61 protein-coding genes (1 of these 61 only partly in view) are annotated in these 56,355 nt (G+C 41.3%); 32 read left to right on the top strand and 29 right to left on the bottom strand.

The genetic code is table 11. The features are described 5' to 3' along the window. Both dut and coaBC read right to left on the bottom strand, forming a co-directional pair. Positions 1-411, bottom strand: partial view of a dUTP diphosphatase gene (dut, locus tag PSI23_RS04655; RefSeq protein ID WP_273553980.1) — the 5' portion only. The gene continues 48 nt to the left of window position 1, outside the view; only the first 411 of its 459 coding nucleotides appear in the window; its start codon is at positions 409-411; its stop codon lies off the left edge, out of view. Next, complete coding sequence (gene coaBC, locus PSI23_RS04650) at positions 389-1,633, bottom strand: bifunctional phosphopantothenoylcysteine decarboxylase/phosphopantothenate--cysteine ligase CoaBC (protein WP_273553979.1); 1,245 nt, start codon at positions 1,631-1,633, stop codon at positions 389-391. Before coaBC ends, dut begins: the two co-directional genes overlap by 23 nt. Positions 1,634-1,938: 305 nt before the next feature. Between coaBC and radC the strand changes: the two genes are divergently transcribed. The 8 genes from radC to mutM all read left to right on the top strand — a co-directional run bounded on the left by radC (position 1,939) and on the right by mutM (position 9,028). Beyond that, complete coding sequence (radC, locus tag PSI23_RS04645) at positions 1,939-2,631, top strand: RadC family protein (RefSeq protein WP_273553978.1); 693 nt, start codon at positions 1,939-1,941, stop codon at positions 2,629-2,631. 276 nt (positions 2,632-2,907) lie between these two features. Then, positions 2,908-3,144 (top strand): 50S ribosomal protein L28, encoded by a 237-nt coding sequence (rpmB, locus tag PSI23_RS04640; protein ID WP_038239873.1) that lies wholly within the window; start codon positions 2,908-2,910, stop codon positions 3,142-3,144. Between the two features lie 11 nt (positions 3,145-3,155). After that, a complete protein-coding gene (gene rpmG, locus PSI23_RS04635) occupies positions 3,156-3,323 on the top strand; it encodes a 50S ribosomal protein L33 (protein WP_273553977.1) in 168 nt (55 codons plus the stop codon). Positions 3,324-3,475: 152 nt separating this feature from the next. Next, positions 3,476-4,594, top strand: a complete 1,119-nt coding sequence (locus PSI23_RS04630) for a glycosyltransferase family 4 protein (protein ID WP_273553976.1) — start codon at positions 3,476-3,478, stop codon at positions 4,592-4,594. Between the two features lie 206 nt (positions 4,595-4,800). Continuing rightward, positions 4,801-5,790 carry a glycosyltransferase family 9 protein gene (locus PSI23_RS04625; protein WP_273553975.1) on the top strand — a complete coding sequence of 330 codons (990 nt, stop codon included), beginning with the start codon at positions 4,801-4,803 and terminating at the stop codon, positions 5,788-5,790. A 16-nt stretch (positions 5,791-5,806) separates the two neighbouring features. Further along, positions 5,807-6,928 (top strand): glycosyltransferase family 4 protein, encoded by a 1,122-nt coding sequence (locus tag PSI23_RS04620; protein WP_306309513.1) that lies wholly within the window; start codon positions 5,807-5,809, stop codon positions 6,926-6,928. Continuing rightward, positions 6,909-8,087: a glycosyltransferase family 4 protein gene (locus PSI23_RS04615; protein ID WP_273553973.1), complete on the top strand. Its 1,179-nt coding sequence runs from the start codon at positions 6,909-6,911 to the stop codon at positions 8,085-8,087. The genes PSI23_RS04620 and PSI23_RS04615 overlap by 20 nt, the downstream gene beginning before the upstream one ends. Positions 8,088-8,206: 119 nt before the next feature. Then, positions 8,207-9,028 (top strand): bifunctional DNA-formamidopyrimidine glycosylase/DNA-(apurinic or apyrimidinic site) lyase, encoded by an 822-nt coding sequence (gene mutM, locus PSI23_RS04610; RefSeq protein ID WP_273553972.1) that lies wholly within the window; start codon positions 8,207-8,209, stop codon positions 9,026-9,028. A 42-nt stretch (positions 9,029-9,070) separates the two neighbouring features. Here the strand turns inward: mutM and coaD are convergent, their stop codons facing one another. The 6 genes from coaD to rfaQ form a co-directional block, all read right to left on the bottom strand. Further along, positions 9,071-9,553, bottom strand: coding sequence for a pantetheine-phosphate adenylyltransferase (gene coaD / locus PSI23_RS04605; RefSeq protein ID WP_273553971.1), 483 nt, complete (start codon positions 9,551-9,553; stop codon positions 9,071-9,073). Continuing rightward, on the bottom strand, positions 9,519-10,328 hold the full coding sequence (locus tag PSI23_RS04600; protein WP_273553970.1) for a glycosyltransferase family 2 protein: 810 nt from the start codon (positions 10,326-10,328) through the stop codon (positions 9,519-9,521). Before PSI23_RS04600 ends, coaD begins: the two co-directional genes overlap by 35 nt. Then, entirely contained in the window at positions 10,328-11,605 is a 1,278-nt protein-coding gene (gene waaA, locus PSI23_RS04595; protein WP_273553969.1) for a lipid IV(A) 3-deoxy-D-manno-octulosonic acid transferase, read from the bottom strand. The genes PSI23_RS04600 and waaA overlap by 1 nt, the downstream gene beginning before the upstream one ends. A 104-nt stretch (positions 11,606-11,709) precedes the next feature. Continuing rightward, a complete protein-coding gene (locus tag PSI23_RS04590; RefSeq protein ID WP_273553968.1) occupies positions 11,710-12,813 on the bottom strand; it encodes a glycosyltransferase in 1,104 nt (367 codons plus the stop codon). After that, entirely contained in the window at positions 12,813-13,940 is a 1,128-nt protein-coding gene (locus PSI23_RS04585; protein WP_273553967.1) for a glycosyltransferase family 4 protein, read from the bottom strand. Before PSI23_RS04585 ends, PSI23_RS04590 begins: the two co-directional genes overlap by 1 nt. Beyond that, positions 13,937-15,007 (bottom strand): putative lipopolysaccharide heptosyltransferase III, encoded by a 1,071-nt coding sequence (gene rfaQ, locus PSI23_RS04580; protein ID WP_273553966.1) that lies wholly within the window; start codon positions 15,005-15,007, stop codon positions 13,937-13,939. Before rfaQ ends, PSI23_RS04585 begins: the two co-directional genes overlap by 4 nt. A 201-nt stretch (positions 15,008-15,208) precedes the next feature. On the opposite strand from rfaQ, the gene PSI23_RS04575 reads away from it, so the two are divergent. From PSI23_RS04575 to PSI23_RS04565, 3 genes are all read left to right on the top strand, one after another. Then, complete coding sequence (locus tag PSI23_RS04575) at positions 15,209-16,162, top strand: polysaccharide deacetylase family protein (protein ID WP_273553965.1); 954 nt, start codon at positions 15,209-15,211, stop codon at positions 16,160-16,162. 196 nt (positions 16,163-16,358) lie between these two features. Continuing rightward, the gene (locus PSI23_RS04570; RefSeq protein WP_273553964.1) at positions 16,359-17,165 is read left to right on the top strand and encodes a WaaZ-like lipopolysaccharide core biosynthesis protein; all 807 of its coding nucleotides are present in this window, start codon (positions 16,359-16,361) and stop codon (positions 17,163-17,165) included. Between the two features lie 330 nt (positions 17,166-17,495). Continuing rightward, positions 17,496-18,383 (top strand): GNAT family N-acetyltransferase, encoded by an 888-nt coding sequence (locus tag PSI23_RS04565; protein WP_273553963.1) that lies wholly within the window; start codon positions 17,496-17,498, stop codon positions 18,381-18,383. Here PSI23_RS04565 and rfaC read toward each other — a convergent pair. From rfaC to rfaD, 3 genes are read right to left on the bottom strand one after another with little or no spacing between them, the layout of a single operon-like run. Continuing rightward, positions 18,363-19,340, bottom strand: coding sequence for a lipopolysaccharide heptosyltransferase RfaC (gene rfaC, locus PSI23_RS04560; RefSeq protein ID WP_273553962.1), 978 nt, complete (start codon positions 19,338-19,340; stop codon positions 18,363-18,365). The two genes, PSI23_RS04565 and rfaC, sit on opposite strands and share 21 nt — an antisense overlap. After that, positions 19,340-20,392: an ADP-heptose--LPS heptosyltransferase RfaF gene (gene rfaF / locus PSI23_RS04555; protein WP_273553961.1), complete on the bottom strand. Its 1,053-nt coding sequence runs from the start codon at positions 20,390-20,392 to the stop codon at positions 19,340-19,342. Before rfaF ends, rfaC begins: the two co-directional genes overlap by 1 nt. 9 nt (positions 20,393-20,401) lie before the next feature. Continuing rightward, positions 20,402-21,340, bottom strand: coding sequence for an ADP-glyceromanno-heptose 6-epimerase (rfaD, locus tag PSI23_RS04550; protein WP_273553960.1), 939 nt, complete (start codon positions 21,338-21,340; stop codon positions 20,402-20,404). Between the two features lie 295 nt (positions 21,341-21,635). Between rfaD and kbl the strand changes: the two genes are divergently transcribed. After that, positions 21,636-22,832 carry a glycine C-acetyltransferase gene (gene kbl / locus PSI23_RS04545; protein ID WP_273553959.1) on the top strand — a complete coding sequence of 399 codons (1,197 nt, stop codon included), beginning with the start codon at positions 21,636-21,638 and terminating at the stop codon, positions 22,830-22,832. A 9-nt stretch (positions 22,833-22,841) separates the two neighbouring features. Next, positions 22,842-23,867, top strand: a complete 1,026-nt coding sequence (tdh, locus tag PSI23_RS04540) for an L-threonine 3-dehydrogenase (RefSeq protein ID WP_273553958.1) — start codon at positions 22,842-22,844, stop codon at positions 23,865-23,867. Here tdh and PSI23_RS04535 read toward each other — a convergent pair. Then, entirely contained in the window at positions 23,864-24,940 is a 1,077-nt protein-coding gene (locus PSI23_RS04535) for a divergent polysaccharide deacetylase family protein (RefSeq protein ID WP_273553957.1), read from the bottom strand. The genes tdh and PSI23_RS04535 overlap by 4 nt on opposite strands. Before the next feature lie 28 nt (positions 24,941-24,968). Continuing rightward, complete coding sequence (gene envC, locus PSI23_RS04530) at positions 24,969-26,285, bottom strand: murein hydrolase activator EnvC (RefSeq protein ID WP_273553956.1); 1,317 nt, start codon at positions 26,283-26,285, stop codon at positions 24,969-24,971. Positions 26,286-26,615: 330 nt separating this feature from the next. Here envC and PSI23_RS04525 point away from each other — a divergent pair, with 330 nt between their 5' ends. The 4 genes from PSI23_RS04525 (at position 26,616) to cysE (ending at position 29,459) form a co-directional block, all read left to right on the top strand. Then, positions 26,616-27,053 carry a rhodanese-like domain-containing protein gene (locus PSI23_RS04525; RefSeq protein ID WP_273553955.1) on the top strand — a complete coding sequence of 146 codons (438 nt, stop codon included), beginning with the start codon at positions 26,616-26,618 and terminating at the stop codon, positions 27,051-27,053. A gap of 75 nt (positions 27,054-27,128) precedes the next feature. Beyond that, positions 27,129-27,599 (top strand): protein-export chaperone SecB, encoded by a 471-nt coding sequence (secB, locus tag PSI23_RS04520; protein WP_273553954.1) that lies wholly within the window; start codon positions 27,129-27,131, stop codon positions 27,597-27,599. Continuing rightward, positions 27,599-28,618: an NAD(P)H-dependent glycerol-3-phosphate dehydrogenase gene (gpsA, locus tag PSI23_RS04515; RefSeq protein WP_273553953.1), complete on the top strand. Its 1,020-nt coding sequence runs from the start codon at positions 27,599-27,601 to the stop codon at positions 28,616-28,618. The genes secB and gpsA overlap by 1 nt, the downstream gene beginning before the upstream one ends. A 19-nt stretch (positions 28,619-28,637) precedes the next feature. Next, positions 28,638-29,459, top strand: coding sequence for a serine O-acetyltransferase (gene cysE, locus PSI23_RS04510; RefSeq protein WP_273553952.1), 822 nt, complete (start codon positions 28,638-28,640; stop codon positions 29,457-29,459). 74 nt (positions 29,460-29,533) lie between these two features. On the opposite strand, the gene trmL is transcribed toward cysE, so the two are convergent. From trmL to cpxR, 10 genes are all read right to left on the bottom strand, one after another. Next, positions 29,534-30,037: a tRNA (uridine(34)/cytosine(34)/5-carboxymethylaminomethyluridine(34)-2'-O)-methyltransferase TrmL gene (gene trmL / locus PSI23_RS04505; protein WP_273553951.1), complete on the bottom strand. Its 504-nt coding sequence runs from the start codon at positions 30,035-30,037 to the stop codon at positions 29,534-29,536. A 30-nt stretch (positions 30,038-30,067) separates the two neighbouring features. Further along, positions 30,068-31,072, bottom strand: a complete 1,005-nt coding sequence (locus PSI23_RS04500) for an NAD-dependent epimerase (RefSeq protein WP_273553950.1) — start codon at positions 31,070-31,072, stop codon at positions 30,068-30,070. A 29-nt stretch (positions 31,073-31,101) separates the two neighbouring features. After that, positions 31,102-32,271, bottom strand: coding sequence for a nucleotide sugar dehydrogenase (locus PSI23_RS04495; protein ID WP_273553949.1), 1,170 nt, complete (start codon positions 32,269-32,271; stop codon positions 31,102-31,104). After that, positions 32,264-33,574, bottom strand: coding sequence for a capsular polysaccharide export protein, LipB/KpsS family (locus PSI23_RS04490; protein WP_273553948.1), 1,311 nt, complete (start codon positions 33,572-33,574; stop codon positions 32,264-32,266). The genes PSI23_RS04495 and PSI23_RS04490 overlap by 8 nt, the downstream gene beginning before the upstream one ends. Further along, complete coding sequence (locus tag PSI23_RS04485; RefSeq protein WP_273553947.1) at positions 33,558-34,373, bottom strand: glycosyltransferase family 4 protein; 816 nt, start codon at positions 34,371-34,373, stop codon at positions 33,558-33,560. Before PSI23_RS04485 ends, PSI23_RS04490 begins: the two co-directional genes overlap by 17 nt. 1,395 nt (positions 34,374-35,768) lie before the next feature. Next, positions 35,769-36,575: a glycosyltransferase family 2 protein gene (locus tag PSI23_RS04480; RefSeq protein ID WP_273553946.1), complete on the bottom strand. Its 807-nt coding sequence runs from the start codon at positions 36,573-36,575 to the stop codon at positions 35,769-35,771. Then, positions 36,559-37,791 carry a lipopolysaccharide biosynthesis protein gene (locus PSI23_RS04475; protein ID WP_273553945.1) on the bottom strand — a complete coding sequence of 411 codons (1,233 nt, stop codon included), beginning with the start codon at positions 37,789-37,791 and terminating at the stop codon, positions 36,559-36,561. The genes PSI23_RS04480 and PSI23_RS04475 overlap by 17 nt, the downstream gene beginning before the upstream one ends. A gap of 5 nt (positions 37,792-37,796) precedes the next feature. Continuing rightward, positions 37,797-38,687 (bottom strand): ATP-grasp fold amidoligase family protein, encoded by an 891-nt coding sequence (locus PSI23_RS04470; RefSeq protein ID WP_273553944.1) that lies wholly within the window; start codon positions 38,685-38,687, stop codon positions 37,797-37,799. Positions 38,688-38,947: 260 nt separating this feature from the next. After that, positions 38,948-40,327, bottom strand: a complete 1,380-nt coding sequence (gene cpxA / locus PSI23_RS04465) for an envelope stress sensor histidine kinase CpxA (RefSeq protein WP_273553943.1) — start codon at positions 40,325-40,327, stop codon at positions 38,948-38,950. Further along, on the bottom strand, positions 40,324-41,019 hold the full coding sequence (gene cpxR / locus PSI23_RS04460) for an envelope stress response regulator transcription factor CpxR (RefSeq protein ID WP_273553942.1): 696 nt from the start codon (positions 41,017-41,019) through the stop codon (positions 40,324-40,326). Before cpxR ends, cpxA begins: the two co-directional genes overlap by 4 nt. Before the next feature lie 152 nt (positions 41,020-41,171). Between cpxR and PSI23_RS04455 the strand changes: the two genes are divergently transcribed. Further along, complete coding sequence (locus PSI23_RS04455) at positions 41,172-41,666, top strand: Spy/CpxP family protein refolding chaperone (protein WP_273553941.1); 495 nt, start codon at positions 41,172-41,174, stop codon at positions 41,664-41,666. A gap of 274 nt (positions 41,667-41,940) precedes the next feature. Here PSI23_RS04455 and PSI23_RS04450 read toward each other — a convergent pair whose 3' ends face one another. From PSI23_RS04450 to PSI23_RS04440, 3 genes are all read right to left on the bottom strand, one after another. Further along, complete coding sequence (locus PSI23_RS04450) at positions 41,941-42,909, bottom strand: phage integrase (protein WP_273553940.1); 969 nt, start codon at positions 42,907-42,909, stop codon at positions 41,941-41,943. A 66-nt stretch (positions 42,910-42,975) separates the two neighbouring features. Beyond that, positions 42,976-43,269: a helix-turn-helix domain-containing protein gene (locus PSI23_RS04445; RefSeq protein WP_273553939.1), complete on the bottom strand. Its 294-nt coding sequence runs from the start codon at positions 43,267-43,269 to the stop codon at positions 42,976-42,978. 209 nt (positions 43,270-43,478) lie between these two features. After that, a complete protein-coding gene (locus PSI23_RS04440; protein WP_273553938.1) occupies positions 43,479-43,715 on the bottom strand; it encodes a helix-turn-helix domain-containing protein in 237 nt (78 codons plus the stop codon). A gap of 194 nt (positions 43,716-43,909) precedes the next feature. Here PSI23_RS04440 and PSI23_RS04435 point away from each other — a divergent pair, with 194 nt between their 5' ends. From PSI23_RS04435 to PSI23_RS04405, 7 genes are all read left to right on the top strand, one after another. After that, positions 43,910-44,212 carry a Cox family DNA-binding protein gene (locus PSI23_RS04435; protein WP_273553937.1) on the top strand — a complete coding sequence of 101 codons (303 nt, stop codon included), beginning with the start codon at positions 43,910-43,912 and terminating at the stop codon, positions 44,210-44,212. 35 nt (positions 44,213-44,247) lie between these two features. After that, positions 44,248-44,472, top strand: coding sequence for a hypothetical protein (locus tag PSI23_RS04430; protein ID WP_273553936.1), 225 nt, complete (start codon positions 44,248-44,250; stop codon positions 44,470-44,472). 143 nt (positions 44,473-44,615) lie between these two features. After that, complete coding sequence (locus tag PSI23_RS04425) at positions 44,616-44,984, top strand: DUF5347 family protein (RefSeq protein WP_273553935.1); 369 nt, start codon at positions 44,616-44,618, stop codon at positions 44,982-44,984. A gap of 76 nt (positions 44,985-45,060) precedes the next feature. Beyond that, on the top strand, positions 45,061-45,312 hold the full coding sequence (locus PSI23_RS04420; RefSeq protein ID WP_273553934.1) for a DUF2732 family protein: 252 nt from the start codon (positions 45,061-45,063) through the stop codon (positions 45,310-45,312). Then, a complete protein-coding gene (locus tag PSI23_RS04415; RefSeq protein ID WP_273553933.1) occupies positions 45,305-45,652 on the top strand; it encodes a DUF3850 domain-containing protein in 348 nt (115 codons plus the stop codon). Before PSI23_RS04420 ends, PSI23_RS04415 begins: the two co-directional genes overlap by 8 nt. Positions 45,653-45,699: 47 nt before the next feature. Then, on the top strand, positions 45,700-47,811 hold the full coding sequence (locus PSI23_RS04410) for a replication endonuclease (RefSeq protein ID WP_273554026.1): 2,112 nt from the start codon (positions 45,700-45,702) through the stop codon (positions 47,809-47,811). Further along, positions 47,808-48,239 (top strand): MazG-like family protein, encoded by a 432-nt coding sequence (locus tag PSI23_RS04405; protein ID WP_273553932.1) that lies wholly within the window; start codon positions 47,808-47,810, stop codon positions 48,237-48,239. The genes PSI23_RS04410 and PSI23_RS04405 overlap by 4 nt, the downstream gene beginning before the upstream one ends. A 152-nt stretch (positions 48,240-48,391) precedes the next feature. On the opposite strand, the gene PSI23_RS04400 is transcribed toward PSI23_RS04405, so the two are convergent. The 3 genes from PSI23_RS04400 to PSI23_RS04390 are packed head-to-tail and all read right to left on the bottom strand — an operon-like array spanning position 48,392 to position 51,527. Beyond that, the gene (locus PSI23_RS04400) at positions 48,392-48,712 is read right to left on the bottom strand and encodes an Ogr/Delta-like zinc finger protein (RefSeq protein ID WP_273553931.1); all 321 of its coding nucleotides are present in this window, start codon (positions 48,710-48,712) and stop codon (positions 48,392-48,394) included. Then, positions 48,709-49,743: a phage portal protein gene (locus PSI23_RS04395; protein ID WP_273554025.1), complete on the bottom strand. Its 1,035-nt coding sequence runs from the start codon at positions 49,741-49,743 to the stop codon at positions 48,709-48,711. The genes PSI23_RS04400 and PSI23_RS04395 overlap by 4 nt, the downstream gene beginning before the upstream one ends. Then, positions 49,743-51,527: a terminase large subunit domain-containing protein gene (locus PSI23_RS04390; RefSeq protein WP_273553930.1), complete on the bottom strand. Its 1,785-nt coding sequence runs from the start codon at positions 51,525-51,527 to the stop codon at positions 49,743-49,745. Before PSI23_RS04390 ends, PSI23_RS04395 begins: the two co-directional genes overlap by 1 nt. Positions 51,528-51,714: 187 nt before the next feature. Between PSI23_RS04390 and PSI23_RS04385 the strand changes: the two genes are divergently transcribed. The 7 genes from PSI23_RS04385 to PSI23_RS04355 form a co-directional block, all read left to right on the top strand. Beyond that, the gene (locus PSI23_RS04385; protein ID WP_273553929.1) at positions 51,715-52,545 is read left to right on the top strand and encodes a GPO family capsid scaffolding protein; all 831 of its coding nucleotides are present in this window, start codon (positions 51,715-51,717) and stop codon (positions 52,543-52,545) included. Positions 52,546-52,562: 17 nt separating this feature from the next. After that, on the top strand, positions 52,563-53,600 hold the full coding sequence (locus tag PSI23_RS04380) for a phage major capsid protein, P2 family (RefSeq protein WP_273553928.1): 1,038 nt from the start codon (positions 52,563-52,565) through the stop codon (positions 53,598-53,600). After that, positions 53,600-54,346, top strand: coding sequence for a phage terminase small subunit (gene gpM / locus PSI23_RS04375; RefSeq protein ID WP_273553927.1), 747 nt, complete (start codon positions 53,600-53,602; stop codon positions 54,344-54,346). Before PSI23_RS04380 ends, gpM begins: the two co-directional genes overlap by 1 nt. A gap of 62 nt (positions 54,347-54,408) precedes the next feature. Next, positions 54,409-54,861 carry a head completion/stabilization protein gene (locus PSI23_RS04370; protein WP_273554024.1) on the top strand — a complete coding sequence of 151 codons (453 nt, stop codon included), beginning with the start codon at positions 54,409-54,411 and terminating at the stop codon, positions 54,859-54,861. Continuing rightward, positions 54,858-55,358 (top strand): phage tail protein, encoded by a 501-nt coding sequence (locus PSI23_RS04365; protein WP_273553926.1) that lies wholly within the window; start codon positions 54,858-54,860, stop codon positions 55,356-55,358. Before PSI23_RS04370 ends, PSI23_RS04365 begins: the two co-directional genes overlap by 4 nt. Further along, positions 55,355-56,029, top strand: a complete 675-nt coding sequence (locus tag PSI23_RS04360; RefSeq protein WP_273553925.1) for a hypothetical protein — start codon at positions 55,355-55,357, stop codon at positions 56,027-56,029. Before PSI23_RS04365 ends, PSI23_RS04360 begins: the two co-directional genes overlap by 4 nt. 23 nt (positions 56,030-56,052) lie before the next feature. After that, the coding region (locus PSI23_RS04355; protein WP_273553924.1) for a DUF2586 family protein at positions 56,053-56,355 on the top strand (303 nt) is incomplete at its 3' end.

Raw genomic sequence — 56,355 nt, 5'->3', positions numbered from 1 at the left:
CGAAAAATCGTCAACCAAATTAAATTCAGCCTGTACTACGGGCACAAAAACCATTTGGGCGATACGCTCACCAGGTTCGATGATGAAAGTTTTATCACCACGGTTCCAAACAGAAACCATTAATTGTCCCTGGTAATCTGAGTCGATAAGCCCCACCAAATTACCTAAAACAACGCCATGTTTGTGGCCCAGGCCAGAACGAGGTAGAATGACGGCAGCCAATTGTTCATCGGCAATATGGATAGCAATCCCGGTTGGCAGAAGTTCAGTTTGGCCGGGAGCCAATTCCACTGCATTACCCAGACAAGCGCGTAAATCTAAACCCGCAGAGCCAGGTGTAGCATAAGTCGGTAAGGGAAATTCTTGCCCGATGCGGGAGTCAAGGATTTTAACGTCGATTTTTTTCATCATAGCGTTTGAGTATCTCGTCTAATAAGCGGTGGCTAAGTTGTAATTTACCACTATGGGGTAAATGGACACTGCCATCATGCCAGAATAGATGTAATGCATTAGTATCGCTGTTGAAACCGTGTCCGGCCAGGGATACATCATTCGCGCAAATCAAGTCCAGATTCTTTTGCTTGAGTTTTCCGCGGGCGTATTCTTCCACATTCTGGGTTTCGGCTGCAAATCCAACGACAAATGGACGAGCTTTTTCCATTGCGGCAACGCTCGCTACAATGTCAGGATTTTTCACGAGTGTAAATGTGATTTCATCACCCTGTTTTTTGATTTTCTCTGTCGAAATTTGCTTGAAACGGTAGTCAGACACGGCAGCACAACTAATAAAGATATTCTGTAAGGCCGCTGTAGCTTGAACTTGTTCATGCATTTCCAGCGCACTACTGACATCAATGCGTTTAACGCCTTGTGGTGTTGGTAAATTAACCGGACCGGCGATTAATGTCACCTCTGCGCCACGTTCTGCTGCTGCCTGTGCAATGGAAAATCCCATTTTGCCGGAGCTGTGATTACTGATGAAACGGACGGGATCCAAGGCCTCACGGGTTGGTCCTGCGGTAATTGTGATGCGTAGATCAGAAAAATCTGGCTCAGTGCTGAAATGTTGCGTTGCCCGTTCGACAATCGCCATGGGTTCCAACATTCTTCCGGGTCCAACATCACCGCATGCCTGACTGCCTTCATCTGGGCCCCAAATCAATACATTACGCTCTTTAAGTATCTTCAGGTTATGTTGGGTTGCTTGTGCACGGTACATTTGTTGGTTCATTGCAGGTGCAACAGCAATAGGTGCAGCGGAAGCCAGACAGATTGTGGTGACTAAATCATTCGCCATGCCTGCGGTTAAGCGGGCCAGCAGATCAGCGGTGGCGGGCGCAAGAATAATTAAATCAGCCCACTTTGCCAGTTCGATATGTCCCATGGCTGCTTCTGCCGCAGGATCTAGAAGATCATCAGAAACGGGATGACCAGATACCGCTTGTAAGGTCAGTGGAGTGATGAAAGCTTGTGCTGCTGAGGTCATGACAACGCGTATCTGAGCACCGCGTTCACGCAAACGGCGCACGAGTTCGGCAGTTTTATAAGCGGCGATCCCTCCGCTGATTCCGAGGACGATGCGTTTGCCTGAAAGCTGATTATCAGAAAATTGTGTGCCGGAAAATCCTGTCATTTTGATTGTCCAGATGTAAGTTTCAATTCCTTAAGATTCTACCATAAGAAAATATTGAGTTGAGAATCTCCCCTATTTAGACAGTCAAAAATGACAAGTTTGCGAAGCGCTGCGCAAGCCATGCAAATCGGGCTGGCGATGATTTTTTCATCATGGGATAGTAGAAATGTGAATTGGAGTGTGAATATAGTCGGAGCATGAGTGAATAAGGATAGCGGGCGAATAAATCGAGTAAATATTGATTGATGGCTCCCATTGTCATGGGGAACTATAGGACAACAAAGGATATTGAAGGGGGGCGTGTTATGGATTTCACGGTAATGGAAAGAAGTGATGAATTGCATTTAAATCTTCCTCCCCGGGAGAAATTACTGGCTTATGGAGCTGTTTCCCTAACCGATGCAGAGTTATTGGCTATCTTTTTGCGCACGGGAACCAGAGGCGTTCCTGTCGTGCAAATGGCAGAGTATCTGCTGAAATCATTTGGCTCGCTTTATCATCTCTTATCCGCTGATTACGCTGATTTTTGTGCACATAAGGGTATGGGGCAATGTAAGTACGTGCAATTGCAGGCGGTATCTGAATTGGCAAAACGATTTTTCTCCAGTCAGTTTATCCACGAAGATATCATGAGCAGCCCCACGATGACTCAGAATTACTTGCAGGATTTATTGTCTTGGCAAGATCGGGAAGTATTTGTAGTGCTGTTTTTGACAAACCAAAATAAAGTCATCTGCCATGATGAAATGTTTAAAGGAACGATAAACAAGGTTGAAGTTCATCCGCGTGAAATTGTGAAACAGGCGGTTAAAGTGAATGCTGCATCAATTATTCTTGCTCATAATCATCCTTCAGGTAATCCAGAGCCTAGCTTGGCTGATAAATTGGTGACAGAAAAAATTATTGAGGCTTGTGACTTGGTGGGGGTTAAGGTTTTGGATCATATCGTTATTGGCAAGCAATATTGTGTCTCATTTATGGAAAGAGGTTGGATTTAGTACGGTTTTTTCGCGATACGATCAGATCTTAGTTGTTCGGGACTTGAGCATCTGCGAATGAGGGCGTATACTACGCCACCTTTGAGGATCTTGGGTTTGGCGAGAAGAGCCTATCTCAGTATATTTTTTGCTGAGAAAATGTGTGTCTTTTCAGTGACGTTCTTTTCGGTAATGTTCTTTTCAGTAAAGAAAGTTTGCTGAGATGGGCTCCTAAGCCTGACGAGGCGGTCACACCCAATACAAAGCTCGAGCTGATTTGATTTTTGGAGAATAGACATGTCCCGAGTCTGCCAAGTTACTGGCAAGCGCCCGGTGAGTGGTAACAACCGCTCCCACGCATTAAATGCGACTAAGCGTCGTTTTCTGCCTAACCTGCACTCTCATCGTTTCTGGGTTGAGTCTGAGAAACGCTTTGTAACTCTGCGTGTATCTGCTAAAGGTATGCGTGTGATTGACAAAAAGGGTATCGATACAGTTCTGGCTGAACTGCGTGCCCGTGGTGAGAAGTACTAAGGAGCTGAAAAATGGCTAAAGGTATTCGCGATAAAATCAAGCTGGTTTCTTCTGCTGGTACAGGTCACTTCTATACCACTACGAAGAACAAGCGTACTATGCCTGAAAAACTGGAAATGAAAAAATTCGACCCAGTTATTCGTCAGCATGTTATGTACAAAGAAGCTAAAATTAAATAATTTTAGCGGATTATAAAAAGCCCAGCATTATGCTGGGTTTTTTTATGTCTGTAGATCGCATCACGGTAGTTCAAATCGGGTTATGTGTGGACGTCATACACTGCTCAGCTATACTAGCGCTTTTTTAATATAAACCGTCAGGCGTGGCTCCAATGGCTAGAAAGACCTTGAATATCTTACATACAGAATCATCATGTGGCTGGGGAGGGCAGGAGATTCGTATCCTGACGGAATCTCAGGGCATGATACAACGTGGACACCATGTGGTTATCGTATGTTGTCCAACTTCAACTTTGTACCGTGAAGCCCATCATTATGGTGTGCCTGTTGTTGCTCTCCCAATTGAAAAAAAACGTCTTCCCTGTTTTCGGGCAATGCGCCGTTGGCTAAAGACAGAAGGCCGTCAATTTGATGTGATCAATACCCATAGTTCTACTGATTCTTGGCTAGTGGCTGCGGCATGCACTACATTAAAAGATATGCCCCCGATAGTCCGCACTCGTCATGTCTCGACTCATGTTTCAAAATCCATAGCGACTCGTTGGCTGTATTTGCATGCTGGCCAGCATATTGTGACAACAGGGGAAAAACTGCGCCAGTATCTGCATGTACATAATGATTACCCACTTTCCCACATGACTTCTGTACCGACAGGGATCGATTTGTCGCGTTTTCACCCTGAAAACAAGACCTTAAATCGTCAGCGTATTGGCATCAAAGACAAGCCAACGCTGGGTATTGTTGCCACAATGAGAACGTGGAAAGGACATCGTTATCTGCTTGATAGCTGGAAGATTCTTCATCAACGTTACCCTGATTGGCAATTGCTGTTTGTGGGGGATGGACCCCAGAGAAAGAATTTAGAACCACAGGTTCAGCGGGAAGGGCTGACAGAAAGTGTCATTTTTCTTGGCAATCGTCAGGATGTCCCTGATTGCTTAAACGCAATGGATATCTTTGCCCTACCCTCGTTTGGTAATGAAGGTGTACCTCAAGGCATTATGCAGGCAATGGCATGTGGATTGCCTGTTGTATCTACGTCAGTGGGGGCAATTACAGAAGCTGTGATTGATGGAGATACGGGATATATTATCGAACCTAAAAATGTCGAACAATTAACAGAAAAATTAGCTTTATTAATGCATGATACAGGGCTGAGTTTACAAATGGGAGAAGCTTCACTGAAACGGGCGACTCACTTATTTGGTATGGATAATATGTTAGACAAAATGGAGTCTATTTTTTATCGCAGTATAGAAAGCAAGCAATGATGTTTTGTTTATTTTTTGTTTATATTGTTTTTATCAATATTGATAGAATAATCGCTATTTTTTTGTTTAACCATTTGAAATGAAATTTATTTCATTTTATTTTTTGTGCCTATAGTGTTTTTTAACAGCAAATAGAACATTGAATAACTTTGCTGTATAGTGCCCTAAGTACCAATCCTTGGATTGATAAATTAATATTCATTATTATGCAACCCCAAAAGATTTTAATCATCAATATTGCCCGTTTTGGCGATACACTGCTGGTAACTCCGGTCATCCGTGCTTTGAAAGAAAAGTGGCCGGAAGCAAATATTGATATATTTGTGCATAAAAAAACAAAAGAAATCCTTGAAAATATCGATTCAATTAATAAGTTGAAAGATTTCTCCAAAGGTAAAGCTAGATGGTGTGGCTGGCTTTCTCGTCAGCAGTATGATTTGGCATTGATATATGGTCACGATAAATCCCTATTGCAGTACGCCAAACGCATAGCAAATTTAACCGTTTATTTTGCGGATGTTTCTGATGCAAAATCAAATGAGTATGCTGTTGCAAGGCCTGACGAACTTATGCCTGCACAACAGGAAAGAGCATTGCTAATTAATGCCCTCGGGGTTGAAGTCAGTAATTGGCGTTTACAATATTGTGTAAGCCCGTGTGAAGAGGCATATGCCAGAACTTTTCTTCATCAGCAAGGGATTGAACAGCAATTAAGAATTGGTTTTCAGTTACAGAGTTTTCCAGCAAAAGCCTATCGTGATTGGCCTGTAGAACACTTTTACGAATTAGCTCAACGTATTTATCGTGATTATCCGCATGCGCATATTTTGCTGTTAGGTAGTAAAGATGGTGAAGACAGCGCACGGATGCTAGTTGAAAAATTGGGTACAAACAGATGTTCATCGTTGGCTGGTAAGACTACGATGCGGCAGAATGCGGCAATCATGAGTCAACTTAATCTGTATGTGGGGGTTGATACAGGAACGACCCATCTGGCTGGAGCATTGGGAATACCAATGGTTGCTTTGTATCACAGTTTTCACCCTGGACGTTTTCTCGCACCTCAACAACATCCGAAATTAGTAGTCATTGAATATCCTATAGATTATAGACAGGCCTCTCGTCAAGATACAATGTCAGCGATATCCGTAAATCAAGTCTGGCATTCTGTTCAAAATTTGCTGGAAAATGAATGAAAGGATAATGAACAAAATGAAGATAGGATTTATCGATGTTACCGTTACCATGTCCTATGGTGGTATTCAAACCGCAGTCTGGGAGTTAGCCAAAGCGTTGACAGATACGGGGCATGAGGTCCATATTTTCGGTGGTAGTGGTGATGTTCGGCCTGCATTGGGCGGAAGAAATATCCATATTCATACCTTCCCTTTTATTCCTAGAGAGCGTGTGTTTAACATCGGGCGTCGCTTTCAACGCATTATAGAACGTTACTCTTTTGCTCATCATGCCCGTAAAACCGTTATTGCTGAAAATTTTGATTGGGTGATTTTGACGAAACCTTTTGATTTTTTCTGGCCCAGAATGATGCCTAAAACATCCCATACCCGGTTTTGCTATATGAGTGGTGGAACCAGTTTTTTTAAAGGGGATCGGTTATTAGGTAAGAAAATATCTGCATGGGTTGCGTGCAGCCATTTCAATGCTTGGCAGATTCAACACCACTTCAAGCAATTTCCGAGCGTTATTTATAATGGAGTGGATATCGATAAATTCAAGCCTGCTGACTCTGATGTCCGAACTCGATTAGGTATCGATGAAAAAACGTTCTTGTTAACGTTTGCGGGTAGACTGGTTGGCTGGAAAGGCATGAAAGTGGCTATTGATGCAATGGCTTTGCTGCGGGACAAAGATGTAAAATTATTGATTATTGGTGCAGGTGAAGAGTTGAAATCGCTTGAAAAGCGAGTTTCTGCTTTACAGTTGCAAAGATCTGTCATTTTTCATTCTCCAGTGGGTCATGATCAATTACCTGAATTTTATGCAGCGGGAGATGCTGGTATTTTTCCTAGTATTGGTGATGAGGCGTTCGGTATTACTATTGCAGAATCGATGGCATGTGGACGTCCTGTAATTGCCAGTTATATTGGTGGAATACCGGAGGTGGTTGGCAACGAAGGGAGTGCTGGTATTCTGGTCACTCCGGGAGATGTTGTGGCTATTGCTGATGCGGTAAATCATCTTTTGTCTTTGCCGGATAGAGGAGAAGGTATGGGTAAATCTGCGCGTCAGAGGATTGAATCAATGTACACTTGGGAACATTCTGCTAGCCGTTTATTGAACGCGACAAAAAATAATGAAAATTGCGTATATTGATCCTTACCCTGTGCCTGATTATCGGGTTGCGTCCCTACAAATTTTGCAGAATGTAGATGCTTTTGCCCGACAGGGACATAGTGTCTATCTGATTACCCCAAAAGGCCAAAGCCAAGTTGAAGATATTCTTGGTAGGTCATTACCGCCTTCTGTGGACTTAATTGCTCTGCACAATATACGTAGAAAATGGTATTTCCCATTAAATACTCAGAAACTGTTTTATTTGCAGGTTTCTCGATGGCTTAAAGAGCATCAGGTTGATGCTCTTTTTACCCGCAATCTCAAAATGGCTAATTACCTGTTGCACAATCATCCAGATATTCCCCATTTCTTTGAAAGTCATGAAGTATTTTCTCAGTCATTTAAAGAATCCCATGATTTACTCAACCGTAAAAACCAACGTAAATATCATAAATTAAGAGAAATGGAACAGCAGGTTTATGATAGTTCTAAGGTTATCTTTGCCCTGACTTCGTTATTACGAGAAGATATTTATAAACAATATAGTATTACAACACCGATTGTTGTGGCGTCCGATGGCGTTGATATGCTGGCGGTTGAATTAGCTAAGCAAACTCTTTCCAATAGTGATCTCAAAAGTACATTTCCTAAAAAAGTTCTTTATTTGGGGAGCTTGCATCGCTGGAAAGGCGTTCCAACAGTAATGAAAGCCATGTCTTACTTGGATAACATTGAGTTGAATATTGCGGGTGGTACAACTGAGCAGATTGAACGATTGCAGCAAATAGCTGAACAAATTGGTGTGAGAGACAAAGTCAATTTCCTTGGTTTTATTCAACCCAGAAAACGCTTTCAGGTTATTGCTGATAGTGATATTTGTGTTCTGCCACTGACGAAAACTAGCATTGGCAGTCGTTATACTTCTCCTCTTAAACTGTTTGAATATATGGCCATGGGCAAGCCTGTGGTTATTTCTGATTTCCCTTCTATTCGCGATGCTGTTGATGAAAATGCGGTAAATTTTGCTGATAGTGAAAACGCAGAGAGTTTTGCTGAACAGATACAATGGCTGATTAATCATCCCGATGAAATGATGGCGAAAGTTGACCATTCGCAACGACTGGTAACGGAACGTTTTAACTGGGATCAGCGTGCAAAGCTAATTATGACAGTGATATCGGACAAGTTGTTTCAGTGAGTATTTCTCCGGTTACCCAATCGAATCTGGCTGCAAATGATACATGAAAACGGTATTGTAATCTGCTCAGATGCAATGTCCTCAGACAATGTCGTAGATAACTTATTTAAGGAGTCGGTATGCCGGAGCTACCAGAGGTGGAAACCAGTCGCAGGGGGATTGAACCTCATCTGGTTGGGAATGTGATCCAATATGCAGAAGTCAGAAATTCACGTTTGCGCTGGCCTGTTTCTGATCAAATCATGGCGCTTTCAGACAGGCCAGTTCTTAGTGTCCAGCGACGGGCAAAATACTTATTGCTTGAGTTGCCAGAGGGCTGGATTATTATCCATCTGGGAATGTCCGGCAGTTTACGTGTCTTGTTAGATGGACAGCCTCCAGCGAAGCATGATCATGTTGATTTGATTATGGCTGATGGCAAAATTCTCCGGTATACCGATCCCCGACGTTTTGGTGCGTGGTTGTGGAGTGATAATCTTAATGAGTGCTCTGTACTGGCTCATTTAGGCCCTGAGCCTCTTTCTGATCAATTTGATGGCGAATACCTTTACACGCTTTCCCGCAACAAAAAAACGGCGATTAAACCTTGGTTGATGGATAATAAAGTTGTCGTTGGTGTTGGGAATATCTATGCCAACGAAGCGCTGTTTGTTGCATGTATCTTGCCTGAACGTCCTGTACATTCGTTGACACAGCAAGAGGCTTATCTATTAGTCGATATAATCAAACAGATCTTACGTCGCTCTATTGAACAAGGTGGAACGACGCTGAAGGATTTTCTGCAATCTGATGGTAAACCGGGGTATTTCGCTCAAGAGTTGTTTGTCTATGGCAAGAAAGGTGGGCTTTGCCCACAATGTGGTGAGAAAAGTGGTGCGAGAATCGAGGGTATAAAATTAGGGCAACGCAGTACATTTTTCTGTCGTCAATGTCAGCATTAGGCATATTTGGGGGCAGAAGATAGTTGCCCCCGCATGATGGTGTTATTTACCTAACTTTTTTAGCATTGCTTTTGCAACTGGCTCTGATAGGAAGGATGAAATGTCACCATCATGGCGTGCAACATCCTTGATTAAGGATGATGAGACGAAGGACAGAGTTTGAGAAGGCAATAAAAAGACACTTTCCAGCTCTGGCATAAAATGCCGGTTCATATTGGCAAGTTGCCATTCATATTCAAAATCGGAAACAGAACGTACTCCGCGGATTAAGATGTTAGCCTGCTGTTTTTTGGCAAAATTAACCATCAGTTCGCTAAACCCAACAACATCGACATTTTCCAGATGGGCCGTGACTTCTTTTGCCAGCGCGACACGTTCTTCCAAATTGAACATGGGATTTTTTCTATCACTATTGGCGATAGCCAATAAAACATGGTCAAACATATTTGCGGCACGAGTAACGATATCAAGATGACCGTAAGTGATGGGATCAAAAGTGCCGGGATAAATCGCTTTTCTTTTCATCGTTGTTTTTACTCTTTGTTTGAATCATTTCCCAAAGTGCAGCGTATTTATTGAATGTATATTGAGCATTCACAATTGCTAACACTAGCCCTTGCTTGCCATCCAAAAAACCTGCTCTTAATAGCCAAGTTTTGAAAAATGCTCCCAGCGTATGGCTAATTATAGAAAAATAACGGGTTTTCTTGCCTTGCTCGTAGTGATGTTTTGCCCAATCTCTCGCGTAATTCAATTGTTTTTGCTGAAACTCCATCAGGTTACGGCAGGTCAAGTGACGTAAATCACCTTTTAACGTCACGATAGATGCGCCTTGAGTATCAAGGGACTCATGAACCTGATTGTCATTGTATTGATAACGTTCACGGCAATAAAGACGAATAACTTTATCGGGATACCAGCCACTGTGTTTCATAAATCGCCCCATAAACAGATTGAGGCGCGCGCAGCTATAGACTTTATTATCGTCAGGATTGGCCAGAATATGTTCAATGGATGCTTTGAGCTCTGGAGTCACCCGTTCATCGCTATCAATCATAAAAATATAATCACCGCTGGCGTAGGATTGTGCGAGCTGTCGTTGACGACCGAAGCCTGGCCACTCAGTATTCGAGTAGACTTTTGCTCCCATTTCACTGGCTATTTGGCAAGTTGTGTCGGTACTGCCGGAATCCAAGACGATGATTTCATCTGCCCAATTCACAGAAATCAGGCAATCTGCAATCAAATCAGCGGCATTTTTGGTGATCATGACAACGGACAGACGTTTTTTCGCAATCATTAATGGCTCCTTGGAGGGAGATAAGGTTCCAGTAATTTTAGCAAGCGTTGAAGCGCGCCTTGGTTTTCATGCAGGACTTCTGCAGCGTGGTGACCGTAATAGCGCCGGTAATCTTCGTCTGTCAGCAAGCTGTTGATCGCTGAGCTTAATGATTGGCTATCAGTAACAGTAATTAGTCCATCCGCTTTATCCAGCTTGGCACAGATATCTTTAAAATTGAATGTATGTGGCCCCATGATAACCGGAATGGCATGGGCTGCCGCTTCCAGTGGGTTATGTCCCCCACGTTCTATCAGGCTACCCCCGACAAAAGCCAGATCAGCGATACCGTACAGAAGCATCAATTCGCCCATCGTATCTCCAATAACAACTTGTATATTGGCGTCAGGAATAGTATCGGTACTACGCAAGACTGCGTTCAGCCCGGCTTTTTGGGTCAACTCAGCGGCTTTACCAAAACGCTCAGGATGGCGGGGAACCAGAATTAACAGTAAATCAGGGAATTGCTTAAGCAGTTTGCAATGTGCATCCAGAATAATCGTTTCTTCCCCATCATGGGTACTGGTTGCTATCCATACAGGGCGATGAGGTGCCCATTGGCGGCGCAATGTGACGGCTTTGGCTGCGAGTTCTGGTGTAACAGAGATATCGAATTTAAGGCTACCAGTAACAGAAAGTTGGGAACGTCTTAATCCCAATTCGATAAAGCGTTCACCATCTTCTTGATTTTGTGCGGCTATCAATGTGATCTTATTTAGAATGGTTTTGATGAAGCTGCCAATTTTCTGATATCCCGCCGCAGAACGGGTTGATAGCCTTGCGTTGGCAATAACCAGCGGAATTTCCTGTTGGTGTAGCTGAGTGATCAGATTCGGCCATAGTTCGGTTTCCATAATGATCACTAACTTTGGATTTACGTGATCAAGAAAACGGCTCATTGAACCTGGCAGGTCATAGGGAAGGTATACGTGGTTAACATCATTGCCCAGAGCAGAAAGAACCCTTTCCGATCCTGTCGGTGTCATGGTAGTTATAGTAATGGGCAAAAAAGGATAATGGTGCCGTAAGATCCGTACTAGTGGAATGGCGGCCAATGTCTCTCCAACAGAAACGGAATGCAGTAATATCCCACCTGGGGTGACCTTTTTGGCACAGAAGCCGTAGCGTTCTCCCCAGCGTTTGCGGTACGCAGGTGATTTTCGGCTGCGTAACAGCAGACGTAACCAAATAATTGGTTGGATAAGGTAGAGAAGTACCTGATATAAGCGAAGCAACATTCTATCAAATTCACTGACATAGACTGCGGTTATAGTACCACATTGGCTTGAAAAAAGTGTGTAAAATACAGGCCCCCTTGAACCATAGTTTGGTATTCTATATATTATTTTTCTATTAATTCAATATATTGCTTCTGTATATTGCTTGCCTCAAACTTTTTATACAGCTCATCTGTAATTTGTGGAGGTATATTGTAAGCAAGTCGAATTTTTTCTGCCAAAGAATCAGCATCGAGACTAGACAGATAGTTTTTTAATTGGCCTGTCATTATTTCTCTAACGCCACCAGGGCAATCAGTACTGACGATAGGTGTGTGGCAAATTAATGCTTCGATTAAGACTGTCGGTAATCCCTCACTGTCTGAACTTATAACAACCGCTTTTGCTTCATTGATAATGGGATGTGGATTAGGCTGAAAGCCAGCCAAAATGACTTTATCATCTAACTCGTACTCATGGATTTTTACTTTAAGATGATCTTCTATTTCTTCGGAGCCTTGCCCCACAATGATGAGTTTGCATGGGAGATTTGCCTTTGCAAAAGCATCTATTAATCGGTCTTGGCGTTTTACTTGATGTAAGCGTCCGACATGCAGAATGTAATTCAATCCATGATAAGGGTTAGTTTTTGAGGCTTGTGCTTTTATTTTTTCAAAATCAAAGGGATTGTAGATGGTTTTGATCTGTCTGGGTTTTATCCCAATATTGCTTAACAGATCATTACTAACAGCGTCGGAGACGCAGATAATCTTTTTATTTTCATAAACTTTTTTTATCTTTTCTTTTTTTATCCAATAAGAAAAACCACTTTTATTGCTTAAGTATGATTGGGAAAAAATTCCGTGAATACAATGCCATACATTGCAATTGTTCAGGATCTTGGATTTAACTACGATACGGTCAGTTTTATGTAGATTAGATATAACAAGTGCAGGTTTGCCTTTTTGTTGGAAAAGCTTAAATAATACTTTATCCATCACTTTAGCTCTGCGGCTTATTTCATTGAGTTTTCTTAGTGGCCCCCGATAGTCATCTAAACTGACTATGTAATGAATATCTTCTGGGATGATGTAATCCAATTGAGTATTGAGTGAAAGTAATGAAACTTGGTAGTTTGATTTACTCAAACTAGCCGCAAGACGAAGAGTAACATTTTCAGCTCCTCCTCCGGGCAATCCATCGATAATAAAAAGAATATGTTCTTTCACTATGCTAAAACTCGTTGATAAAGATCGATTAATTGTTTAGATAAATTCTCTGGAGTTGCAGCAATTATTTGGTTTCTGGCAGCAATAGACATATCTGTTCCGAATATATTATCAGGAATGCTATGAACAGCATCCTTTAATTTTTCAATATCTAATGCATCACAGATAAAACCATTTTTCCCTTCGGTAATGAATTCTGCGCCCCCACATGTCGTGCTGGTAATAACGGGCAAACCGCATGCCATGGCTTCAAGGATCACATTGGGAAATGGATCATATAGCGTCGGTAGTAGCAAAGCATCAGACAGTTGATAAAAAGGCAATGTATTTTTTTGTAACCCCATGAAACGGATGTGATGAGTACACCCTAAAGTATTTGCAAGCGCCTGATATTTTTTTTGTTCTTTGTCTTTACCAATAACTAATAGATAGCTATCTGTCTTCGCGACAGCTTTAATTGCTGCAGATAATCCCTTTCGTTCAAAACCGGAACCAACATAAATCAAGCATCTTGTAGTGGCGGGGATTTGATATTGTTGCCTAAGCTGTAGACGGGATTGCTCATCAGCAGGAAAAAACTTTGTGTTATCAATTGAGTTGTATATAACGGCGATTTTATCTTCGGCTACACCAAATTCTTCGATAATTTCCTTTTTTACCATCTCAGCGTTGCAGATCACTTTTTTTAAAGCGGGATCTGCATACATTTCTGCCTCAGAATTCATGACATAGCGGTGATACCGATCATTTAACAGCCATCGTGCTTTCCATGTTGGCAAGATGCGGGCTCGCTGATGTAACCAGCGTTTATGGACGCCATCTCCGGCACGATAAATGTCACAGCCAGCAATACGCTCATGGCTTTGAACTAAATCAAATTGTTCTGTTTGCCATAATTGCCGTGCTGATTGGGCAAAACCTCTTTCACGGCTAATTCTTCCATATTTAATAGGATCGCATAGGTGAATTCGCCAATTTGGGTTGCTTACACCTTGCCAAGAACGTGTAATAACATTAAGTTCAAGTTGTTGGTGCTCTAATGCTCCCAGAGCCCTTGAAATAAAACGTTCAGCACCTCCATCCGGGCGATACTTTTGGCGGACAATAGCTAAACGTAATGGTTTCATGAAATATATTTCCTTGCTGCTGAAATGACGACATCTGTAGGTATCAGATCTAAGTAGCGTTCGTTTGTATGAGTTTTAATGTCATCCGGATGTGGAATATTGCCATAATCGCCAGCCCAAATCACCTCACCAACAGACTGCCAGGGTTTCCAAAATGTCAGTTTGGAGGGGCCGAATAATGCAATGCAAGGTGTTCCCAAAGCGGCGGCCATATGCATTGGTACTGAATCTACGCCAATAAATAATTTAGCATGATCAATCAAAGCGGCAAGCGTGGGTAATGTCAATTTTCCCGCTAGAGAAAGGATGTTCTTTCCGTTATCAGGGCAGTGTGACAAGATGGTGGTTACCATCTCTAATTCCTTTTGGTCTGGCCCAGAAGTAATGATAATGCTATGTCCATCTTTTTGTAGCGCCGTAATTACTGCCGCCATTTTTTTCTCATCCCAACACTTAAAGAACCATCGGGATGTAGGTTGAATAACGATGTACCTTTCTGAAAATTGATGCTCAGAAAGTTTTTTCTTGATCCACTGTAAATCATTATCGCTATAACTCATGGTCACTTTTGTGATAAGTGAATTAAATTGCAATGGTTTTAGGATGGAAAGATTTTGTTCTACAGTATGTAATGAATCATGATCATCTGTTGGTATAACTTCAGTATGACAAAAACGCCATTTCCAATTTTGTCGTTTAGGGAAACTAAGAGCCAAGCGAATAGATGCATCAGTAAAAAGGGAAATAAAGGCACTTCTCCATTGGTCGGCAAGGTTGACCACTAAATCATAGTGTTGCTGTCTTAATGTCTTGAGCAGAGCCCACTCATGCAATAATTTCTTTCTTGTACCTAGTTGTTTCCACTTGCGGTCTATGGAAAAAATATGGGAAATTTCTGCTGAATTTTCCAACATAGGTACAGTTTCTTGATAAAGGAGTACATCAATTTCCGCATCTGGATAGTGGTGAGTTAGTGTGCTTATAACCGGTGTTGTCAACAACATATCTCCATGATGTTGTAATTTAATCACCAGAATGCGCTTGATTTTATTGTTTATTGGAATCATTTGTTGAGTTCTTTAGTATATCAAGGTCATACGGTGATCTTAATGTAAAAATCATAGCGTGGCATCTTTAAGTATACTAACCAAGAGCAGTATGGGATGACGTTTATGCTCAATCAGATAGCCTGGATTCTATAATTGCGTTATGTGTTTGCTATGCGTACCATTGGAATAACTATTATTATCACATTTTGGTGCATATCAATGTCATTACCCGCTTTTATTATCACGATCGACACTGAAGGTGATGATCTATGGCAAAATAATGGTCAGATCTCAACAAAAAACACGCATTATCTACCAAGATTTCAGAATCTTTGTGAACGCTTTGGATTTAAACCCGTTTGGCTCACCAACTACGAAATGGTGATGGATGATAGCTACATCGAATTTGCTAAGGATGTGATTGCCAGAAACACCGGTGAGATTGGTATGCATTTGCATGCCTGGAATAGTCCCCCCATTGTTCCTCTCACTGACGATGATATGAATTATAAGCCATATTTGATTGAGTATTCTGAAGATCAAATAAAAGCAAAAATTTCTTTCATTACTAATCTGTTGGAAGAAAAACTCCAGACAAAAATGCTGAGTCATAGGGCTGGGCGTTGGGCATTTAACGAATATTATGCTCAGTTATTGGTAGAATATGGCTATCAGGTAGATTGTTCGGTTACTCCAAAAGTTAATTGGAACTTTACTAAGGGCAATCCTAATGGGAATGGCGGAACAGATTATAGCGATTTTCCTGATTATGCTTATTTTATGGATATGCAGGATATTTCTATAGAAGGCGATTCTCCATTATTGCAAGTGCCGATGAGTATTCAGTATAAACATTCACCGTTTATGAATTTTATTAAGCAAAAATATGATTACTTGCGGGGAAAACAGCGTTCTCCATCGGTTAATTGGTTGCGACCAAAAGGCGGGAATTTGGAGCAGATGAAGACTGTTATCCAGCAAACTTTAGCAAATGGCAGTGACTATGTTGAGTTTATGCTGCATTCATCTGAGTTTATGCCGGGTGGAAGTCCGACTTTCCATAATGAAGAACAGATCGAATTGCTTTATCGAGATTTGGAAGGATTGTTTGAGTTTTTGAAGCCATTGGTGCAGGGGATGACGTTGGCTGAATATTATTTAATTAAATCATAGTCATTAATGATTGAGAGCTTTTGAGATAGCTTATAATTAATTATGTATACTATAAAAATAAAATAACCAAGTTTTTCTATGGTGGATTGTATAATGGTTTTAATAAATAAAATATTATGTAAATTTATAAATAATTTTAAATATAAAATAACTAAAACTATATAGAAACATATGTGATAGTAAAATGAAACATAACATGAGTTTCTGGCCGTATATAAGTATATCAAGAGATATAAATGGCAAGATAGATGATGTCCTTTTTAATAAAAGGAGCGTTGATATTTCTAGCTTTGATTTTTCATCAAGAAAACCATTAATAATTATAGCGTCAGGACCATCTGTTCTAGATATCGATATTGATTTTTTTGATAGTGAAAAATTCGATATATTAGGAGTTAATGGAGCGTATAAATTATCAAAAAGTGTGAATTTCAAATATCATGTTATTATAGATAGAACATTTGTTATGAATAGATTTGACCTTGTGTTAAATATTTTAAATAATTATTCATTGACACTATTAACAACAATGGATTGTTTAAATGAAATATTTCTTAAAGATCATTTTATTGTGATTAAATGTAAGGTTGTAATTATCGAACATATTGATCAGCCAGTTTATGAAAAGGAAAGAGATTTGTTTAATATAATAAGCGATGAATTGGTTGTAAATAAAAATGTTGCTTTTTCACTTAATTTAAACAAAGGGTTTTATGATGGTAGAACAGTAGCCTACGCTGCTTTGCAAATAGCCTTTTTCTTAAATTATAAAGAAGTATATTTTGCTGGATTAGACATGAACAACTTTGATAAGCCTAGATTTTATGAGAACCCAGATGATATTCTTAATACTGAACTAGATGAAAATTTAAAAAATATAATAATCCCTTGCTTTGATTTATCAGAAGAACTGGCTAAGAAACATGGAATTATGATTTATAATTTATCAATGTTTAGTACAATAAATTCATTTAAGAAAATTGAATTTAACTCGATCTTATAATATATTCCTATAATGATTTTTTATTATTTTTATTAATATCGAGTGATGTTTAATATCATTATTTAGGCGGATTAGATTAATAAGTGAAACTTTTCAGAAAGGTGGTCAGCTGCTATAGTAAGCACCTTTCTCGCCAAAGGAAAATGTGCTATGACTTATACACAACTGACTTAAACAGAAAGATACCCGATTTTCAATTAAAAAGGCTAGTTTTTTACTACGTACTCGCCTACCCCGAGAGTAATGGTATTGCATTTATTATGCGAAACTGCGTTAAATATAGTATTAATTATCTTAATGTTAAGAAGAGTTAACTTTATGGGATGGAGTATGATGAAAATAAAAGCACTTTTTTCAGGATGGAAAAATTGCGATTTCGAACAGTATAAAGAAGTTTACGCCCTTCTCGGTGGGGGTGTATCAACACATCCCAATATTGTATCTTTTTTGGATAAACATCTTGATGGGCAATTTTATTTTTATATAAAAAAAACAGAATCTGGAATTAAAGGTGCTTGTTTTTCTTACCAAAACAAAAAGTTAATTGAAGAGATACAAACTAAATATCCACTATCCTATGATGAAATTATTTTCCCTATTGCAACCGATGCTAAGCTGTTTTTACCAGTAAAATCAAAGAGATTATCACCTATTTATGAAATAAATTTTATCAATGCTAGCTATAGGTCTCTTTTTAGTAAGCGCCAAATCTGCCTAATCAAAGACAGTTTTTCTTACAAAACCCGTCGTAATCGCAGCAATGAGATCAATAAATTCAAGCGTGCAGGAGGAGAAATCCGTCCTTCAAGTGAGTTTCGTGCAGAAGAGTTGGTGGATATTTATATCGATCTATATCAAAAGCGTTGGAAACACAGTCATTCTGAAGAGCAAAAAAAGTATCTCCTTGAAATATATACTGAACTACGTGAGCATATATTTGGCAATGTGTTACTGATTAACGGCAAACCTTGTGCTTACGATTTTGTTCTGTGGGCTGATAGCCCCAAATGGATTTCCTTTGATGCCATTAATGGTGGTTATGATCCTGAATATGCTCATCTCAGCGTTGGTAGTGTCTTGATGTGGGTGAATATCCAAGAAGGAAAAGCATTGTGTCAGCAGGGAGATAAAACTATGCGTTACTCCTTGGGTAATCCTACGTTTGAATACAAAAATCGTTGGTGTGAAACATTACCGCTAGGCAAAGTGCTTTTTTAATATGTTTCTCAAGAGCAACATAACCTCTGAAGATGTAATACCTTGCATTGTATTATCCACCGATTTCAGAGGATGCTGTTCTTTCCCATATCCACCGATCAATCCCGGATCAGTCGGCCCAAATAACGTGATATTGGGTCGATCAAGTGCCGCCGTAAGATGGCTCAATCCCGTATCAACTGAAACCACCGCTTTTGCCTCTGCGAGAACGTGTGCGACTTTAGCGAGCGTCAGTTTCGGTAGAACATCAACATGAGAAAACCCTGCTGCTAGCCTTAATGCTCGCTGATGTTCATGCTCTACGCCCCAAGGTAATTTAATGCGCATGCCAGTTGCTTGGATATCTGCAATAAGCTGCCGCCAATGATATTCAGGCCAATGTTTTTCATCACGCGTTGTTGCGTGGAGAAAAACAAGATAGTTACTTTGGCTATCAGTTTGCTGATTCAAAAAATGACGGGCGATGGCGTAATCACCTTGCTCTGAAGGTTTTTTATAGCCCAAACTATCAGCAAATAAATCCCGAATACGTTCAACCGCATGCTGTTGCTTACTGACAGCATGACAATAATCGTAGAAAAGACTGGCGATAGGTTCGCGGATGCTTTTTCTGTCGTAACCATGTTTTGGGCCTTGTGCCAACCGAGTTACCAAAAAAGCACTTTTTAACAGGCCTTGCGCATCAATGATTGCGTCATATTGGCATTGTTGTAGTTGTTGCCTGAATCGCGCTCTTTCTTCACGAATATCTTTCCTAAACCAATTTTTTCGCCAGCGTCGAATAGCCACGGGAATCACATTTTCGACAGCACTGTGCCAAGTTGGAATCTGGGCAAATCCTTCTTCTACCACCCAATCAAATTGAATGTCAGGAAATTGCTTTCTTGCATCAGTTAATGCCGGCAGAGTATGTAACACATCTCCCATTGAAGATGTTTTTACCAGTAAAACACGCATTAATTCTGGTTCTCCGCCTGTAGCAGTTTCTCTAATGCAGATAAAACCATTGCAGGTTGAATATCGATAAGACTTTGGTGATAGCCTTCATCGCTGTCGCCTTTTCTGATTTTATGGTAGCCCGTAATCAGACGAATCACTTCAGCTTTATTTGATAAAGGTGGAGTGAAATCCGGGCTACTTGGCCCATATAAGGCCACCAGAGGACGATTTAAAGCGGCTGTTACATGCATCAAACCTGAATCGTTTGTGACGATGGCATCACAGGCTGCAATGATATTTACCGCCTGCTCCAGTGAGGTTTTTCCTGCCAAATTGAGACAATCTTCGCAGGCATCCTCGCTTAAAAGTGCGCGAATATCTTCACCTGCTTGATGATCTTTGTCGGAACCAAACAGTAATATCTGATAGCCTTTTTCGGTGATTAATTGTTCAGCAAGGGCTGCATAGTGATAATGTGGCCAGCGTTTGGCCGGGCCGAACTCGGCACCTGGGCAGAAGCCAATAATCGGACGATGATCGGCAATATTGAAGGCTGAGGTTGATTCTGCAATGTCTTCATCATTGACACTTAATCGCGGCCACAACAGCGGTTGTGGAAGGTCATCAGCACTGTTCATGTTTTTCCCTTCATATGCGAGAGCCACATAGCGCTGAACCATGAGCGGAAAAGCACTCTTATTTAGGGTTCGGATATCATTCAGCAGTCCATAACGCATTTCACCGCGCCAGCCTGTACGCAGCGGGATATTGGCGAAGAAAGCTACCAGTGCAGATTTGAATGAATTGGGCAATACATAGGCACGATCGTATTTATTTTCACGCAATGCGAGTCCGAGGCGTCGGCGCTCTCCCAAGGCAAGGGCAGCATGACCAAGCGGCATAGCCAATGCCTGATTCACTTCTGGCATTTTTGCCAGTAATGGACGGCACCATGCCGGTGCCATCACATCAATTTCTGCATTGGGGTACAAAGCTTTCAAAATACGGTAGAGGCTTTGTGACATCATCATGTCACCTACCCATGATGGGCCGATCACCAATATCTTCATAGAAGTCGATTAATTATCCTGATTTAGCCATTGCATATATTCAGCGACACCTTCGGCAACCGTCTTGAACGGTTTTTCATAGCCAGCAGCGCGAAGTTTTGTCAGATCTGCTTGAGTAAAGCTCTGATAACGACCTTTTAATTTTTCTGGAAAATCGATGTATTCCACAACCGGGTATTTTTCTTTATGGAATTCAGTTACAGCGTCTGCAACCGCCTGAAAAGATTCAGCGCGGCCTGTTCCACAGTTAAAGATGCCGGAAACACTATTTTTCCAGAACCACAGATTGACCGCAGCAACATCACCGACATAGATGAAATCGCGGCGGAAGTGCTCACTACCGGCAAATAACTTCGGATTCTGTCCTTGATGGATCTGATTATTTAAATGATAGGCGACACTTGCCATGCTGCCTTTATGCCCTTCGCGCGGCCCGTACACATTGAAATAGCGGAAACCACAAATTTGAGAATCTGTGTGGGGCAAAATATCACGAACATATTGGTCAAACAGGAATTTGGAGTAACCATAAACATTGAGAGGTTTTTCATACTGACGCTCTTCAATGAAATTGTCACTACGACCACCATAAGTCGCAGCAGAGGAGGCATACAGGAAGGGGATTTGACGATCGAGGCAATAATGCAGCACATCTTTGGAATATTGATAATTATTATCCATCATATACTTACCATCCCACTCTGTTGTGGATGAGCAAGCACCTTCATGGAAAATGGCATCAATGTCACCTAAATCATCACCCGCAACGATGCTGGCAATGAAGTCTTCCTTATCTATATAATCGGTGATATCCAAATCAACTAAATTGACGAACTTTGTGCCGTCTTTCAGGTTATCAACAACCAGAATATCCTTATAGCCTTCGTCATTCAGTGCCTTGACAATATTGCTGCCGATAAACCCTGCGCCACCAGTGACAATAATCATTTGGCTCACCTCTAAATAGTCTGTTTATTTTGCACCCAGATTCTTCCAAATTGCAGCCTTCTTACTGTAACTTGATATCTATTGGGTAGATCTTTGCTGCGTATAATAGCACTTAACCCTACTGACGACAGCAGCTTAAGCAGGCGAATACCCTGAAATTTTGCCGCATGCCAGACTCTGAGCCGTGATCAGCTTTACAAAGTTGATATTGTTTTTCTCGTTGTGTCGTCACTGGCAGGATCTATCAGTAAAATACATCACGTCTTTCACTTAATTAGGTACTCAGGAGAGAAAAATGTCAGCGTCTTTTTACCAGAAAATTAATGATCAGTTGGAGCAAACCCGTTCGGAAGGGCTATTCAAAAGTGAGCGTATTATCACTTCTGCCCAGAATGCCAATATTGCTGTTGCCGAGGGTAACCAAGTCATTAATTTTTGTGCCAATAACTACTTAGGTTTGGCCAATCACCCTGACCTGATCGCAGCCGCAAAGGCAGGAATGGATAGCCACGGTTTCGGTATGGCATCCGTTCGCTTTATTTGTGGTACACAAGACTCCCATAAAGAATTAGAAAATAAGATTGCTGAATTTTTGGGTATGGAAGATGCCATTCTGTACTCCTCTTGCTTTGATGCAAACGGCGGTCTGTTTGAAACACTGTTTGGGCCAGAAGATGCCATTATCTCTGATGCCTTGAACCATGCTTCCATCATTGATGGCGTCCGTTTATGCAAAGCAAAACGTTACCGCTATGCCAATAATGACATGCAAGAATTAAGAGCACAGCTGGAAAAGGCAAAAGCCGAAGGTGCACAAAATATCTTGATCGCAACTGACGGGGTATTTTCAATGGATGGTGTCATTGCTGACCTGAAATCCATCTGTGATTTGGCGGATGAATTTGGTGCGCTGGTCATGGTTGATGATTCACATGCGGTTGGCTTTGTTGGCAAACAGGGACGTGGTACGCATGAACATTGTGATGTCATGGGACGTGTTGACATTATCACCGGCACGCTCGGGAAAGCTTTGGGCGGCGCATCCGGTGGTTATACCGCCGCGCGTAAAGAAGTTGTTGAATGGCTGCGCCAGCGTTCACGCCCATATCTGTTCTCCAACTCACTGGCTCCAGCCATTGTCGCTGCATCGATCAAGGTGTTGGACATGCTGGAAAATGGAGACGATCTGCGTGAGCGTCTCTGGAAAAATGCGAACTTGTTCCGTGAAAAAATGACTGCAGCAGGTTTCACGCTGGCAGGCGCTGATCATGCCATCATCCCTGTTATGTTGGGGGATGCGAAACTGGCACAGGAATTCGCCGCAGAACTACTGAAAGAAGGCATTTATGTAATTGGGTTCTTCTATCCGGTTGTTCCTAAAGGTCAGGCACGTATCCGAACCCAGATTTCAGCCGCTCATACTGAAGAACAAATTGAACATGTGGTAGCTGCATTTACACGCATTGGCAAGCAATTGAACGTCATTGCCTAGGGTATCATTATGAAAGCATTATCTAAATTAAAGCCAGAAGAAGGTATCTGGATGACGGATGTGCCCACGCCAGAACTTGGGCACAATGATGTGATGATTAAAATCCGTAAAACTGCCATTTGTGGGACGGATGTTCACATCTATAACTGGGATGATTGGTCTCAAAAAACTATCCCTGTTCCAATGGTGGTAGGGCACGAATATGTTGGTGAAATCGTTGCGATCGGTCAGGAAGTAAAAGGATTCAAGATTGGCGATCGCGTGTCCGGTGAAGGCCATATCACCTGTGGTCACTGCCGTAACTGCCGTGGCGGGCGTACTCATTTATGTCGCAATACCACGGGTGTTGGTGTGAACCGTGAAGGCGCTTTTGCTGAATATCTGGTTATTCCTGCATTTAATGCCTTTAAAATTCCGGACAATATACCAGATGAGCTGGCCGCTATTTTTGACCCATTCGGCAATGCAGTACACACTGCACTGTCTTTTGATCTGGTGGGGGAAGATGTTTTGGTATCAGGCGCTGGCCCTATCGGGATTATGGCGGCAGCGGTGTGTAAGCATGTTGGTGCTCGTCATGTTGTGATTACAGATGTGAACGAATATCGTCTTGAGCTGGCTCGCAAAATAGGTGTTACCCGCGCGGTTAATGTCAGCAAAGAAAACCTGACTGACGTCATGGCAGAATTGGGAATGACAGAAGGCTTTGATGTCGGTTTAGAGATGTCAGGAGCACCACCCGCATTTCGCACTTTGCTTAATACTATGAATCACGGTGGACGTATTGCTCTGTTGGGAATTCCTCCATCAGATATGGCGATAGATTGGAATCAAGTTATCTTTAAGGGATTATTCATCAAGGGTATCTACGGGCGTGAGATGTTCGAAACTTGGTACAAGATGGCGGCTTTGATCCAATCCGGCCTGGATTTGTCCCCGATTATCACTCACCAATTCTCGATTGATGATTACCAGAAAGGCTTTGATATCATGCGATCAGGGCAATCTGGCAAAGTAATCTTAAATTGGGATTAAAAATTAGCACAGGCGTCTTTGGTTTTTTTGGCGCCTGTTTGCCCGTCTTTTTGTTGCGACTTTGTTTTACCTGCCGTTTTGTTTTCCGTTGTTTGCTTTACTTCTGGCTTGCCTGAATCATTTTGTGTTTCTTGTGTCCGGTGATGACCCAACAGTTTTTGCAAATGTCGATTTAAAGTATTAACGATGACATTGTTAGGTAATGCCTTTCCTAACATCTTGAGATAATCCAATGGAGTTGCTGGTACTGGCTTTGATTCACGGGGCTTTATGCAATTATGCACAATTTGATTATCGTTTTTGGTTGTCGGAGCAGAGCTTAACAATATACTGGGTGTTACCAACTCAATATCACCGGGTAATGTAGCAAGTGCTTGCTGTAAGGCACGCATGGTTGTTGGGTGCGGGTGTCCAATGGCAACAGCAGAACCTTGTTTGCGGGCGAGGGTGATTGCGCGGTTAAGTTGATGCCGTGTTTCTGCTTCGGTTTGAATATTATCCAAAAAAATATTGCGGCGGAGCACAGGAACAGAAGTTCCCATCGCCGCTTTGGTAACTTGTGTATTACCGATTGTCACACTGTCCAGAAAATAGAGGTGACGATGGGATAACTCTTGTATTACCTTTTCCATGCTATTGAGATTAGATGTCATTGCACTGCCCATATGATTATTCATACCAACAGCATGGGGAACTTTCTGTATTGCATCTTGAATAATACGGGCAATTTCTTCCCGGCTCATGGCTGGATGGAGTGTGTATTTTTCCAGAGGTTGTTTGCTTAATGGTGCCATTGGCAGATGGATTAAAATCTCCCGTCCCTGCTGATAGGCCTTTTCTGCCATTTTCCTGCCGTATGGGGAATTGGGCAGGATTGCGATAGAAACCGCCACAGGCATTTGGAATATCTTATTTTCTTCTCTAACACGATAGCCAACATCATCAATGACGATGGCTAAACGTGCTGCTTGAACGTTTAAGGTAAACAGCAATGATGTGAAGAATAACAGTACCCAAGATAAAAGAGTGAATGAATTAACCCGTTTTATTAATAGATACCGCATCTTCAGCATTATTATGTTCATCCTATGTTGCTTTGTTCTATTTTCCTAGCCACGGCAAAGGGTTAACAGCCCGACCCTGACGGCGAATTTCAAAATACAGTGAGGGCTGTTGTTGTCCACCACTGCTCCCAACCAGAGCTATTGGTTGGCCTGCTCGAACCTGTTGTCCAACACTGACTAATGTACTCTGGTTGTAACCGTAAATGCTCATATCACCTTTACCATGTTCAACCACGACAACCAGACCATAGCCCTGCAACCAGTCTGCCAGCAATACACGTCCATCTGAGATTGCTCTTACTTCAGTACCTTCTGCCGCAGAGATCACAACCCCTTTCCAGCGCAGTTCACCTTGTATTGCTTCTCCGAAGCTATGGATGACACGACCGCGTACCGGCCAGATTGCTTGCCCGGTAGGGCGTCCAAGACCGCCAGTCCGTGCCATGAGAGCACGTTCTTCTTCTGTTGGTTTATAGCTGGAGGCTTTTTGTTGGGCTTGTTTCTGTTTAGCGGCAACTTGAGCACGAACGCGGGCTGCGTCACGAGCTTCACGTTCAGCACGCGCTTTGGCTTCCCGTTCAGCTTTGGCAATCTTGTCCCTCAATCTGGTTTCATTCTGCCGAAGCTCTGTTAGTCCCTGTTGCTCTTTTTTCAATGAAGATTCCAGTGTCGTTAATGTTTTCTGTCGTGCGGTGCGGACAACTTCCATCTTTTGTTTTTGCTGTTTTTGGCTGGTCAGTATCGCTTTCTGTTCACTTTGTTTTTCTAGTTGCTGTTTTTTTTGTTGATTAAGTTCTTCGGTTGTTTTTTGCAGTTTGGCTATAGTTTCCTGACGTGTCTGATTCAAGTAACTGTAATACGCAAGAATACGCTCTTTGCGCTGATTTTCCTGCCCATTGAGCAATAACTCTAATCCTTGGTGATTTCCTTGCCGAAAGACAGCATCTAATTGGTTGGCAAGTAATTGACGCTGTTCCTTTTGTTGCGTTTGCAGGCGTTTGATATTTGTATTCAGCGATGAAACTTCATTTTCTAGTTTATTCAGACGAGTTTGTGTCGTATGCAGCGAACGTCCCACCTCTGAGATAGTACTTTCTTGTTCTTTTAATTGATTAAGCAGGTCAGTACGTTGTTTTTGCTGCTGTTTTACATTTTTCTCTTTCTCGGCAATATCTTGTTGAATATCTTTGAGCTGATTTTTATTCTCTGAAATCTGATTTGCGAAAGTACTCGTAATAAAGCTGAAAAAGGTGAACAACAAGGCACAGAGTAGCTGTAACGCTCTGATTTTATTTTGCCGTTTATATTGTTTCTGCCGATTCTTACGACTCTTTAGAACCTTATTTTCAGCCATCTTAATTGAGTACCTTGCTGCTATATAGCGCCTGATTATTTCATGAGGAATTGCCTCTGACCAGAGAACAGCCTGTTTTTTATCATTAATATAAGTTTTAGTTAATTTAGTTCATTTATTGTCGAAAATCTTGCCTTGGCCCAGTGTTACATGAAATATTTTAATCATGCATTACAATCAAGTTGTTCTCGGTGTATTTTTTAATTTTTCTCGAAACTCTCCGCAAAATCTGCATAGGATTGGTGCTAATTGGCTGTAATTGACGCAACACACAGGTATACTCTGCTACCTTAGATATTTGTTATTAACTAACGGGAGTTGTTGCCCCCCATGCTGCAAGAAATCATGCAATTTATTAGCCGGAACACGATCCTGAGCCTTGTCTGGGTTGCATTGCTGGTGGCTGTCATTGTCATGACGGTAAAAGGTGTGTTCTCCAAGAGTAAAGAGATCACCCGTGCTCAGGCTATCCATTTAATCAACAAGGAAGAAGCTATCGTTGTGGATTTACGTTCCCGTGACGATTTCCGCAGAGGGCATATCATAGGTTCCGTTAACCTGACGCCATCTGAGATTAAAGACAATAATCTAGGTGAGTTGGAGAAACATAAAAAACAGCCCGTCCTCGTAGTTTCAGTCAATGGGCTGGAATCCAGAACACCGGCGGAGAATTTGGTTCGTTTTGGCTTCGAGCAGGTTTATTCTCTGAAAGAAGGGATTGCTGGTTGGGCGGGTGAAAATCTGCCATTAGCTCGTGGCAAGAAATAACGAACTTAGATGCAAGTAATATGCTTGTACAATTGAAAGGTTTAATAAGGACATCTGAAAAAGGTAAACATTATTATGTCAGAACAAAATAACACAGAAATGGCTTTCCAGATCCAGCGTATTTACATGAAAGATGTTTCTTTCGAAGCACCAAAAGCACCGCAGATTTTCCAGCAGGAATGGCAACCGGAAGTCAAATTGGATCTGGACACTGCTTCCAGTGAATTGGTTCAGGGAGTTTATGAAGTTGTTCTGCGCGTTACTGTTACGGCGGCACTGGGAGAAGAAACTGCGTTCCTGTGCGAAGTTCAGCAAGCAGGTATTTTCTCCATTGATGGCATTGAAGGAACACAACTGGCACACTGCTTAGGCGCCTATTGCCCGAACATTCTGTTCCCATATGCCCGTGAATGCATCACCAGCTTGGTAGGCCGTGGTACTTTCCCACAACTGAATTTGGCTCCAGTTAACTTTGATGCACTGTTCATGAACTATCTGCAACAGCAGGCTGACACACAGCCTAATGAGGCTGAACAGGAAGCCTAATGAATACTGCTTCTATGACAGTGATCGGTGCCGGCTCATACGGCACCGCTTTAGCCATTACTTTGGCCCGTAATGGACATGAAGTTGTGCTTTGGGGGCATAACCCTGAGCACATTAATGCCTTGCAACAAGCGCGTAGTAATCAGACATTTTTATCGGATGTTTCTTTTCCTGATAGTTTACTGCTTGAGGCTGATCTGAAAAGTGCCGTTTCAGCCAGTCGCAATATCCTGATAGTGGTTCCCAGCCATGTTTTCGGAGATGTCTTGCAACAGATAAAGCCACATTTACAACATGAGAGCCGTATTGTTTGGGCCACCAAGGGGCTTGAGGCTGAAACTGGACGCTTATTACAAGATGTAGCCCGTGAGATATTAGGTAATGAAATCCCCTTGGCGGTAGTTTCTGGCCCGACATTCGCAAAAGAGCTGGCAGCTGGTTTACCAACAGCAATAGCGGTCTCCGCCACAACACCTGAATTTGGTGAAGAGCTTCAACAGCTTTTCCATTGTGGCAAAAGTTTCCGGGTATACAAGAACCCAGATTTCATCGGAGTGCAGCTCGGCGGAGCAATAAAAAATGTTATTGCAATTGGTGCAGGGATCTCTGATGGTATGGGATTCGGGGCGAATGCCCGCACGGCGTTGATTACCCGGGGATTGGCAGAGATGAGCCGTCTCGGCGTGGCATTAGGGGCTGATCCTTCCACATTTATGGGAATGGCAGGGTTAGGGGATTTAGTTCTGACCTGTACAGATAACCAATCCCGTAACCGTCGTTTTGGCATGATGCTGGGAAAAGGTATTGATGTTGATGAAGCGCAGCGCGAAATCGGGCAAGTTGTTGAAGGATATCGTAATACCAAAGAAGTTCGAGCTTTGGCGGAACGAGTGGGTGTCGAAATGCCTATTACAGAGCAGATCTACCAGATACTGTACTGCAATAAAAATGTGATTGAAGCCGCTCAAGCATTATTGGGAAGAGCTACCAGAGATGAGGGAGAGGGCTCTCACTCTTAAGTAAAATTGGAACACTGATATGTCGCGAGCAGAACTGAACGAAGTCTGGAAAAATATAAAAAACGAGGCGAGGGTTCTGGCTGACTGTGAACCCATGCTAGCCAGTTTTTTTCACGCGACACTACTCAAGCATGAAAATCTTGGTAGTGCCCTGAGTTATATGCTGGCAAATAAGCTGGCAACACCGATTATGCCTCCTATTGAAGTCAGAGAAGTCGTTGAAAGTGCGTATCGCAGTGATCCCAAGATGATTGAATCGGCAGCACGTGATATCAAGGCTGTTCGATTGCGCGATCCGGCTGTAGATAAATATTCGACACCATTACTCTACCTTAAGGGTTTCCATGCCCTACAGGCCTACCGTATTGCACATTGGTTATGGAAACAAGATCGTAAAGCACTGGCAATTTATACGCAAAACCAGATCTCGGTTGCGTTTGGTGTTGATATCCATCCTGCCGCGAAAATTGGCTGTGGCATTATGCTCGACCACGCAACTGGTATTGTGATTGGTGAAACCGCGATTGTTGAAAATGATGTTTCCATTCTGCAATCCGTAACGCTTGGTGGTACGGGCAAAACGGGAGGCGATCGTCATCCGAAAGTACGTGAAGGGGTGATGATTGGCGCGGGTTCCAAAATCCTCGGTAATATAGAGATTGGTCGTGGCGCAAAAATTGGTGCGGGCTCGGTTGTATTAAGATCAGTTCCACCTCATACCACAGTGGCAGGCGTACCAGCCAGGATTGTCGGAAAACCAGAAAGTGACAAGCCATCGCTGGATATGAACCAGCATTTTAATGGCATCAATAATGGCTTTGAGAATGGGGATGGGATTTGAAATTCAGTTCCTTTTCTTGTAGTCAATAAAATAAATAGAACATTCAGCGCGGGTTAGGCGCTGAATGTTACATATTAATCCCGCAATAACGCACCCGGATAACCCAGTTGCCGCCATGCTTCAAACACGACCACCGAAACAGAATTGGACAAATTCATGCTACGGCTATCTGGCAGCATGGGAATTTTGATTTTTTGTTCAGGTGGCATGTTATCTAACACATAAGATGGCAAACCACGGGTTTCCGGACCAAACATCAGATAATCACCATCACGATAACTCACATTACTGTGCGCCGGAGTGCCTTTTGTGGTTAAGGCAAACAGACGTGCTCCAGAAGGGGATTGTGAATTGACAGAACTCAGTCCTTCACTTTCTAGGAACGCGTTGTAATCGTGATGTTGTTTGATATTGGCAAACTCGTGGTAATCTAACCCTGCACGACGCAGGCGTTTGTCATCCCAGGTGAAACCTAATGGTTGAATGAGATGAAGCTGACAGCCTGTGTTGGCGCAGAGGCGGATAATATTGCCTGTATTAGGCGGGATTTCTGGTTCGAATAGGACGATGTTTAGCATAGTATTCTAGCAATTATTCGGAATAGTAGCTCATAGATAATATTGTTTATACCATTGAATAAATTGTTTTACACCGTCTGATACATTAGTGGAAGGTTTATAACCAGTTGCCTTAAATAGATCTTCAGTATCAGCCCATGTTGAATAAACATCGCCAAGCTGCATTGGAAGCATATTTTTAATTGCTTTAATACCTAAACTATTTTCTAGAGCAGTAATGTAATCCATTAAATTTACCGGAGAACCATTACCAATATTATATATTTTATAAGGTGCTGAGCTATTTGCTGGATTACCTATCTTAGGTGTCCAAGAATTATCAGAAATAGGTACAACATCAGAAATTCGGACAATACCTTCTACAATATCATCTATATATGTGAAATCACGGCTTAGTTGACCATTGTTATACACATCTATAGGCGCATGGTTTAGTATTGCTTTTGTAAATTTGAACAGAGCCATATCTGGTCTTCCCCATGGACCATAGACTGTAAAAAATCTAAGACCTGTAGTAGGAATTCCATATAAGTGGGAATAGCTGTGAGCCATTAGCTCGTTAGCTTTCTTTGTAGCGGCATATAGTGAAATTGGATGATCTACGGAGTCAGAGGTTGAGAATGGAAGTTGATCATTTAAGCCGTAAACAGAACTTGATGATGCGTATACTAAATGATTAATATTATTATGACGACAACCTTCAAGGATAGTTAAAAATCCAGATAGATTGCTATCAGAATAAGAGTAAGGATTAATTAGAGAGTATCGTACACCAGCTTGAGCTGCCAAATGAATTACACGATCAAATTTGTTATTTTTAAATAACTCTTCAATTGAATTCCTATCATAAACATCCATGAATATGAATCTGAAATTCTTAAGATTAGACAAAGCCTCTAATCTTGATTTTTTTAAAGAGACGTCATAATAATCATTGATATTGTCAATTCCAATAACATGGTTACCATTTTTTATTAATTTTTTTATTAAATGAAAACCAATGAATCCTGCTGCACCTGTGACTAAATATTTCATAATAATTCAACTGTTATAGTTTATATAAATCAATCATTTCCAAAAAGATCACGTGAATATACTTTTGATTTTACGTCTTTTAAGTCTACAGACATACGATTTGAAATAATAACGTCAGATATAGTTTTAAATTCATTTAAATCACGAATTAGTCTGGAATTGAAGAAGTTTTCTTCTTTCATCTCAGGTTCAAAAATTACCACCTCAATACCTTTGGCTTTGATTCGTTTCATTATTCCTTGAATTGAGGAAGCTCTGAAATTATCCGAGCCTGATTTCATAATAAGACGATAAACACCAACTATTTTGGGATTTTTACTGATGATCAAGTCGGCAATAAAGTCTTTACGCGTTCGATTAGCTTCTACAATTGCACCAATAATATTATTTGGTACTTCCTGATAATTAGCCAATAACTGTTTTGTATCTTTTGGAAGGCAATAACCACCATAACCAAAAGATGGATTATTGTAATGGTTACCAATACGTGGATCTAAGCATACACCTTCAATAATTTGGCGTGAATCTAGTCCTTTAGCTTCAGCATAGCTATCTAGTTCATTAAAATAAGCTACACGCATAGCAAGATAGGTATTAGCGAAGAGTTTAATAGCTTCGGCTTCAGTGGAGTCGGTAAAAAGAACAGGAATATCCTGTTTGATTGCACCTTCTATAAGAAGGTTAGCAAATACTTTTGCTCTTTCTGAGCGTTCACCGACGACAATTCTGGATGGATATAGATTATCGTAAAGAGCACGGCCTTCACGTAAGAATTCGGGAGAAAAAATAATATTGTCAGTTTGATATTTTTCTCGCATTTGTTTGGTAAAACCAACTGGAATGGTTGATTTTATTACCATTGTTGCTGAAGGGTTGTATTCTAGGACATCTTCAATAACAGATTCTACTGATTTTGTGTTGAAATAATTGGTGTTTGGATCATAATCTGTTGGGGTGGAAATGATTACAAAATTAGATTTCTCATATGCTTCTTTCTTATCTAGAGTTGCTTCGAAATTAAGATACTTTTCTTTAATAAAAAAATCCATTTCTAGATCTTTTATAAAAATTTTTTTTTCTTTAATGAAATTTATTTTTTCTTTATCAACATCTAAGGCAACCACTAGATTATTTTGAGATAAAAGTATCCCATTGGACAAACCAACATATCCTATACCAACTATAGTAATTTTATACATTTTTGATTTTCTCAGTATTAAAATAGCCTATTTCTGTTAATTTTCTTTTTATTTTATTCATATTATATGAATATCCTGCACCATGCAGACTATAGCTATAATATAAATAGTCTAGATATTCTTTTCTTGCTTTCTTAGTATGTGGAGTTTCTTTATTTATTAATATAGAATATATGGTTTTTTCTAAGTTAACTAGGTTGGATTTTATAGCTATATCCTCCTTGTCATAGATGGAATTACCAAGTAAAATCAATGGGCAATCAGTTTTAATAATATCTATGGCCGCACTAGAGTTTATTGTTATTGATAATTTTGATTTTTCAGCTAATTCGTGTACTCCACCTAAAACCATCTGACTATTACAACCTAAAATATAATTTTTATTATCATTAGGATGTTTTTTAAATAGAATGCTTATATTAGGATTAACGTTACGAACACATTTCTCTATTTCTTTTATGAGGAGTTGATTTGATTTGATATTACTATGTATTAATATTTGTGTGTCTTCCTCTAGTTGGAGAGGAACAAATATATAGTTAACAGGTAACTCTATTATAGATGTTCTGTCATGATAGGAGCCATTTTTAAATTGATTAATATGTCTCTTTATGTATTTCCTTATACTGAAACTATTATGTTGATATTTTAATAGAGTTGATGAACTAAATGTTTTTTCTATTTTTAGAAGTAGTAAAAAAATAAAAAAATGATATTTTGATTTTATTGAATTATGGTGATGTGCTATCGAAGTATTATGTGAATTATTAGATGAAGATATATAAGGTGAAAAAGAGAACTTCTTAATTTTAATTAAAGATGAAAATGCATTTACTCCTTTAGGATCTAAAATAGTTGTATTAGGTCTAAATAATCCCTGTTCAGTTACAATATAAGTTATATTTAATATCTTACATATTTTTATAGTAAGAGCGTGATGCCATCTTAGATCATTATGAAGTAATACTAATTTAATATTGTGTTTTATTATAAAATTTCTAATAAAAGAAACAAATTGACTCATATATTCAATTTCATTTAAATTTAATTCTCTTTTTTCTTGATATTCTATTTTTGCTTTATAAATAGAGGGGGTGTTTAGGACAATAATTTTATCTTCATTCGACGGTATAATATTTTTTATTTCTTTATTTATATAATGGCAATCAAATTCGTCTAAATAATGGCTTATTGCAAATGAGGATAGTAATGCTATTTTTTTTCCGCAGTATAAAGAAGCTATTTTACTATGTAAGTTTGAATACATAGGATCTAAAGTTAGTATATTATGTGTTTTTTTCATTGAATACCTTTATGTACTTCTTTTGCATTTCTTTTTGGGAAAAATCTTGATCTGCTAAATCAACTCTTGTTACTTTGATTCTCTGTTTCTGAGATAATTTTGATGAAAAAACCAGTTTTGAATTTAAACTTTCTACAGAACACACTGAAAATAAAGTCACATTATACTTTTCAAATTCTCTATTTGCATCTATATCTGAAGCTATACAATAACAATTTGATAGTATAGCTTCCATTAGAGCTATTGATTTACCTTCTACGAGTGATGGTAATACAAATATATCACCTGGATGGATAATGGAAAAAGGATTTTCTATCTCTCCCCAAAATTTACAGTTAATATTTCTTTCAATAGATAGATGATTTAATTTTTCTTTTTCATCACCATTACCAACTATATTTAGTCTACAATGACTAGGTAAATTGTAGAATGCTTTTATTAACAAACCTACCTGCTTAGCTTTTACTAGTCTTCCTACATACCAGAAGTTAAGTATTTTATTGTCTGCATTTTTATTTTTTCCATATATGGGAGTAATACAGCCATTATCTATATGGAATGATTTTATATTCCTTTTTTTTAATCCTTCAGAGGCTGATAGAGAGGTTGTAATTACTTTTTCATTTCTTAATAGAAAATCATATATAAAATTGAATAGCCATTTAGGGAGTATCTTCCAATTACTTCTGTTATTTATTGAATAATCATTATGTACTAAGAAAAATACCTTAATTGTAGGGGCATATTTTCTTATTATTTTCCCATAAATATAAGGAAATATCCCATCTGCAAGGATCACATCTGTATTTCTTATTTCATTTAATATTTTACTCAAGAATAAAATATTAAATAGCATCCTATAACGAGATAGCTTTAGATTTTTTATAGATAGATCGTATAATTGATTTTTTTTTCCTCGTAAAGATAATATATTCCATTTGTTATTTCCTTTTGATAATAAGTAGTGGACATAATTAGAGCCACAATGTATGTTATTAGCTATTAGTGAGGTTATTTTCATATTGTCTTTTTTGTGAAATTAATATTATCAATGTTATAGAAATCCAAAAAATAGAGTGCTCGAAATTTAGTTTTGTTATTAGTAAAGCTAAAATAGGAAGGAAGTAATAAATCTTTCTTTTTAAGTTTAGAAAAATAAATATAAATAAAATTAGAGAGAGTATTAATGAAACTGAAAAGCTATATAATATAAAACCTATATCTGCTATTGTAGCATATTCTCTATTCATCTCATTAAGATTATAATTGTATATTTTATCTTCAATCAGGAAATATCCTTTTCCAATAATTAGATCCCACAAATCTCGGTCCAAAATTAATCTAATAGTCTCTATTCTTAGCTTTAAGGTGTATTGGGCTCTAGATATAAATATATCAATTAGAGAAGGATAAACAATAGCTACTATGCCTATAATACATAGCAATGTTAGTAGGATAAAATTATATATTTTTACTTTTCTAATATATACGTTTTGAATAAGAATAATAGATATTAATACGAATAATATTTTTCCCACAGAAGAGCTGCATATTAATAAGCTTATCATAGATAAAATGAATAAGATGCTTATTTTTTTGCGTATAAGATATAAGGGTATTAATAATGATGAAAGAACTACAGCATATGTAGATGGCTCAACTAATAATCCTGTAGGCCTATATAGCATAATTGAATTGGTAGTATTATGCCACACATTGATGTATCTGCTTTCTTCACCTGTAATAAACTTAACAATATCAATATAATAACCGGTTAAATAAATAACAATAGTTTGTATATAAAAGAATATTAAATGAACATTTAACACTTTGCTGATCACTTTTGCTATGCAATCATGATCTTCCTTTATACGGAAAAGTGATATTGAAATCATAAAATAATTTATTACACTTATAAATTTATTTATGGAATTATTTATTATTGTGTTATCCTTGAAGGAAGTAAATATATTACTATTCTCAATGGAATAAAGGATAAAACTTAGAGAAAGAAAAGATAATAATATTAACGATATTCCGAATATTACTTTAATAAATTTATAGTTGATACTATAGTTAGTTGTTTTGCAATATATAAAGGATAAAAATGAGAAAAAGAGGGTTATAATATTAATATATGGATTGAAGCTGATTAAAGATGCAGATAATATTGATAGCGTTAATAATAGTGTATTCATTTTTTTTTGTATTTTATAATTAATGCATGGATTATTCTTATCACTTTTATAAGTATATTTTTTGAAATTGAACCAATTTTAAAATTTTGTTTGTTTATATCTTTAGCAAATTTATTTTGTGAATCTTTCTTTCTTGAAGAAATCCTGTTTTCTGAAGTGGAGTATTCATATAAAGGTTCTTTAATATATGCAATTTTATATTTGTTTTTCATTCGTAATAAAAAATCATAGTCCTGACTGTATCTTATTTCATCATTATACTTAACTTCATCAAATAATTTTTTTTCCCCAAAAAAAGTTCCATGGCAGATAAAATTACCCCATCGCAATAATGTAGGATGAAAGTTTTCTACGAGAACATTCATAGGTTTTATATTACCATTTATAAAGTATTGGCTAACACAAAAGTCATACCTTATAGTTTTTAATAGGAAATTGAATTGAATTTCTAATCTATTAGGTAAACTTATATCATCAGAATCTTGGCGTGCAATGTAAGTTCCTGTTGCTAGTGTTAACATTCGGTTTAATGATTTTGTTAGTCCTATGTTTTTTTGTTTAACTAATATTATCCTATTATCTTGTCTGGCTAGCATCTGGCAAATATTAAATGTATTATCACTTGAACCATCATCACAGATTATTAGTTCGAAATTTTTATATGTTTGTGATAATATGGAATTTATTGATTTTTCTATGCTTATTTCTGCGTTAAAAGCAGACATAATAATGGAGATCATAGGGGAGGAGTTATTTCTTTTAGAAACATAAAAAGAACCATACTGATCATTGATTTTTTCCAATTTTATTACTCCGCTTTTCTATTTTATCATATGTTATTTTATAATCTATATAGAATAAGGTTCTAGCAATAGTTAAGGATATTGCCCCACCAATTAACCCTAGAAAATAAATTAATATAATTGTTAATAAAGATGAAATTATAGATATTCTTAATGAAATATTTCGATATTCTTTATCTAGTTTTTTAGGTATGAAATATCCTTGGCTATAGGAGTTAGCCATGCCTACGAATAATATACTTATAGATATTAAATAAATATAAATATTATCATTGTATTGTGAGCCTAAAAATAAATTAATAATTCCTTTTCCGAGGAAAATTATGATTAATATAATAGGGGCTGCAATGATAATATTTATCCAAAGTATTTTATATAAGTGGTTTTTTTCTTCTCTTGCTAATATTGGATAAATTGCTTTGGATAATACATCTTGAAATGATGTTATAATACCGCACAATTTTATCGCGACAATATACTTTGCAAATTCTAACGGAGAGGATATACTGCTTAGGTATATTGTTGGTATAGCATTATAAAAATTAGGAGCTAATATACCTATGAATATATTATAACCATCTTTTAATTGATTTGCTAGCCCTTTTATTTTTAATATACTATATTTTTTTTTCAAATATAAAGTAAAGAACACAACTAATCCACATAATAGCATTGGATAACAAGTGCTTAACATTACTAATTTTATATAATTTTGGTTATTTGTAAACAATAGTATTGCTAGTAAATTTACTATTTTTCCAAAAAGTGAGATATATAGAATATATTGAGTTTTAGATAATCCCTGAAAAAACCAGAAACAGACTAAAACATATCCCAAAAAATAAGGTATAGCATAATATATTAACCATTTTGTCAATATTGTTTCAAGAAAACAATGTGAATATATTACAGCTAATAGAGAATATATTATAGATAATAACAATCTTACACTTTGGTTTTTGGTATAAATAATCTTTATTCTATTTTTATTGTTTTTGTTTTTAGATATATCTCTGACGCCGGTATATTGTGCGCCATAATCTATTATAGTATGGCCAAAAACTATAATTGTTAAGAATAATAAATACTTCCCATATATATCAGCCCCCATAGCTCTTGATAATATAGGCATTGTTATTATAGGTATTATTAATCCTAAAACATGAACCATTGATAGAGTTAATAAATTCCTTAATATTTCCTTTTTTTTATTCATTATTATTATTCTTTTAAATTAATCATTTTTCCTATTTCCAAATCGACGTTTTTATTTTCTTCATTATTTAAGTCGTTATCCAATCCGGCAGCAGGAAAAAAAGTTAATTCCCCAAATATTATATTACCGCTATTTAAATAAAAATCTACTCTAACAAATGGAAAATTTGATGACAGCTTCTTGCTATATTCAATTAATTTCTCATGGCCTATTGGTTTGTTTATAGGTTTATTCAAGCTAAAATAATTCGAACCATATGGTAGTAATCTCCATTCCAAATCGACAAAATAAAATTTAGGGCTTCCTGTGTCTCTCTCGGTACAAATCATAATAAATTTAGGCTTGCCATGGAAACAAAAAACTTTATAATCTTCTGGTAGTTGTCCATTTTCTGTTTCTATATATTTCTCACATATTATTTTTTTTTTGATATTTTTATAGTGTAGCTCCGCATAATTTTTCCAAAAATCCTGTTTCATCCAATTGTTTAATTTTCTTTTATAGCTATTTTTGTCTATATATTTTTTATTTTCACATATTATATTATAGCCAGCTCCATGATTGCATTTCATAACAAATTTGTTAGGTAATAAATCCCAATCTATTTCTTCAACAGAATTCCAAACTCCATAGATTTCGTTCAAGATTTCTGGATGGCCTATTTCTTTTATATATTCTCTTACAGAAAATTTATCTGCACATAATGTTATTAATGGATTATTATTATAAGTATTAAATTTTAGCCATTGTAATTTTTCATTAAAAGTTTCAGGCTGTTCTAGGTTCAAGAATTTTTTGAATCGATCATAGAAATGTATTTTAGTTGTTAATAATGGAGAGATTGAGCATACATGATAGACAAGTTTTTTAGCTATACTTCTGATGGTTATTTTCATAATAATTTTTATCAATATTATTTGGATATTTTCATATTATAGATAAAGCTACCGCACTGGGTTATGGCTCCCAGAGTGCTCATTATGCTTTACAAGTTTAATTATCTAATTGATATTTTTCTTAACAAAAATTAACATATCAACGATTTGTGTTAAGCAGCGACGAGATTAGTCTCTCGTCGCTTTGAGGTCAAGTATAACAGTGTTTTTCTTTCAATTGTTACACCTTGTAACTAACTAAATTTCAAAACGAAAACTATCTATCTCCCATGTAACGGCAACCAAATCACCAGCCGTAATCCACCTAAAGGGCTATCTTCTGCTTTGGCCCAACCTCGATGCTGGTTTACTGCTGCTTCAACAATTGCTAATCCCAATCCCGTTCCCCCTGATTCTCTGTCTCTCGCTTCATCCGTTCGATAAAATGGCCGGAATATATGCTCTCGGTCTTCTGGGCTGACTCCAGGCCCATCGTCATCAACGGTAATGGTTACACCTTGGTTATCTGCCTTGAATGCCACGGCGATATGGCTGCTGGAGTAGCGTAGTGCATTGCGGACGATGTTTTCCAGTGCGCTGCCAAGTGTTGCAGGATTACAGTAAATAACCCAATTTCCGGGAGGAGAAACGATATCCAATGTTTTGTGCATTTGTTCGACTTCAAATTTGGCATTCTCCAAAATGTCATGCCATAAATCGTAAGCTTTGATATTTTCGCGTAGTAATTCGTTTTTATGTTGATGACGGGAAAGTATTAACAGATCGTTAATCATTCCATCTAAACGTTGAGTCTCTGTTTCAATGCGTGCTAATTCTTTGCTTTCGCCGTGATGGCGACGAAGTAGGGCTGTCGCCAATTGTAAGCGAGTAAGCGGTGTGCGCAGTTCATGGGAGATATCGGAAATCAGCCGTTGTTGGGCGGTAACCATCCTCTCCAGCGCACTAATCATATGGTTGAAACTGCTACCAGTAGCTAAAAACTCTTGTGGACCGGATTCCAGTTCAGGATGTTGCCGTAAGTTTCCTTTCGCGACATCATCTGCTGCATTTTTTAGTTTCCGGGCGGGTTTTGCCAAACTCCATGCCAGCCAGAGTAGTAATGGAGCGCTTATTAACATGGTGGCAGCGGGCAGTAAAAATGGTCGGTCAAACATCAAATTAATAAAATCTGATTGTGGGCTGCTCGCTGGCCTAATAAGGTAGAGGAGGTAATGCTCTTCGTCATCAAGGACAGAAAAAGGGCCGAGTATTTCCGAACGACCATATTTTTTCTTTTTAGGGTGATCTGCATTATCAGATTGCCCGATAAAGTTGCGGATAGCTTGTCGTTGGTAGTGCGAACTTGTAGGGTCAGGGTTAATGATATTCCCATTATAGGTGACAAGGAGCAGGTATTCGTTCGGTGAAGCCAACAGATTAATAGCGTCCAGCATATTTATCCACCAGAAACTTTTTCGTGGGTTCTGTATTAATTCTTCTTCTATTTGTTTTGCCAGTTTTTTTCCAAGCTGATATTCATTGTCCAAAAGAGGAGCTAATTGCCGTGAGTCCAGTTTAGGGGCCATTAAGGCTATCATCAGGACAAGTGCGAGTGTAAACCAAAAAATGGCGAATATACGGGCTGTCAAGCTATTGATCATTTTGCGGAAACCATTAAGTATCCACGGCCGCGTAATGTCTTAAACCATGGTAGTTCATCTGTTCTATTGGGTAATTTACGGCGTAGATTCGAAATGTGCATATCAATAGCGCGATCAAAAGGCGTTAAGCGTTTTCCCAATACTTCTTGACTTAAATGTTCACGGGAAACGACTTGCCCTAAATGTTGTGCTAATAAATAAAGTAGAGAGAATTCTGTGCCAGTTAGATCCAAAATCGTACCATCAAAACTGGCTTCCTGACGCCCAGAGTTGAGCCGTAGTTTATCGACCTCCAAAACAGGTATTCCTATTTCAGATTGTTTTTCACTCCAGTTGGAACGGCGCAAAATGGCACGTATGCGGGCGACAAGTTCTCGATCGTTAAAAGGTTTGGGGAGATAGTCATCCGCTCCTAGCTCTAATCCCAAAACACGGTCTAAATCGCTACCTCGAGCGGTTAACATGATAACGGGGATTTTATGACGCTGGCTTCGCAGCTCTTTCAGTGTCTCAATACCGTTCTTGCGCGGCATCATGATATCCAGCAATAGCAGGTCAATTGAAGAATCGATACATTGCAAAGCCTGTTCGCCATTGTGGGCGATCACAATATTGAATCCTTCCATCTCGAGCAGTTCTTTTAATAACGATGTCAGTTCACGGTCATCATCAACTAATAAGATTTTATGCATTGATTCTTCCTCCAAGAGCAAAATACGATAACAAACTTCGCTATTCCATGACTTTACGTTCTTTTACATGCTCTGACGCTAGTTTGCAGCCGCAGGGTTATAGTTATCCGCACTAGATCGAATGCTGTTGTTCGAGAAAGCGGGGAAATTTAATGCGTAACATAGCAATATTGGCTCTAGCGTCAATGCTTGTTCTCGGAACAACAGAGACCTTAGCTGAAACTGCTGATGCGGATCATATTCCTGAAGCTAGTTCCTCCCTTTGTATGCAAGGTGATTATAAGAGGAATTTTAGTCATTACCGAGGTCATCAGTATAACTATAGCTATATCTTCAGTGGAATAGTGTTAACTGAACAGCAGCGTGAACAGATATTACAGATATTGAGGTTAGCCAGAGAGCAACATGGGTATGAGCAGCAACTGGCTGATATGCGAGATGCAAGCCTAAAACTGGATATTCTTTCGATTGCAGAGAATTTTGATGAAGCTGAGATTCGCTTGCAGCTTGAAAAAATAGCCGAAAAGAATGTTCTTTTTGGTATAGAAGTTGCCCGATTTAATAATCAGGTTTATCGACTATTAACACCAGAACAGAAAGAATTATTGAAAAAACCTTATAAAACAAACAAATGTGTAGCTCGATAAGTAAACTGATTTTTTGCTAGTACTCTTGATTTCTAGTACTTTTACAACAAAAGTACTGTTGCTATCAAATAGCATCAATAACGATTTTCCTTGCCATAGACACCATCCCTGTCTTTCAGCCCCCGTGAGGGGCTTTTTTTTATCTGCCCTTTAACATTAATTCCCTTTAAAATCAAAGTGATAATTTTTCATTAAGCAACTGTAGATGATCTGAAATTTTCCAAGTGTGGACACTCGCGTGGACACTTTAGTTATCTACAGTTGCTTCTGGCTACTAGATTTCTATGCCTTCACTTAATGGATTCAATGTGATTGCTAACTGCAAATAATCGGGTGCCAAATGCGCATACGCCATCGTCTGTTGTATGTTGGCGTGCCCTAAGATTTGTTGCAGTGCGACAATGTTTCCACCTTTCATCACAAAGTGACTCGCAAATGTATGGCGCAGAACGTGAGTTGCCTGTCCTTCCGGTAAATCAGGTTTTATTGACCTCAATTTCACACGAAAACTTGCGTAATCAACGTCAAATAGCTCCCCTGATTTTTGTTTGATTTCCTTTTCTAATGTCTTGGAGATCGGGATTGTTCTTTGCTTACCATTCTTGGTTTTCAAAAATGTAACCCGACCGTTTTTTACTTGGGCACTTTTCAGGGTTTCGACTTCCCCCCATCTGGCACCCGTGCTGAGACATAACAGTGCAATTTTCCTTTCATCCCCGGAAAGAACGGATAACAGCATGTTGATCTCTTCTTTTGTTAAAAAGGTCATTTCAGGCTGTTGCTCTTTTAGCGGAGGTAATCCATTCAGAGGGTTGTCACCGCTAAAAACTTCGAGCTTTTGCAATGTTGTGATCATCCCTGATAGACGGTACATATCCCGGTTTATCGTTGATGCTTTAATACCGTCAGAGAGGCGATTACTTCGGTGTTCCAGTAAAGCATGTTTATTGAGACGGTTTATAGATGGATCATTGAGCAACTTGATTGTTTTTTCTAGTTGCCGTTTTTCTATCGTGCCGTTCTCCGCTGTCTGTCCGTGATACAGCCACCATAATTTAAGTAAATCGCTCAGACTTTGTCTGTTAGATGATTTTCCCGGCTTTGGAGCATGAGCCAGTGTGTAACGCTCAAAAGCAACAGCTTCTGCTTTTTTATCAAATTTCCGTCTGATCCGACTTCCAGTTCGGCCAACAGGACGGATGTCCACCATATACCGACCATCATCGAGCTTCTTAATTGGCATGACGAAGCCCTCCGATGTAACAAAGTGATTGTGTTTCTAACCAGTCAAGAAAGTCCTCATGTAGTGTTAGCCAGTTTTCCGGCCTAAGTGGTGTGACATTTTGTGTTCTACACCATCAGGGGAGAGAGTCGGGCTAATTTGACCAGACTCAGGAGCAGTCTTATCGGTCATTAACCACAGTGTGTATTTTTCAAATTTAGGATGATTAGTGATTTGAAGAATTGTACTTAACCCCGGAGAAGAGTGATCACCCTCATAATTCTTAAGAGTGCTTAAGGGGATGTCTGTTAGTTCGCAAAATTTAATTTGTGTTAATCCTTCGGCTTTACGTATAGCTCGAATTTTTTGTGACATGTTCATTATTGACAGGTTCCAAAAGTGAGACTAGAATCCCTCAAGGTTTTAGAAGTGAGACCTTAAGGAGCGCAGAAACACTTAGAGCGAGCCATGTAAGTAACTCTAAGCGTTTGAGTTAAGCAGGGTAACAAATGAACCTGAAAAATTCGAGGTTCCTAGATTTAACTGCTCTTTAAAGTATAGAAAAGAAGGTGAAACATGGTGGAGCAAAATCAAAGTGGGCTAATTTGACCAGACTCAGGAGCAGTCTTATCGGTCATTAGCCACAATGCGTATTTTTCAAATTTAGGATGCATAGTGATCTTTGTGATTGTTTCCCAGCTAGGTTCCCTGTATCCAGCCTCTATCTTCTTTAGTGTACTGATTGATATACACATAACCTCACACAATTGTATTTGTGTGAGGTTTTCTGCTGATCGAATGGCTTTGATTTTTTCTGAAATCTCCATTGACAAGGTTCCTGTTCGTGTTCTAGTATCTAGCTCAACGTTCCTACTTGTGTTCCATTGAGTGCGTGAAACACTCAGAGTTAGCCCCTTAAGCAACTCTAAGCGTTTGAGTAAAGCAGGGTAACAAATGAGCCTAAAAAATACGAGGTTCCTAGATTTGGCCGCTGTTTAAAGTATAGAAAAGAAGGTGAAAAATGTTAGAAAAAAATCCTGATGGTTACATGCAAGTTTACTACCCAGTAGATGCAGTTCCTTATCAGAAGTTTGCTGACTTAATCGGCAAAACTCATGGAGCTGTTAAGGGGATGGTTGATAAAGGTAAGTTACCAACTGTTTTTTGGCAGAACCCTGATGTAAAAGAAATTGATGGTATTCCTGCGAAAGTACGCGGTGAGAACTGGGTTTATATTCCTGAGTTTAACAGAGGAATGCGTGACGCATTTCTAAATCGTCCAAAAGAACAGCGCGACGCTTGGCTATTGTGGATTGGTCTGTAAATTATCCAATAGAGGTAATAAACATGCGAAATATTATGCCAACACTAGAGGAATTAAATAAAGGTAGAGTCAAATTTGGGGCATTCTTAGTGCGTCCATTACCAAAGAACGCTGTTCGTTCGAATATGCGTTATCAGGTTGAAGACGGCGAACATTGTCACGGCCAATTTGATTCACGTAATGAAGCATTACGGTATTGTTATCAAAGATACAGGATAAAAATCCATGAACGAATTAAAGCGGGTGCAGCACAAATATAAAGTCAGCGGTAAAGACTTTTCTAATATTAAAGTCACAAACGTGAGTTATAAAAAAGAAAACCCATTGATGATGACATTTGTTTCAATCGGGTTAGCGACAACAATATTAACCCCATTATTATCCATATTGTAAAGGTGATGCTATGGCTAATACTGAACCGTTCCGCGCGGTATCACAGACCGTTGATGAAAGAATTGACGGCATGAATCATACCGCGAAAGCCCATGCCATTATTTTTAAGAAGTCTAAAAAAAGTGGTGAGTTAAACAGCCAACTGGCTGATTTTATCGACATGATGCGTGACCGTAGTAATAACAGAATCCGGAATAATGAACGGGTATTGCATTTAATATTCCATTTGGCGGGTTTTGATAAATCGCAATTTAATAACAAACTTAAAGACTTCACGGTTGAAGAGCAGCGTTCATTAATTTCTGCCATTCATCAATTTAAGGCGGTTGCTGCTGAATTGCCGGATAAATTGATAATGCCTGAATTAATATCGCATTAATTTATCGATTTAATTTAATTGTTTTTATGTGCCAACGCGCAGGGTTTCTTATTATCTAAAAAAAGGAAATCGAAAAATGAATATACCCGAGCCTATCTTTACCCCTGCTGAAATAAACACCGATGACCATGCGGTCATTATTGAACGCTGCATCAAACAAAATCGTGAAGATGAAAGACGTGTCAGGGCAGATGGTCACGCTTCGCGTCTGCGTCATTTCGCCATGATTGCGAAACGCGATCGCTTAGATTGCGATGCCATTGTTAGTCTGCTGGAAAGCGAAGCCAGTGAAATAGAGCGTCAAGTACAGGAATGGAATTATGTTTGATGTTCGCCAACCAACACAACGAATAAACACAATGGAGATTAATAAAATGACCAAAGGCACAGTACGTACAATACATAATTTAAAAATAAAAAGCATTTATTTTGAAGCTGTAAAAGGTGGTGATAAAAAAGCGGAATTCAGAATCAATGACCATGAATATAAAAAAGGCGATTTTCTTGGGTTACATGAAATTGATGATAACGACAATTTCACTAGTGATCCTATTTTCGTAAAAGTTACTGACGTCACAGTCATTGATAGCGATTTGTATCCGCAGATTGGCGGGGAATTTGTTTTGCTTTCATTTGAATTATCTTCTATGAATTGTGTGTTTGCATGAGCCTTGTAGAAAAAGCAAAACAATATAGCAGCAAATTTCAGCCAGAGATGCCACACAGTGCAACTCTGGCTGAACGCGTTTCATTGCAGTGGGATAAACCCATCCAGCCGATCACAAGACCGCTTCCGACTTATGCGGAGCAATACCAGAAAGAAGAAGAACACCGCGCACAGGTAAAGGAACATAAAGCGCGTGCTCATATGCAGGACTTATATCGGGAACTTAAAAAGCAGCCGATGATGGTTCGTCTTGATGTTCAGTATCGGGCTAATGTTTTAGAAAAGGAGCAAGGGCTTTATCGTGCCGAGGCTTTTTTATCTAAGACATTCGTTGATCGCATTTTACCCAGAGTTAATTTGGTGACAGGACGCTACCAGATTCAGGAGGTTGAGGCGGATAATGCGCTTTATATGGCACGGTTCAACCGCATTCCTGATATGTCACGGGAAGATGTCGAGCTACTGGCGACTGATATTGCTGAATTTGTGACGGCGAAATTGCAGACGGTCGCAGATGATATGCCATCAGAAGACAGCGATCTGAAACGGGCACATGCTTTATATATGCGGGCAGCGGCTATCACGAAAGCTTACCGTCAGGATGTACCTTACTGGGATAAGTTGGCCGGGCGTTTTTTTGATGAAATGCAGGCTATCGCGGCCATTTCTCGCATGACCTCAGATAAATGGTGGTTAGGTCGCCTGCGCCGTCTGGCGGCAGAGTGGCGCGAACACTTGCAGATCTCCATTAACCGTGTCAGCAAAAAATCCAGCACCTACGCCAGCAGGATGGCGATTTCCGAATGGAAAGAGCAAAAACACCGTACGAAAGAATTTATCAAGTCGATGGAACTGGAAGACGAAGAAGGCAACCGCATCAGCCTGATTGATAAATATTATGGCAGTGTGGCGAATCCGGCGATCCGCCGTACTGAAATGATGGTGCGCATCCGGGGCTTCGAAAATATCTGTCATGAACTGGGCTATGTTGCTGAGTTCTACACACTGACCGCCCCCTCTAAATATCATGCGACGACCCGCCACGGACACCGTAACCGCAAGTGGAACGGATGCAGCCCCGCCGATACACAACAATATCTCAGCAGCCTCTGGGCAAAAATCAGAGCCAAACTCCACCGTAACAATCTACGTATCTTCGGTATTCGCGTGGCTGAACCGCATCACGATGCGACTCCGCACTGGCACATGCTGTTTTTTATGCAGCCGGAGCAAGCCGATCAGGTGCGTGACATCATCCGCGAATACGCTTTGCAGGAAGACCGCCACGAACTGAAGACCGCAAAAGCCCTGAAAGCCCGCTTTCATGCTGAGAAGATTGACCCGGAAAAAGGGTCTGCAACCGGTTATGTGGCGAAGTACATTTCCAAAAATATTGATGGTTACGCGATGGATGGCGAGCGCGATGATGAAAGCAATTTACTGATGAAAGACGCTGCGATCGCTGCCACTGCCTGGGCAGGGCGTTGGCGTATCCGCCAGTTTCAGTTTGTCGGTGGTGCGCCGGTGACGGTTTACCGTGAACTGCGCCGCATGGCAGACCATGATACAGCGATGGGCTTAAGTATCGAATTTGCCACTGTGCATGATGCGGCTGATAACGGCGATTGGGCAAATTATATCAATGCACAGGGTGGCCCGTTTGTACGTCGTGACGATTTGGTTGCGCGTCTGTGGTATGAAACGGAGCAGGAAACTAACGCCCACGGTGAAGATGTGATCCGGATTAAAGGGGTTTTCTCGCCGTTAGTGGGTATGGATACCCCAATTTTAACCCGTCTGAAAACGTGGCAGATTGTGCCGAAGTTAGCCGAAGCGTCAGCGGAGGCTGGGTTTAGCGGTGCGTCCGCACCGCCTAGGAGTTCTGTCAATAACTGTACGGGGTTGTCTGATACAGCCAAAAAACCTAGTGAGGGGCTGATTGAAAAAATTATCGATTATGCCGATTCCATCGGGATGAGTTTTAGCCGATTTATGGCACAGTCATTAATTATCGGTGGAAAAATCAGCGTCAATGAACAGTCATTTAAGTTATGGACGAATGGCAGTTTTATTCCGCTGGAATCGGAACGGCAACAAACTATGCGCCGCGACAAGTTGTGGCAGCGAATTAACCATCTTAGGGAGATGAGGAAACAATGACCGTTTATAACTATGATTTGGTTTTAGAAACTGAGGAATTGGTTCAGCCATGCGACGAACTGGATTTATTGAAATATCTGCATCGTGCACGCAGGCCATTACCTTATGAAAAGCATATTGGCACACATGCCATGACTGATGTTATCTCAGAAATGAATCGACAAGATGGGAAATGGGGCGCAAATCGCAATTTATCCCCGTTTGTTTGGCAGACGATATTGAGTGAGGAGGTTGGTGAGTTCGCTCAGGCTATTTTGCATGATGAGTATGGTGGCAGTCATGCCGGAACGGCGCGGGCTGAAATGGTACAGGTGGCAGCGGTAGCGCTGCAAATTATTGAGATGTACGACCGTTTAGAGCAGGTGAAACAAAAAGAACCAAAATGTGATTGTATTGGTAAAAGAGTGCGCAATTTTTTTAAAGCATGAACGGCTTGATTTTACTTGGCTGCCTCACTCACGCTGGTAGCCATGAAGAACTTTATCAGGCTCTTATGTGGTGTTCCGAGTTGACCACTAATTTGCTTAGGCAATTGGATGAAAATGAAGAAAAGCCACTCAATAGTGGCTCAACACTGAACTTATGCGGCACTGGTCTGCAACAAATCTAAGGCCATCTGGCGCTGTTGCGGATTGAGGTTATTAATCACAGTCTGCAACAGGATATCCCCCGTTTTGGCGCTGGGGCTGAGGGTGTGTGAAAACGTCAGATTCATCACAAAAGTGTGCCCGCATTCCACATCTGAACACGAACAATAGATATCAGCGATCTGGTGGTGCTTCCGGTTGGTTTTGCGGATGACCGACTTAACGCCGCACTCAGGGCAGATTATTTTTAATACACGCATGTTCCTTATCCCTAATGTGTCGATTTTCCTCGATTTTACCATTTTCTTGCTCATTCTGCACCCGAACTGGCGTTATCTTGTTTGAAACGGATATGTAATATTTCGGGGAGTTCACGGTGGTTGATGGCATTCATGAACATATTCTGTACGGGGATAACCTCATCCTTGCGGTAAGCATCACGGGCTTTTTCCGGGTCGCCCAGACCGCCGGCATTGGTCGGAATAATGCCCGCCAGTCCCGCCGGGAACCGGTGGGCGGTCAGCACGTCTTGTGAACTGATGCTTTTCACATTGGCAAACTCATCATTGGCGGAGATGTCCCCGACCGGAATAAATTTAATGCCATCGGGATCGCCATTGGGGATGCTCACAAACATCGTTTCAAAGTTGCCGATGCCCTTGCTTTGTTGCAGTTTCCCAATGATTTCGTCTTCGGTTTCGTCCGAGATATTCGGGTCATTGGTGTAAATGATGCCGCCTGTGTGAGCGCCGTTATGGTAGTAGCGGCGGCGGAAAATGGTTGCTTCCGAGTTAAGCAGAGCGGCATGAATGCCGCCGATATAATCCGGCAGGCCATAAACCTGTTGCTGTGGGTCATACTGCTTGATAAAAATCACTTCTTCCGGGGGGTAAACCAATGGCTCACCCTCCTGCAATACGACAAAATCCCCGTCTTTACGGCGGCGCAGGTAGAGTGAGGGCAAGACTTCCAGTCTCACCACATCGCCCCAGAAGTTGCGCACTTTCAGGAGGGCCACATCGCCGAAAATCAGGAAGTTCATCATGGCTGACCGGAATTGCTCATGGGTCAGCCCGCCACCGAGATAATCCGAGGCAATCATATTGTGCCGGGCGTAGAGAACGCCACCATGCTGCCCGTTCATGTTGGTCAGTTGCGCCAGTGCCAGACGGTCAATCGGCAGGGTGTAGTGATCATAATCATTGTCATACCAGATTTTCTGGTAATCCGTCATGGACGTGAGTATCGGCTCCGGTTTACCCAGCGTAATCAGGTTCATTTTCCGTTGACGGTTGTTATTTGTCTGTGGCGCTTTGGCGGTCTTCCTTAACGTTTTCTTACTCATCATGCGGCCTTTGCAAAGGTATATTTAGAGGTGCGTTTCTTCTCGTAATTTAACGGTTCATTCATCAGGGCATGGGCAATGGCCCAGAACACGTCAGCGTGTCCGGTTTCCTGCGAACGGTCAGCGACAAAGGTCATGGCCCCGCCTTTGGCCGTGGTGGTGTGCCGGATAGCCAGAAACGAGGCCAGAATTTCTTTTTGTTCCCCGTCCCATTCGAGACGTTCTTCACTGACCACATCGATCATCTTCATGACCAACTGGTTTTTGCTCTGCTGGCTGTAGTGAATGGCCTGCGTTTGCCGTGGGGCGAAGTCCTGCACCATTTCATAGACCCCGTGACCAATGCCTGTAGTATCAATGCCGATATGGGTGAAGCGATAACGTTTGAACAGTTCTTCAATCAGCTTTGCCTGATGCTTCCAGTTCATGCCCTGCCAGTAGAATGTGGCTAGTACCCGAAAGGCTTCCCCCGCCATCAGCGGTGGAGCCACAATCACAAAAGTGGACGTATCCCCGGAGCGGGCCGGGTCGAAACCGCCCCAGACTTCCCGCTCACCAAACGGGCGCGAGGCGTCAGGGTTGTGATCTTCCCACAGATTGATATCGACACCGCATTTATCAACCTGACTGTAGGTAAAGACAGAGGCACCGCTGTCAACAAACACGCACATAAACAGCATGTTAAATGAGTCCGGGTTATACTTGTTGCGCAGTCGATCGATACTGGCGAGGTTAAAGCCGCCCTTGATGGCGTCTTCCAAGGTAATAACGTAACGCCACTGACCATCAGGGCAATCGCGCCCGCCGTCCCGCAGTTCATCAAAGGCGGGGAAAGCCACGTTCTTACGCTTGGGATCATTGCCGCGCCATTCGTCACCTGTCCAAAGAGAGTAGGCGGGATGGGTTTTCGCGCTGGGCGTTGAAAAATAAGTCGTGCGCCAATGGTCATGGGTGGCCATGGCAGAAGCCACTTCATTGAACCGCTTAAAATCCGGTATCCAGAAGTATTCATCGCAATATAAGTGACCGCTGTAAGACTGGGCGGTGTTCTTGTTGGTCGAAAGAAAGCGCAGTTCTGCGCCATTGCTCAGGCGAATGTGTTCACCGGATAAGGTGATCCCGAAAAGCTGTTCAGCAAAGTTAACAATATAGGAGCGGAAAACTTGCGCCTGTGGTTTGGAAGCCGACAAGAACACTTGGGGTTTCCCTGTTAAGACTGCATCTTCAAAGGCTTCAAACGCAAAATACCATGTTGCCCCGATTTGGCGGGATTTTAAAATATTGCGCACACTCTTGTGCTTGTTAGCGCGTAAATGCTTTTGATAACCAAATAAATTATCATCAACAAAGGTCTGGAAATCTTCCTCTGTCAGTGCCGAAATATCATTTTTACGCTGGCGTTTCTTTTTCTTCGGTTCGCCGTCACCGGATGGCACATTATCACCTTCGTTGCCTGCTTGCGCCCGCGCTTTAATGTCGGCCAGCTTTTCTTTGTGCTTATTTTCCTGTGCCATCAGTTTCACATGATGGGCAATCAGGCGGTCGAGTTCGTCCAGTTCCAGTGCAGTTTTATGATTGCGTTCACTGAGCAGAGCCGCACGGCGATTAATCGCTTCATGCACACTTTCATGACTGAGCATATCCGCCCAATGCCATTTTTCCGCCCAGTAGTACACGATCCGTCGATTGGGCAGATTTAACTCTTCGGCAATTTCAGCCGGAGTACAGCGGCGCAGATACAGCGACTTCGCTACGTTAATTAATTCATCAGAATATTTCGCCATGCGTCCTTTTCCTTACTATCCTTTATTCCTCATGCCCTCATTATGCAGGGCTAATTTTCTCCTTACGCCCAACCAATTTCGGTTGAATTCGGTTATGCGTCATATCCGAATTCAACCGCATTGCGCCTGTCGCAGCATTTTTTTGAATCCGCAATACTGTGGGGGAAGCAACGATAAGGAATGCGATATGTCTCAGTTAATGACGAACTGGATATGTATTGCCATGGAGGGCGACACGGTTGATGGCCGGGTGATGGAACCGCAGTGGATTCTGGATGCCGCCGAACTCTACGACCCTCAACTGTATACCGCCCGAATCTGGCCGGAACACGACCGCTGGTTTGGGGCGATGGGGGAAGTGCTCGCGGTCAAGGCTGAACACGGGGAAGACGGGGCTTTGCGTCTCTATGCACAACTACGACCTAATCACCGCTTGTTGGATGCCAACCGGGACGGCCAACTGTTATTCACCTCAGTGGAGTTTACGCCGAACGGTAATTTTCGCGGCACAGGCAAAACCTATCTGGAAGGACTGGCAGTTACTGATTCGCCAGCGAGTGTAGGTACAACACGCTTACAGTTTAGTAAAAACAAAAATCCTCATCGGTCAGGCGCGTATAAGCCACTGGTGATTGACGAAGTTAAAGATATTAAGGAAAGCAAGATGGCAAAGGCCAAAAAAGGATGGAGAAGCTTTTTTAACGTGGAAGAGCCGGAAGAAACCCCAGCCGAAACCACGGGTGACGATGCGTTGCAGGCTATCGCTGAGGCGTTGGCTGAGATGGATAAGCGAATGACCGCCGTCGAAAGCAAGCTGGAATCCACTGAGCAGGTTGTGGAAGAAGTACAGGAAGATGTGGAAACCGTGAAAGAAGTGGTGGATACCGAAGATTTTGCCCGCCTGCGCGATAACTTGTCAAAGATTGTGAAAAACTTCGGCAAGCTGGATACGCTGGCAACCCGTGTGCCGTCCCGCAATCCGAAAGGCAATAAAAACGCCCGTTTTAATTTTCTGTAACAGCAAAGGAAAACGCTATGCAATTAAATCAACGGGCACGGGCATTTTTGCAAAAATATACAGCGGGGTTAGCTGAATCCTATGGGGTTGAAATTGAAGACACCTCACGTTACTTCTCGCTGACTGACCCAAAAGAAACCGCTCTGCGCACCGCGCTGCTGGAGTCGGTCGATTTCCTTAACATGATTACCTGTGCGGATGTGGATCAGCTTTCCGGTCAGGTGGTGTCGGTTGGTAATCCGGGACTGTTTACCGGACGTAAGAAATCTGGCCGTTTTATCCGTGACACAGGCGTGGATGGTAACGAGTACAAACTGAGAGAAACCGACTCCGGTGCGGCGTTGAAATGGGACTTGTTGTCCATTTGGGCGAACTCCGGCAATGAAAACGAATTTTTCCAGCGTATGCAAGCGTTTATCAATGAATCGTTTGCACTGGATATGCTGCGTATCGGCTTTAACGGTAAGAGTGCCGCGGATACAACAGACCCTGACGCGAACCCGAACGGCGAGGATGTCAACATAGGCTGGCATGAAATTGCCAAAGCGTGGGATGGCGGCAAGCAGGTGCTTACCACGCCGGTGACACTGGATGAACACGGCGACCATAAATCACTGGATTCGATGGCCTCCGACCTGATTAACACCTGCATTCCACAGCAATTTATCCATGACCCACGTCTGGTCGTGTTGGTGGGTGCAGATTTGGTCGCCGCCGAACAATACCGGCTTTATCAGTCAGCGGATAGACCGACTGAAAAAATTGCCGCGCAGATGTTGGGCAGCTCGATTGCAGGCCGTCCGGCAATGGTGCCGCCCTTTATGCCGGGTAAGCGTATGGTGGTGACGATGTTGCCGAACCTGCAAATTCTGACTCAGCGCAATACCCGTCAGCGTAAAGCGGAATTTGCGGACGATCGTAAGCAGTTCGAAAACAAATACCTGCGCAACGAAGGTTATGCACTGGAAACGCCAGAGTTGTATGCGGCTTATGATGAAAACGCCGTGAAGATTGGTACGGTGGCGGAACCTGCTGAAAAACTGGGTACAGACTAATGTTGTCACCTGCTCAACGCCACAGGGCTGAAGTGGAACTTCGCCAGAAACTGGCCCGGCAGCAAGCGGTTGCCATTGCCGATGGCGCCAGTATGCACCTGCAAGCCCGTGCCATTGAGCAGGATGTGAAGCGGCTACGCCAGCTCACACTGACGGCAGAAAAAGTCGAAATGAAGCGGCAGGAACTGCTGCCCAATTATTTACCCACGGCACAACGCTATCTGGATGAAGGCGAGGTGTACTGTAACCCGATTTTCGCCTACTGCGTGATTTGGTTATTTGATATCGGGGAGTTCTCACAGGGACTGGACTGGGCGGATATCGCCATTGAGCAGGGACAGCTCACCCCCGATAATTTTCGCAGTGGTTTTCCGGCGTTCGTGGCCGACACCGTGTTGCTCTGGGCACAGGCGGAAGCCGAAGCAGGCAACCCGGTGGAACCCTATTTTTCAAGGACATTTCGGAATGTCACGGAAAAATGGAAGATACACGAGAAAATCAAGGCGAAGTACTACAAATTTGCTGCCCTGAGCCTGCTGAAAGGGGATAGCAACGAGATTAAGGCGAGTTCGGTTGACAGACTGGACGTGCTGGCGCAGGCCGATAGTTGGTTGGCGAAGGCTCATCAGTGCAACCCGAAATCCGGGGTAAAAACTTATCGGCAACGGATTGCCGCCCGCCTGCGGGCACTGGCAACCGAAACGCAACGACTACCGCAAGCCGGAGCGGGCGCGGTGGAGGCATAACAGCAATGTTAATGGCCGTGGAAACCGGACAGCTCGCTTTTTTTCAGGAAGGAAGAGGCACGATGTTTAATGGTAATACCGTGGATTATCGGGACGCGCCGCTGACCAATGACGGCTTTTGGCCGGATTTGAATTTGAAAGAGTTTCAGGTCAATCGCAAGCTGCCCGCCGATTTGGACAATGACATGCTCGCTAATGCGTTGCTGGCAACGGTGGCGGAAATTAACCTTGATTTAATGTTGTTGAAATTGCGCTTAACGCTCGAAGGCTACCTGACTGCTGCTGATGTGCCGGGGGTATCGATTAACGGCCAGACAGCGCTAGTCAGCCAGTATAAAAAAGCGGTGTATGCCCGGGCCAAGGCCGATTTACTGGGGGAATACACGACATTAGTGAGCCGTGCCCCCCATCCGGGACAGGAAAGCCCCGAAGTGCGCAACCGGCTGCTGGCTGAGGCCGCCGTGGTACTGCGCAATATGAAAGGGCAGGGACGCACAACGGTACGTTTGATATGAGCAAATTACAGCAATTAACCGCCTTCTTGCGGGAAAATTTGCCGGAACGGATTTGCGAAACGGAATTTACCAGTGAAATGGATGAAATCCGCTTTATTCCGGCGCAACGAGATTTGGGGCTGGGACAATACCAGATGTTTGTCCAGCAATATGAGGCGGTGATTGCGTGGGGGCGTTTCCCCTACCGGGACTGTGATCCGCGCAATATCCCGCTGCTGATAGATAGCTGGCTAACTGAGCAAGGTGACAGTGTCAATGACGCGAATGTGGAGCAGGAACGGCCCTCACTGACGGTAGAAGTGGATGGCGATACGGCGGTGGTGGTGGTGTCGTTGTCATTGGCAGAGCCTGTCGTGATACGCGAAGACCCCAAGGGCATGATCCCGTTTGATGGCAGGCGCTGGTCATTGGCGGAGTCCGAAATCTGGTTCGCTGAACAAGGCGCGGTGCACAGCGTGGATGAGACAGGCGCCCAGATTGGGAAATGCCCGGCATGATCCACGGCCAGTTAAATAGCAACCAGCTTAAGGAACTGCAAGACGCATTAAGCAACCTTGAGTTACCGGAAAAGAAGCGGCAGCGCCTGTTATGGCGTATCGCAAAATACGGGCTGATTGATGCAGCAAAGCGCCATGTGCGCAATCAGCGTTCGCCAGACGGGGAAAGCTGGCCTGTCCGAAAAAGCCCGTGGCGCAAGAAGATGCTCAGGAACATGCCGAAGCTGTTGCACATCCGGGAAATGCCGGAAGATAACGCGGTACGCGTTTACCTGCAAGGCGGGCATTACCGCAACGGCAGTCAGCCAGTCCCTGCGGGGGTCGTCGGGTATGCCCAGCAGCACGGGATGCGTTTTCAGGTCAGTCGGCGGCAGGTGCAAAAGAACCTTGACCCTGAACGGATGGCAACCATCAAACAGGCAAAAAAACTGCGGGATTTGGGCTATCAGGTTAAAAAGGGCAAGCGCTGGCGCAAGCCCCCGATAAAAGAAATGACCGCCAATATGAAGTTTATTCAGGCAGGGGCATTGATCCGCGAACTGAGCGAAGAAACAGCCAAAAGCGCATGGACAGTGGATGTGCCTGCCCGTGCATTCTTAGGCATGAATGAGGAAGAGTTCAGCAAAGCGCTGGCTCGCCAGCTACAAGGGATTGGATATGGCGCAGGGTAAGCGTCTTAATAAGGGATGACATTATGTGGCCACATGTTCAGGTTAATCAGATTAACCAACTGCAGGGCGAAACCAAGGAGATTGAACGGGTATTGCTGTTCGTGGGAGCAGGCAAAACCAACGTGGGCAAGACCATTGCTGTGAATACCCAGACCGATTTTGATGCGGTATTGGGGACGACTGATACGGCCCTCAAGCGTCAGGTACGGGCAGCAATGGCAAACGCCGGGCAGAACTGGTCAGGGTACGTGCATATTCTGCCGGAACTGGCCGATGAACGGGCGTTCGTGGACGCGATTATTGCGGCACAGACTATCGCCAGTGTT

It is taken from the genome of Xenorhabdus yunnanensis, assembly GCF_028598805.1.
Classification (GTDB): domain Bacteria; phylum Pseudomonadota; class Gammaproteobacteria; order Enterobacterales; family Enterobacteriaceae; genus Xenorhabdus; species Xenorhabdus yunnanensis.
Note: the sequence above shows the minus strand (reverse complement) of the source record. Positions and strands in the feature narration are given on the sequence as shown.

Excerpts from the sequence above, each read along its gene's own strand:
- coaBC (WP_273553979.1), bottom strand. The coding sequence starts at position 1,633 with ATGACAGGATTTTCCGGCACACAATTTTCTGATAATCAGCTTTCAGGC.
- radC (WP_273553978.1), top strand. The coding sequence starts at position 1,939 with ATGGATTTCACGGTAATGGAAAGAAGTGATGAATTGCATTTAAATCTT.
- rpmB (WP_038239873.1), top strand. The coding sequence starts at position 2,908 with ATGTCCCGAGTCTGCCAAGTTACTGGCAAGCGCCCGGTGAGTGGTAAC.
- rpmG (WP_273553977.1), top strand. The coding sequence starts at position 3,156 with ATGGCTAAAGGTATTCGCGATAAAATCAAGCTGGTTTCTTCTGCTGGT.
- PSI23_RS04630 (WP_273553976.1), top strand. The coding sequence starts at position 3,476 with ATGGCTAGAAAGACCTTGAATATCTTACATACAGAATCATCATGTGGC.
- PSI23_RS04625 (WP_273553975.1), top strand. The coding sequence starts at position 4,801 with ATGCAACCCCAAAAGATTTTAATCATCAATATTGCCCGTTTTGGCGAT.
- PSI23_RS04620 (WP_306309513.1), top strand. The coding sequence starts at position 5,807 with ATGAAGATAGGATTTATCGATGTTACCGTTACCATGTCCTATGGTGGT.
- PSI23_RS04615 (WP_273553973.1), top strand. The coding sequence starts at position 6,909 with ATGAAAATTGCGTATATTGATCCTTACCCTGTGCCTGATTATCGGGTT.
- mutM (WP_273553972.1), top strand. The coding sequence starts at position 8,207 with ATGCCGGAGCTACCAGAGGTGGAAACCAGTCGCAGGGGGATTGAACCT.
- coaD (WP_273553971.1), bottom strand. The coding sequence starts at position 9,553 with ATGAAAAGAAAAGCGATTTATCCCGGCACTTTTGATCCCATCACTTAC.
- PSI23_RS04600 (WP_273553970.1), bottom strand. The coding sequence starts at position 10,328 with ATGATTGCGAAAAAACGTCTGTCCGTTGTCATGATCACCAAAAATGCC.
- waaA (WP_273553969.1), bottom strand. The coding sequence starts at position 11,605 with ATGTTGCTTCGCTTATATCAGGTACTTCTCTACCTTATCCAACCAATT.
- PSI23_RS04585 (WP_273553967.1), bottom strand. The coding sequence starts at position 13,940 with ATGAAACCATTACGTTTAGCTATTGTCCGCCAAAAGTATCGCCCGGAT.
- rfaQ (WP_273553966.1), bottom strand. The coding sequence starts at position 15,007 with ATGATTCCAATAAACAATAAAATCAAGCGCATTCTGGTGATTAAATTA.
- PSI23_RS04575 (WP_273553965.1), top strand. The coding sequence starts at position 15,209 with ATGTCATTACCCGCTTTTATTATCACGATCGACACTGAAGGTGATGAT.
- PSI23_RS04570 (WP_273553964.1), top strand. The coding sequence starts at position 16,359 with ATGAGTTTCTGGCCGTATATAAGTATATCAAGAGATATAAATGGCAAG.
- PSI23_RS04565 (WP_273553963.1), top strand. The coding sequence starts at position 17,496 with ATGATGAAAATAAAAGCACTTTTTTCAGGATGGAAAAATTGCGATTTC.
- rfaC (WP_273553962.1), bottom strand. The coding sequence starts at position 19,340 with ATGCGTGTTTTACTGGTAAAAACATCTTCAATGGGAGATGTGTTACAT.
- rfaF (WP_273553961.1), bottom strand. The coding sequence starts at position 20,392 with ATGAAGATATTGGTGATCGGCCCATCATGGGTAGGTGACATGATGATG.
- rfaD (WP_273553960.1), bottom strand. The coding sequence starts at position 21,340 with ATGATTATTGTCACTGGTGGCGCAGGGTTTATCGGCAGCAATATTGTC.
- kbl (WP_273553959.1), top strand. The coding sequence starts at position 21,636 with ATGTCAGCGTCTTTTTACCAGAAAATTAATGATCAGTTGGAGCAAACC.
- tdh (WP_273553958.1), top strand. The coding sequence starts at position 22,842 with ATGAAAGCATTATCTAAATTAAAGCCAGAAGAAGGTATCTGGATGACG.
- PSI23_RS04535 (WP_273553957.1), bottom strand. The coding sequence starts at position 24,940 with ATGCTGAAGATGCGGTATCTATTAATAAAACGGGTTAATTCATTCACT.
- envC (WP_273553956.1), bottom strand. The coding sequence starts at position 26,285 with ATGGCTGAAAATAAGGTTCTAAAGAGTCGTAAGAATCGGCAGAAACAA.
- PSI23_RS04525 (WP_273553955.1), top strand. The coding sequence starts at position 26,616 with ATGCTGCAAGAAATCATGCAATTTATTAGCCGGAACACGATCCTGAGC.
- secB (WP_273553954.1), top strand. The coding sequence starts at position 27,129 with ATGTCAGAACAAAATAACACAGAAATGGCTTTCCAGATCCAGCGTATT.
- gpsA (WP_273553953.1), top strand. The coding sequence starts at position 27,599 with ATGAATACTGCTTCTATGACAGTGATCGGTGCCGGCTCATACGGCACC.
- cysE (WP_273553952.1), top strand. The coding sequence starts at position 28,638 with ATGTCGCGAGCAGAACTGAACGAAGTCTGGAAAAATATAAAAAACGAG.
- trmL (WP_273553951.1), bottom strand. The coding sequence starts at position 30,037 with ATGCTAAACATCGTCCTATTCGAACCAGAAATCCCGCCTAATACAGGC.
- PSI23_RS04500 (WP_273553950.1), bottom strand. The coding sequence starts at position 31,072 with ATGAAATATTTAGTCACAGGTGCAGCAGGATTCATTGGTTTTCATTTA.
- PSI23_RS04495 (WP_273553949.1), bottom strand. The coding sequence starts at position 32,271 with ATGTATAAAATTACTATAGTTGGTATAGGATATGTTGGTTTGTCCAAT.
- PSI23_RS04490 (WP_273553948.1), bottom strand. The coding sequence starts at position 33,574 with ATGAAAAAAACACATAATATACTAACTTTAGATCCTATGTATTCAAAC.
- PSI23_RS04475 (WP_273553945.1), bottom strand. The coding sequence starts at position 37,791 with ATGAATAAAAAAAAGGAAATATTAAGGAATTTATTAACTCTATCAATG.
- PSI23_RS04470 (WP_273553944.1), bottom strand. The coding sequence starts at position 38,687 with ATGAAAATAACCATCAGAAGTATAGCTAAAAAACTTGTCTATCATGTA.
- cpxA (WP_273553943.1), bottom strand. The coding sequence starts at position 40,327 with ATGATCAATAGCTTGACAGCCCGTATATTCGCCATTTTTTGGTTTACA.
- cpxR (WP_273553942.1), bottom strand. The coding sequence starts at position 41,019 with ATGCATAAAATCTTATTAGTTGATGATGACCGTGAACTGACATCGTTA.
- PSI23_RS04455 (WP_273553941.1), top strand. The coding sequence starts at position 41,172 with ATGCGTAACATAGCAATATTGGCTCTAGCGTCAATGCTTGTTCTCGGA.
- PSI23_RS04450 (WP_273553940.1), bottom strand. The coding sequence starts at position 42,909 with ATGCCAATTAAGAAGCTCGATGATGGTCGGTATATGGTGGACATCCGT.
- PSI23_RS04445 (WP_273553939.1), bottom strand. The coding sequence starts at position 43,269 with ATGAACATGTCACAAAAAATTCGAGCTATACGTAAAGCCGAAGGATTA.
- PSI23_RS04440 (WP_273553938.1), bottom strand. The coding sequence starts at position 43,715 with ATGGAGATTTCAGAAAAAATCAAAGCCATTCGATCAGCAGAAAACCTC.
- PSI23_RS04435 (WP_273553937.1), top strand. The coding sequence starts at position 43,910 with ATGTTAGAAAAAAATCCTGATGGTTACATGCAAGTTTACTACCCAGTA.
- PSI23_RS04430 (WP_273553936.1), top strand. The coding sequence starts at position 44,248 with ATGCCAACACTAGAGGAATTAAATAAAGGTAGAGTCAAATTTGGGGCA.
- PSI23_RS04425 (WP_273553935.1), top strand. The coding sequence starts at position 44,616 with ATGGCTAATACTGAACCGTTCCGCGCGGTATCACAGACCGTTGATGAA.
- PSI23_RS04420 (WP_273553934.1), top strand. The coding sequence starts at position 45,061 with ATGAATATACCCGAGCCTATCTTTACCCCTGCTGAAATAAACACCGAT.
- PSI23_RS04415 (WP_273553933.1), top strand. The coding sequence starts at position 45,305 with ATGTTTGATGTTCGCCAACCAACACAACGAATAAACACAATGGAGATT.
- PSI23_RS04410 (WP_273554026.1), top strand. The coding sequence starts at position 45,700 with ATGCCACACAGTGCAACTCTGGCTGAACGCGTTTCATTGCAGTGGGAT.
- PSI23_RS04405 (WP_273553932.1), top strand. The coding sequence starts at position 47,808 with ATGACCGTTTATAACTATGATTTGGTTTTAGAAACTGAGGAATTGGTT.
- PSI23_RS04400 (WP_273553931.1), bottom strand. The coding sequence starts at position 48,712 with ATGAGCAAGAAAATGGTAAAATCGAGGAAAATCGACACATTAGGGATA.
- PSI23_RS04395 (WP_273554025.1), bottom strand. The coding sequence starts at position 49,743 with ATGAGTAAGAAAACGTTAAGGAAGACCGCCAAAGCGCCACAGACAAAT.
- PSI23_RS04390 (WP_273553930.1), bottom strand. The coding sequence starts at position 51,527 with ATGGCGAAATATTCTGATGAATTAATTAACGTAGCGAAGTCGCTGTAT.
- PSI23_RS04385 (WP_273553929.1), top strand. The coding sequence starts at position 51,715 with ATGTCTCAGTTAATGACGAACTGGATATGTATTGCCATGGAGGGCGAC.
- PSI23_RS04380 (WP_273553928.1), top strand. The coding sequence starts at position 52,563 with ATGCAATTAAATCAACGGGCACGGGCATTTTTGCAAAAATATACAGCG.
- gpM (WP_273553927.1), top strand. The coding sequence starts at position 53,600 with ATGTTGTCACCTGCTCAACGCCACAGGGCTGAAGTGGAACTTCGCCAG.
- PSI23_RS04370 (WP_273554024.1), top strand. The coding sequence starts at position 54,409 with ATGTTTAATGGTAATACCGTGGATTATCGGGACGCGCCGCTGACCAAT.
- PSI23_RS04365 (WP_273553926.1), top strand. The coding sequence starts at position 54,858 with ATGAGCAAATTACAGCAATTAACCGCCTTCTTGCGGGAAAATTTGCCG.
- PSI23_RS04360 (WP_273553925.1), top strand. The coding sequence starts at position 55,355 with ATGATCCACGGCCAGTTAAATAGCAACCAGCTTAAGGAACTGCAAGAC.